General features: G+C 69.7%; 44 protein-coding genes and 2 riboswitches (2 of these 46 cut by a window edge). Of the genes, 22 read left to right on the top strand and 22 right to left on the bottom strand.

What is annotated here, in order from left to right; all coding sequences use genetic code 11:
- From JCR33_RS07970 to JCR33_RS07950, 5 genes are all read left to right on the top strand, one after another.
- Positions 1-190, top strand: the end of a protein-coding gene (locus JCR33_RS07970) for a Bug family tripartite tricarboxylate transporter substrate binding protein (RefSeq protein WP_198881497.1). The gene continues 767 nt to the left of window position 1, outside the view; the window shows 190 of its 957 coding nt (coding positions 768-957); its start codon lies beyond the left edge, outside the window; its stop codon occupies positions 188-190.
- Positions 191-212: 22 nt separating this feature from the next.
- Positions 213-659, top strand: coding sequence for a tripartite tricarboxylate transporter TctB family protein (locus JCR33_RS07965; protein WP_198881496.1), 447 nt, complete (start codon positions 213-215; stop codon positions 657-659).
- Between the two features lie 10 nt (positions 660-669).
- Entirely contained in the window at positions 670-2,160 is a 1,491-nt protein-coding gene (locus JCR33_RS07960; protein WP_198881495.1) for a tripartite tricarboxylate transporter permease, read from the top strand.
- A 76-nt stretch (positions 2,161-2,236) separates the two neighbouring features.
- A riboswitch (cobalamin riboswitch) is annotated at positions 2,237-2,439 on the top strand.
- Positions 2,440-2,609: 170 nt separating this feature from the next.
- Complete coding sequence (locus JCR33_RS07955) at positions 2,610-5,405, top strand: ribonucleoside-diphosphate reductase subunit alpha (RefSeq protein WP_232372438.1); 2,796 nt, start codon at positions 2,610-2,612, stop codon at positions 5,403-5,405.
- Between the two features lie 68 nt (positions 5,406-5,473).
- The gene (locus tag JCR33_RS07950) at positions 5,474-6,577 is read left to right on the top strand and encodes a ribonucleotide-diphosphate reductase subunit beta (RefSeq protein ID WP_332461144.1); all 1,104 of its coding nucleotides are present in this window, start codon (positions 5,474-5,476) and stop codon (positions 6,575-6,577) included.
- A gap of 56 nt (positions 6,578-6,633) precedes the next feature.
- Here JCR33_RS07950 and JCR33_RS07945 read toward each other — a convergent pair whose 3' ends face one another.
- The 3 genes from JCR33_RS07945 to JCR33_RS07935 all read right to left on the bottom strand — a co-directional run bounded on the left by JCR33_RS07945 (position 6,634) and on the right by JCR33_RS07935 (position 12,720).
- Positions 6,634-7,407 (bottom strand): acyl-CoA thioesterase, encoded by a 774-nt coding sequence (locus tag JCR33_RS07945; RefSeq protein WP_198881492.1) that lies wholly within the window; start codon positions 7,405-7,407, stop codon positions 6,634-6,636.
- The gene (gene metE / locus JCR33_RS07940; protein ID WP_198881491.1) at positions 7,404-9,710 is read right to left on the bottom strand and encodes a 5-methyltetrahydropteroyltriglutamate--homocysteine S-methyltransferase; all 2,307 of its coding nucleotides are present in this window, start codon (positions 9,708-9,710) and stop codon (positions 7,404-7,406) included. The genes JCR33_RS07945 and metE overlap by 4 nt, the downstream gene beginning before the upstream one ends.
- 113 nt (positions 9,711-9,823) lie before the next feature.
- Positions 9,824-10,035: riboswitch (cobalamin riboswitch) on the bottom strand.
- A 99-nt stretch (positions 10,036-10,134) separates the two neighbouring features.
- Positions 10,135-12,720 carry a M10 family metallopeptidase gene (locus JCR33_RS07935; protein WP_198881490.1) on the bottom strand — a complete coding sequence of 862 codons (2,586 nt, stop codon included), beginning with the start codon at positions 12,718-12,720 and terminating at the stop codon, positions 10,135-10,137.
- A 298-nt stretch (positions 12,721-13,018) separates the two neighbouring features.
- Here JCR33_RS07935 and wrbA point away from each other — a divergent pair, with 298 nt between their 5' ends.
- Entirely contained in the window at positions 13,019-13,618 is a 600-nt protein-coding gene (wrbA, locus tag JCR33_RS07930; protein WP_198881489.1) for an NAD(P)H:quinone oxidoreductase, read from the top strand.
- A 24-nt stretch (positions 13,619-13,642) separates the two neighbouring features.
- Here the strand turns inward: wrbA and JCR33_RS07925 are convergent, their stop codons facing one another.
- From JCR33_RS07925 to JCR33_RS07895, 7 genes are all read right to left on the bottom strand, one after another.
- Positions 13,643-14,446: a CYTH domain-containing protein gene (locus JCR33_RS07925; RefSeq protein WP_198881488.1), complete on the bottom strand. Its 804-nt coding sequence runs from the start codon at positions 14,444-14,446 to the stop codon at positions 13,643-13,645.
- Between the two features lie 181 nt (positions 14,447-14,627).
- Positions 14,628-20,984 (bottom strand): autotransporter outer membrane beta-barrel domain-containing protein, encoded by a 6,357-nt coding sequence (locus JCR33_RS25275; RefSeq protein WP_198881487.1) that lies wholly within the window; start codon positions 20,982-20,984, stop codon positions 14,628-14,630.
- Positions 20,985-21,160: 176 nt separating this feature from the next.
- On the bottom strand, positions 21,161-22,276 hold the full coding sequence (locus JCR33_RS07915) for an amino acid ABC transporter permease (RefSeq protein ID WP_198881486.1): 1,116 nt from the start codon (positions 22,274-22,276) through the stop codon (positions 21,161-21,163).
- Positions 22,273-23,472, bottom strand: a complete 1,200-nt coding sequence (locus tag JCR33_RS07910) for an ABC transporter permease subunit (protein WP_198881485.1) — start codon at positions 23,470-23,472, stop codon at positions 22,273-22,275. Before JCR33_RS07910 ends, JCR33_RS07915 begins: the two co-directional genes overlap by 4 nt.
- A gap of 70 nt (positions 23,473-23,542) precedes the next feature.
- Positions 23,543-24,586 carry a transporter substrate-binding domain-containing protein gene (locus JCR33_RS07905; RefSeq protein WP_198881484.1) on the bottom strand — a complete coding sequence of 348 codons (1,044 nt, stop codon included), beginning with the start codon at positions 24,584-24,586 and terminating at the stop codon, positions 23,543-23,545.
- Between the two features lie 149 nt (positions 24,587-24,735).
- Positions 24,736-25,812, bottom strand: a complete 1,077-nt coding sequence (locus tag JCR33_RS07900; RefSeq protein WP_198881483.1) for an LLM class flavin-dependent oxidoreductase — start codon at positions 25,810-25,812, stop codon at positions 24,736-24,738.
- A gap of 44 nt (positions 25,813-25,856) precedes the next feature.
- Positions 25,857-26,567 (bottom strand): SDR family NAD(P)-dependent oxidoreductase, encoded by a 711-nt coding sequence (locus JCR33_RS07895; RefSeq protein ID WP_198881482.1) that lies wholly within the window; start codon positions 26,565-26,567, stop codon positions 25,857-25,859.
- A 184-nt stretch (positions 26,568-26,751) separates the two neighbouring features.
- Here JCR33_RS07895 and JCR33_RS07890 point away from each other — a divergent pair, with 184 nt between their 5' ends.
- Both JCR33_RS07890 and JCR33_RS07885 read left to right on the top strand, forming a co-directional pair.
- Positions 26,752-27,510, top strand: coding sequence for an SDR family NAD(P)-dependent oxidoreductase (locus tag JCR33_RS07890; RefSeq protein WP_198881481.1), 759 nt, complete (start codon positions 26,752-26,754; stop codon positions 27,508-27,510).
- Between the two features lie 124 nt (positions 27,511-27,634).
- Positions 27,635-28,399: a GntR family transcriptional regulator gene (locus tag JCR33_RS07885; protein WP_198881480.1), complete on the top strand. Its 765-nt coding sequence runs from the start codon at positions 27,635-27,637 to the stop codon at positions 28,397-28,399.
- Between the two features lie 16 nt (positions 28,400-28,415).
- On the opposite strand, the gene JCR33_RS07880 is transcribed toward JCR33_RS07885, so the two are convergent.
- Positions 28,416-29,627 carry a polyhydroxyalkanoate depolymerase gene (locus JCR33_RS07880; RefSeq protein ID WP_198881536.1) on the bottom strand — a complete coding sequence of 404 codons (1,212 nt, stop codon included), beginning with the start codon at positions 29,625-29,627 and terminating at the stop codon, positions 28,416-28,418.
- Positions 29,628-29,748: 121 nt separating this feature from the next.
- Here JCR33_RS07880 and JCR33_RS07875 point away from each other — a divergent pair, with 121 nt between their 5' ends.
- Positions 29,749-30,402: a glutathione S-transferase family protein gene (locus JCR33_RS07875; RefSeq protein WP_198881479.1), complete on the top strand. Its 654-nt coding sequence runs from the start codon at positions 29,749-29,751 to the stop codon at positions 30,400-30,402.
- Positions 30,403-30,575: 173 nt separating this feature from the next.
- Complete coding sequence (locus JCR33_RS07870; RefSeq protein WP_198881478.1) at positions 30,576-31,838, top strand: SulP family inorganic anion transporter; 1,263 nt, start codon at positions 30,576-30,578, stop codon at positions 31,836-31,838.
- 4 nt (positions 31,839-31,842) lie between these two features.
- Here JCR33_RS07870 and JCR33_RS07865 read toward each other — a convergent pair whose 3' ends face one another.
- The 3 genes from JCR33_RS07865 to JCR33_RS07855 all read right to left on the bottom strand — a co-directional run bounded on the left by JCR33_RS07865 (position 31,843) and on the right by JCR33_RS07855 (position 35,790).
- A complete protein-coding gene (locus JCR33_RS07865) occupies positions 31,843-32,826 on the bottom strand; it encodes a ketopantoate reductase family protein (protein ID WP_198881477.1) in 984 nt (327 codons plus the stop codon).
- Positions 32,827-32,896: 70 nt separating this feature from the next.
- Positions 32,897-35,125, bottom strand: coding sequence for a GumC family protein (locus JCR33_RS07860; RefSeq protein WP_198881476.1), 2,229 nt, complete (start codon positions 35,123-35,125; stop codon positions 32,897-32,899).
- Positions 35,122-35,790, bottom strand: a complete 669-nt coding sequence (locus JCR33_RS07855) for a sugar transferase (protein WP_211110139.1) — start codon at positions 35,788-35,790, stop codon at positions 35,122-35,124. The genes JCR33_RS07860 and JCR33_RS07855 overlap by 4 nt, the downstream gene beginning before the upstream one ends.
- 275 nt (positions 35,791-36,065) lie before the next feature.
- Between JCR33_RS07855 and JCR33_RS07850 the strand changes: the two genes are divergently transcribed.
- From JCR33_RS07850 to JCR33_RS07840, 3 genes are all read left to right on the top strand, one after another.
- A complete protein-coding gene (locus JCR33_RS07850) occupies positions 36,066-37,388 on the top strand; it encodes a UDP-glucose dehydrogenase family protein (protein ID WP_198881474.1) in 1,323 nt (440 codons plus the stop codon).
- A gap of 39 nt (positions 37,389-37,427) precedes the next feature.
- Positions 37,428-38,114 (top strand): alpha/beta hydrolase, encoded by a 687-nt coding sequence (locus tag JCR33_RS07845; protein ID WP_198881473.1) that lies wholly within the window; start codon positions 37,428-37,430, stop codon positions 38,112-38,114.
- Positions 38,115-38,394: 280 nt separating this feature from the next.
- Entirely contained in the window at positions 38,395-39,687 is a 1,293-nt protein-coding gene (locus JCR33_RS07840) for a DEAD/DEAH box helicase (RefSeq protein WP_198881472.1), read from the top strand.
- Positions 39,688-39,799: 112 nt separating this feature from the next.
- Here JCR33_RS07840 and JCR33_RS07835 read toward each other — a convergent pair whose 3' ends face one another.
- The 8 genes from JCR33_RS07835 to JCR33_RS07800 all read right to left on the bottom strand — a co-directional run bounded on the left by JCR33_RS07835 (position 39,800) and on the right by JCR33_RS07800 (position 47,270).
- The gene (locus JCR33_RS07835; RefSeq protein WP_198881471.1) at positions 39,800-40,726 is read right to left on the bottom strand and encodes a metal ABC transporter substrate-binding protein; all 927 of its coding nucleotides are present in this window, start codon (positions 40,724-40,726) and stop codon (positions 39,800-39,802) included.
- Positions 40,726-41,592, bottom strand: a complete 867-nt coding sequence (locus JCR33_RS07830; RefSeq protein WP_198881470.1) for a metal ABC transporter permease — start codon at positions 41,590-41,592, stop codon at positions 40,726-40,728. Before JCR33_RS07830 ends, JCR33_RS07835 begins: the two co-directional genes overlap by 1 nt.
- The gene (aztA, locus tag JCR33_RS07825) at positions 41,592-42,320 is read right to left on the bottom strand and encodes a zinc ABC transporter ATP-binding protein AztA (RefSeq protein WP_332461141.1); all 729 of its coding nucleotides are present in this window, start codon (positions 42,318-42,320) and stop codon (positions 41,592-41,594) included. Before aztA ends, JCR33_RS07830 begins: the two co-directional genes overlap by 1 nt.
- A 528-nt stretch (positions 42,321-42,848) precedes the next feature.
- Positions 42,849-43,466 carry a LysE family translocator gene (locus JCR33_RS07820; protein ID WP_198881469.1) on the bottom strand — a complete coding sequence of 206 codons (618 nt, stop codon included), beginning with the start codon at positions 43,464-43,466 and terminating at the stop codon, positions 42,849-42,851.
- A 49-nt stretch (positions 43,467-43,515) separates the two neighbouring features.
- A complete protein-coding gene (locus tag JCR33_RS07815) occupies positions 43,516-43,728 on the bottom strand; it encodes a hypothetical protein (protein ID WP_198881468.1) in 213 nt (70 codons plus the stop codon).
- Between the two features lie 112 nt (positions 43,729-43,840).
- The gene (locus JCR33_RS07810) at positions 43,841-44,170 is read right to left on the bottom strand and encodes a hypothetical protein (protein WP_198881467.1); all 330 of its coding nucleotides are present in this window, start codon (positions 44,168-44,170) and stop codon (positions 43,841-43,843) included.
- Positions 44,167-45,228 (bottom strand): class I SAM-dependent methyltransferase, encoded by a 1,062-nt coding sequence (locus tag JCR33_RS07805; protein ID WP_198881466.1) that lies wholly within the window; start codon positions 45,226-45,228, stop codon positions 44,167-44,169. Before JCR33_RS07805 ends, JCR33_RS07810 begins: the two co-directional genes overlap by 4 nt.
- Positions 45,229-45,263: 35 nt before the next feature.
- Positions 45,264-47,270: an oxidoreductase gene (locus JCR33_RS07800; RefSeq protein ID WP_198881465.1), complete on the bottom strand. Its 2,007-nt coding sequence runs from the start codon at positions 47,268-47,270 to the stop codon at positions 45,264-45,266.
- 265 nt (positions 47,271-47,535) lie between these two features.
- Between JCR33_RS07800 and JCR33_RS07795 the strand changes: the two genes are divergently transcribed.
- The 9 genes from JCR33_RS07795 to JCR33_RS07755 all read left to right on the top strand — a co-directional run.
- Complete coding sequence (locus JCR33_RS07795; protein ID WP_198881464.1) at positions 47,536-48,285, top strand: DUF2848 family protein; 750 nt, start codon at positions 47,536-47,538, stop codon at positions 48,283-48,285.
- A gap of 39 nt (positions 48,286-48,324) precedes the next feature.
- Positions 48,325-49,899, top strand: a complete 1,575-nt coding sequence (locus JCR33_RS07790; protein ID WP_198881463.1) for an ABC transporter substrate-binding protein — start codon at positions 48,325-48,327, stop codon at positions 49,897-49,899.
- 99 nt (positions 49,900-49,998) lie between these two features.
- Positions 49,999-51,564 carry an ABC transporter substrate-binding protein gene (locus JCR33_RS07785; protein ID WP_198881462.1) on the top strand — a complete coding sequence of 522 codons (1,566 nt, stop codon included), beginning with the start codon at positions 49,999-50,001 and terminating at the stop codon, positions 51,562-51,564.
- A gap of 63 nt (positions 51,565-51,627) precedes the next feature.
- The gene (locus JCR33_RS07780; protein WP_198881461.1) at positions 51,628-52,644 is read left to right on the top strand and encodes an ABC transporter permease; all 1,017 of its coding nucleotides are present in this window, start codon (positions 51,628-51,630) and stop codon (positions 52,642-52,644) included.
- Positions 52,641-53,519 (top strand): ABC transporter permease, encoded by an 879-nt coding sequence (locus tag JCR33_RS07775; RefSeq protein WP_198881460.1) that lies wholly within the window; start codon positions 52,641-52,643, stop codon positions 53,517-53,519. Before JCR33_RS07780 ends, JCR33_RS07775 begins: the two co-directional genes overlap by 4 nt.
- Entirely contained in the window at positions 53,519-54,508 is a 990-nt protein-coding gene (locus tag JCR33_RS07770; RefSeq protein WP_198881459.1) for an ABC transporter ATP-binding protein, read from the top strand. Before JCR33_RS07775 ends, JCR33_RS07770 begins: the two co-directional genes overlap by 1 nt.
- Positions 54,505-55,527: an ABC transporter ATP-binding protein gene (locus tag JCR33_RS07765; RefSeq protein WP_332461140.1), complete on the top strand. Its 1,023-nt coding sequence runs from the start codon at positions 54,505-54,507 to the stop codon at positions 55,525-55,527. The genes JCR33_RS07770 and JCR33_RS07765 overlap by 4 nt, the downstream gene beginning before the upstream one ends.
- Positions 55,528-55,569: 42 nt before the next feature.
- Positions 55,570-57,582, top strand: a complete 2,013-nt coding sequence (locus JCR33_RS07760) for an oxidoreductase (protein WP_198881458.1) — start codon at positions 55,570-55,572, stop codon at positions 57,580-57,582.
- Positions 57,583-57,610: 28 nt separating this feature from the next.
- On the top strand, positions 57,611-57,671 hold the 5' end (the start) of the coding sequence (locus JCR33_RS07755; protein ID WP_198881457.1) for a carboxymuconolactone decarboxylase family protein. The gene runs 347 nt beyond the window's last position; only the first 61 of its 408 coding nucleotides appear in the window; it begins with the start codon at positions 57,611-57,613; its stop codon lies off the right edge, out of view.

The following is a 57,671-nucleotide window of genomic DNA, read 5'->3' as shown; positions in this document are numbered from 1 at the left end:
CCCGGCCCGCCTCGCCCAGCTCGAAGACGCCTGCGCCGCCGCCGTCGCCTCCGACGAGTACCAGTCGCTCCTCGAAACGGTGAAGGTGCCGGATCTCTATACCGGCATGGACGAGACCAACAGCTTCGCGGTGGAGGAGTCCGATAAGTTCAAGCGCCTCCTCGCGGCCGCCGGCATGACCCAGCAGTGACGGACCGGGCGAGCCCGTCGCCATGAGCACGCGAATCGCGGATCTCATCTTCGCCGCCGTACTGCTCGTCGTGTGCGCGGTCCTGTTCTTGGAGACGCTGTCCGACGTCTACCAGCGAACCGGCCTCGGCACGGCCTACAACGCGGTGTTCTACCCGCGCATCCTCCTCGCGGTGCTCGCCCTCCTCTCCGTCGCGCTGATCGCGAAGGCGCTCGTCGGCCCCTCCGCGGCGCTGCGGCTCGACTTATCCCGCTATGCGCTGCCCGTCGGCGGCAGCCTCGTCCTCACCACCGGCTACGCGCTGTTCTTCACCCGGCTCCCCTTCGTGCCGGCCGCGATCCTCTACAGCGCCGCCGTCGGCCTCATCCTCGGCTATCGGCGGCTGACCGTGCTCGCCGCCACCGCCATCGCCATGCCACTCGGGCTGTTCCTGCTGTTCGAGAGCGTCCTCGGCGTCCAGCTTCCCTGACGAGACCGCGATGCTCGACATCCTCCTCACGCTCCTGCGTCCCGACACGCTGCTCGCCATGGTGGGCGGCACGGCGCTCGGCGTCGTGGTCGGCGCCATCCCCGGCCTCGGCTCCATCCTCGGCCTCTCCGTCGTGCTCCCCTTCACCTTCGGCATGGATGCGCTGCCGAGCATCGTCCTGCTCATCGGCGTCTACGCCGGCTCGGTCTACGGCGGCTCCGTCTCGGCGATCCTCATCAACATGCCCGGCACGCCCCAGTCGGCCGCGACCTCGCTCGACGGCTACCCGATGGCCGTCGGCGGACAGCCCGGCCTCGCCATCGGTTGGGCGACGCTCGCCTCCCTCGTCGGCGGCACCTTCAGCGCCGTCGTCCTGATGCTGATCGCGGCGCCCGTCGCAACCTTCTCGCTGCGCTTCGGGCCGCCCGAATTCTTCGCCCTCACCCTGATGGCCCTCACCTGCGTCGTCGCCGTCTCGCGCGGCAGCGTCATCAAGGGGCTCATCGCCGCCGTCGTCGGCCTCTTCGTCGCCGTGGTGGGCAGCGATCCGATGACCGGCGACCTCCGCTTCGACTTCGGCGTGCTGGAGCTGAGCGGCGGGGTGAACCGCGTCGCCGTGCTGATCGGCCTCTTCGCGCTCTCCGAGGTGTTCATGCAGGCCCGCTCCGTCGACACGCCGACCGCGGTGGACACCTCCGCCCTCGCCTTCCGCCTGCCGCCGTGGTCCGCCGTCGCGGCGCGGCTGAAGACGCTGCTGAAGTCGTGCCTGATCGGCACCGGCATCGGCATCCTGCCGGGCACGGGCGCCACCGCGGCGTCCTTCATCAGCTACGTGGAGGCGAAGCGCTCCGGCCGCTTCCGCGCCAATTTCGGCAAGGGCGAGCCGGAAGGCATCATCGCCTCCGAGGCGGCGAACAACGCGGTGACCGGCGGCGCGCTGGTGCCGAGCCTCGCCCTCGGCATTCCGGGCGACGCGGTCACGGCGCTCATCGTCTCGCTGCTGATCGTCAAGGGCGTCCAGCCGGGCCCCTTCCTCTTCATGCGCGATCCGGGCTTCATTCACAGCCTGTTCGCCGCCTTCATCATCATCAACATCCTGATGGCGCTGATCGGGGCGGCCCTCACCGGTGTCTTCGCCCGCATCCTCGCGGTGCCGACGGCGATCCTCCTCGGTGCGATCACGCTGTTCTCGATGATCGGGGCCTACTCCCTCGCCGGCAGCGGGGCGGACGTGATCACCTGCCTCGTCGCCGGCGTCGTCGGCTTCGTGCTGCGCCTCGCCGGGGTGCCGCTGGCGGCGCTCGCGATCGGCCTCGTCCTCGGGCCGCTCGTCGAAGAGAGCCTGCGCCAGAGCCTCATCATGACCGACGGCAGCTTCGTGGCGATCTTCCTGCGCCCTTATAGCGGCGCGGTGCTCGTCCTCACGGTGGCGCTGCTCGCCGCCGTCACCCTCGGCAACCGGGGCGAGCGGCCTCAACGCACCACCGACGAGGTCGCGTGAGGCGGTTCATCGACACGCGCTCCACAGATGGATGTGGATAGCGCCACCAGATATTGACGCTGAGCAGCGAACCAAGCACAACATATTGCGTCACGGTCCTTCGATTCACGTCGGAGGCGAAGAGGGAATTCGGTGAGCCCGCACGCCGGGCGAGGCCGAAGCTGCCCCCGCAACTGTAAGCGGCGAACGACCCCCGACAAGCCACTGGCCGCACGGCCGGGAAGGCGGGGCGAGTGAGGACCCGCGAGCCAGGAGACCTGCCGTGACGCGAACGAACGTCCACGGGCGGGGTGTCCTGGTGGATCACGAAACCGCCGTCCCACGGACGGTGTGGTTGCGTGTCCGCTCGGCCTTTGCCCCCAGATCTGGGGAACAAGCCGATGTCCTTCACAACAGAGCCCACCACAGGCCGCAACGGCGTCGTGCCGCCGCGGCCGGCGATCGGCGCCATGCCGGAGAGCGATCGGCACGGGCTCGTCGAATACCGGGTGATCCGCCGCTCCGGCAGCGTCACCGCGTTCGACCCCTCCAAGATCGAGGTGGCGCTCACCAAAGCCTTCCTCGCCGTGGAAGGGGCGAGCGCGGCCGCCTCGCGCCGGATCCACGAGACCGTCGACGAGCTCGCGGCCGAGATCGTCGCCAACCTCACCCGCCGCCCGCCGATCGGCGCCTCGCTGCACATCGAGGACATCCAGGACCAGGTCGAGCTCGCCCTGATGCGCGGCGGCCACCACAAGGTCGCCCGCGCCTTCGTGCTCTACCGCGAGGCGCGCGCCCGCGAGCGCCTCGCCCGGCAAGGCGGTGCGGCACCGGCAGCCCCCCGCTTCTCGGTGCGGCAGGCCGACGGCAGCCTCGTGCCGCTCGACGAGGCGCGCCTCGCCCACCTCCTCGCCGAGGCGGCGGACGGGCTCGACGGGGTCGACCCCGACGCGATCCTCGCCGAGACGCGGCGCAACCTCTACGACGGGATCAGCGAGGACGAGCTGACCCTCGCCCCGATCATGGCCGCGCGCACCCTGATCGAGGCGGAGCCGAACTACTCCCGCGCGAGCGCCCGCCTCCTCCTCCACCGCCTGCGCCGCGAAGTCCTGAGCGGCCTCGCCGGCCGGCCGGAGGAGGCGAGCGCCGCCGACATGGCAGCGCGCTACGCCCCGGCCCTGTCGGCCGCGATCGCCAAGGGGATCGCCGCCGGCCGCGTCGACCCCGAGCTCGCCCGCTTCGACCTCGACCGTCTCGGCGCCGCGATCGACGCCACGCGCGATCTCGACTTCGACTATCTCGGCCTTCAGACCCTCGTCGACCGCTACGTCCTGCACGATGCCGGCGTGCGCTTCGAGCTGCCGCAGATCTTCTTCATGCGCGTCGCGATGGGCCTCGCCCTGCGCGAGATCGACCGTGAAGGGATGGCGATCGCCTTCTACGAGCGCCTGTCCACCTTCCGCTTCATGTGCTCGACGCCGACGCTCTTCAACGCCGGCACCTGCCACGCGCAGCTGTCCTCCTGCTTCCTCACCACGGTGCCGGACGATCTCGGCGGCATCTTCAAGTCGGTGAAGGACAACGCCCTGCTCGCCAAATTCTCCGGCGGCATCGGCAACGACTGGACGCCCGTGCGCGGCCTCGGCGCCCACATCCGCGGCACCAACGGGGAGAGCCAGGGCGTGGTGCCCTTCCTCAAGGTCGCCAACGACACGGCGATCGCGGTGAACCAAGGCGGCAAGCGCAAGGGCGCCGTCTGCGCCTACCTCGAAACGTGGCACATCGACATCGAGGAGTTCCTCGACCTCAGGAAGAACACCGGCGACGACCGCCGCCGCACCCACGACATGAACACCGCCAACTGGGTGCCGGATCTCTTCATGGAGCGCGTCGCGGCCGACGACAGCTGGACGCTGTTCTCGCCCGACGAGACGCCCGACCTCCACGACCTCTACGGCCCTGCCTTCAAGGCCGCCTACGAAGCCTACGAGGCGAAGGCCGCGCGGGGCGAGATGCGCATCGCCCGCACCGTGCGGGCGGTGGAGCTGTGGCGGCGCATGCTGACCATGCTGTTCGAGACCGGGCACCCTTGGATCACCTTCAAGGACCCCTGCAACATCCGCTCGCCGCAGCGCCATCGGGGCGTCGTCCACTCCTCCAACCTGTGCACCGAGATCACCCTCAACACCGCCGCCGACGAGGTCGCGGTCTGCAATCTCGGCTCGGTGAACCTTGCCGCCCACGTCGGCCCGGACGGGCTCGACCACGCTGAGCTCGCCGACACCGTGCGCGTCGGCATGCGCATGCTCGACAACGTCATCGACATCAACTTCTACACGATCCCGGAAGCGCGGCGCTCCAACCTCAACCACCGGCCGGTGGGCCTGGGGCTGATGGGCTTTGCCGACGCCCTCGCTCGCATGCGCGTGCCCTACGCCTGCGAGGCGGCCGTGCGCTTCGCCGACGAGAGCATGGAGGCGATCGCCTATCACGCGATCTCGGCCTCGGTGGAGCTCGCCGCCGAAAGGGGGCGCTATCCGAGCTTCGACGGCTCGTTGTGGTCGAAGGGAGTTCTGCCCATCGATTCGGTGGAGCTCCTGGCCGAGGCGCGCGGCACGCTCGACATCGACCGCTCCACGACGCTCGACTGGCCGGCGCTGCGCGAGCGCGTGACCACCATCGGCATGCGCAACTCTAACACCATGGCGATCGCCCCGACGGCGACCATCTCCAACATCTGCGGCGTGTCGCAGTCGATCGAGCCGATCTTCCAGAACCTCTATGTGAAGTCGAACATGTCGGGCGACTTCACCGTGGTGAACGCGGCGCTCGTCCACGACCTCAAGGCCCGCGGCCTGTGGGACGAGGTGATGGCGGCCGACCTCAAATATTATGACGGGAGCCTCGGCGAGATCGACCGCGTGCCGGACGACCTCAAGGCGCTCTACGCCACCGCCTTCGAGATCGACGCCCGCTGGCTGATCGAGGCGGCGGCGCGGCGGCAGAAGTGGATCGACCAGGCCCAGTCGCTGAACCTCTATCTCGCCGTCCCCTCGGGCAAGGCGCTCGACGCGCTCTACCGCCTCGCCTTCGAGCGCGGGCTCAAGACGACCTACTATCTGCGCGCCCGCGCCGCGACGAGCGTGGAGAAGTCCACCCTCAAGGGGACCGACGGGCGGCTCAACGCGGTCGCCCCCTCTCCCGTCGCCGCCGCCCCCGCACCGGCGTGCGTTCTCGACGATCCCACCTGCGAGGCCTGCCAGTGACCCCTTCCCCCACCCTCGACTGGACGACGGCGCCGGCGACGCCCCTCGCGCCGCCCACCCGCGCGCCGATCGACGACGCACCGGCCGACCACGCGCCGGCGACCCTCGCGGAGCCCGCGGCGCCCTCGGGCCTTGAAACCATCGAGCGGGGCGCGGCGCGCGTCTCGGTCTCCGACAAGGCGATGATCAACGCCCGCGCGGACGTGAACCAGCTCCTCCCCCTCAAATATCGCTGGGCGTGGGAGAAATATCTCGCCGCCTGCAACAACCACTGGATGCCGACCGAGGTCTCGATGCAGGCCGACATCGCGCTGTGGAAGTCGGCGAACGGGCTGACGGCGGACGAGCGGCGTGCGGTGAAGCGCAATCTGGGCTTCTTCGCCGCGTCCGAGAGCCTCGTCGCCAACAACATCGTGCTCGCGATCTACCGCCACCTCACCAACCCCGAGTGCCGCCAATATCTCCTGCGGCAAGCTTTCGAGGAGGCGGTGCACACGCACACCTTCCAATACATCGTCGAAAGCCTCGGCCTCGACGAGGGCGAGCTCTTCAATATGTACCGCGAGGTGCCCTCGATCACCGACAAGGCGGCCTGGGCGCTGAACTACACCCGCCATCTCGACGACCCGAGCTTCAGCACCGGAACGGCGGAGGCCGATCAGGCCTTCCTGCGCGACCTCGTGGCGTTCTACGTCGTGTTCGAGGGGATGTGGTTCTACACCGGCTTCGCGCAGATCCTGTCGCTCGGCCGGCGCAACAAGATGGTCGGGATCGCCGAGCAATATCAGTACATCCTGCGCGACGAATCGATCCATCTGAACTTCGGCATCGATGTCATCAACCAGATCCGCCACGAGAATCCGGACCTGTGGACCGCCCCCTTCCAGGACGAGGTCCGCGGCATGCTGAAGGACGCCGCCGCGCTGGAGGCGGCCTATGGACGCGACACGATGCCGTCGGGCTTCCTCGGCCTCAACGCCGATCTCTGCGAAGAATATATGCGCTTCATCGCCAACCGGCGCTGCGCCCAGCTCGGTCTCGCCCCGGTCTTCGGCCCCGCCGAGAACCCGTTCCCCTGGATGAGCGAGGCGATGGACCTCAGAAAGGAAAAGAACTTCTTCGAGACGCGGGTGACGGAGTACCAGACCGGCGGCGCCCTCGCCTGGGACTGATGCGAGGAAGGGGCGCCCACGCAGGCGCCCCTTCCTTCTTCGCAAGCCGCCACCGTTCAGGCCGCCGCGGCTCCGCCCGCCGGGGCCGCGCCCGCCGCGGCAGTCGCCACCATCACGAAGGTGCCGTGACCGCAGGGGCGGCGCTCGCCGTTCGCCGGCGTCTCGGCGGTCAGCGTCACCGCCACCGTCAGCGAGGTGCGGCCGGTGGCGACGACGGCGGCGTCGATCTCGATCAGCTCGCCGACGCCGATCTGGTCGGTGAAGTCGAGCCGCTTGGTGGAGGCGAGCACCACCGGCCGCCGGCAGGCGCGCGAGGCGGTGATGAAGGCCGCCTTGCCCATCGCCGCGAGCGCCCTGCCGCCGTAGAGGCTGCCATAGTGGCTCGTCTCGCCGGGCATCACGAAGTCCGCCATGGTCACGCGGCCGCCGGTCGCGGGCGGTGCTGCGGCGGGAGGCTCCGGCATCGCGGCCGCGGCGTCGACCGCCACCATGTTGAAGATGCCGACGGCGACGCGCCGCCGCTCTCCCGATACCGGCGCCTCCGCCGTCAGCGTCACCTTCACGCCGAGGGAGCGGCGCCCTGCCCGCACCACGCGCCCCACGAGCTCGACGATGTCGCCGAGCCGGGCGGGCTCCAGGAAGTCGATCCGCTCGCACGAGGCGGTGACGAACGTCGCCGGCGCGTGGCGCGTGGCGGTGATGAAGGCGACCTTGTCCATCTTCGCGAGCGCCGCTCCGCCGAACAGCGTGCCGTGGTGGTTGGTCTCGCCGGGGAACACGACGTCGAGGAGCGACGTCGCGCGCGCCTCCCCGCCGGCCGACGCCGTCATTCCGCGGCCTCCGTCTCGGGGGTCGCCGCCCGCATGCGCCGCGCCGCGGCGACCATGTTGAGGAGAGCCGGCCGCACCTCCTCCCACCGGCGCGTCTTGAGGCCGCAATCGGGGTTCACCCAGATCTGCCAGGGCGCGAGCCGCTGCGCGGCCTTCTGAAGCAGCCGCACCATCTCGCCGACCGGCGGCACGCGGGGCGAATGGATGTCGTAGACGCCCGGCCCGATCTCGTTGGGGTAGCGGTAGGAGACGAACGCCTCGAGCAGCTCCATGCGCGAGCGGGAGGTCTCGATGGAGATCACGTCCGCGTCCATCGCGCCGATCGACTCGATGATGTCGTTGAACTCCGAGTAGCACATGTGGGTGTGGATCTGCGTCGTGTCGGCGACCCCCGACGTCGCGAGGCCGAAGCACTCCACCGCCCAGTCGAGATAGGCGGCCCAGTCGGCCTTGCGCAGCGGCAGTCCCTCGCGGAAGGCCGGCTCGTCCACCTGGATCGCGGCGAGCCCCGCCGCTTCGAGGTCGACCACCTCGTCGCGCAGCGCGAGGGCGATCTGGCGGCAGACCTCGGCGCGCGGGAGATCGTCGCGCACGAAGGACCACTGGAGCATCGTGACCGGCCCCGTGAGCATGCCCTTCATCGGACGCCTCGTCAGGCTCTGCGCATGGGCGGACCACCTCACCGTCATCGGCGCGGGGCGCGACACGTCGCCGAAGATGATCGGCGGGCGCACGTAGCGCGAGCCGTAGCTCTGCACCCAACCATGCCGGGTGAAGGCATAGCCGGCGAGCTGCTCGCCGAAATACTGCACCATGTCGTTGCGCTCGAACTCGCCGTGCACCGGCATGTCGATGCCGATCTCCTCCTGCCAGCGCACCGCCGCCTCGATCTCCCCGGCGATGAAGGCGTCGTAGTCGACGTCCGACATCGCGCCCTTGGCGTGGGCGGAGCGCGCCTTGCGCACCTCGCTCGTCTGGGGAAAGGAGCCGATGGTGGTGGTCGGGTAGAGCGGCAGCCCGAGCCGTTCCTGTTGCGCCCGGCGACGCACCTCGAAGGGGCTCGGGCGCCGGCACATCGCCGCATCGACGCTCGCCGTGCGCCGCCTGACCGCCGGATCGTTCACCTTGGCCGAGGCGTAGCGGGTGCGCACCGCCTGGTTGGAGGCGGCGAGCGCATCGGCGACCCTCTCCCGCCCCTTGGCGAACGCCGTCGCGATCGTCGCGAGCTCGTCCATCTTCTGCACCGAGAAGGCGAGCCACGCCGCGACGTCCGGGTCGAGGTCGGTTTCGAGGTCGAGATCGATCGGCACGTGCAGCATCGAGCAGGACGGCGCGAACTCCACCTTCCGGGCGCCGACGAGCGGCATCAGCCGGTCGAGCACGGCGGAGAGGTCGGTGCGCCAGATGTTGCGCCCGTCGACGACGCCGAGCGAGAGGGTCAGCCCGCGCGGAGCCTCGCGCAGCAGGGGCAGCTGCTCGGGGGCGCGGACGAGATCGAGGTGGAGCCCCGCCACCGGGAGATCGAGCACCGTCGCCTCGTTGCCGCCGAAGGGCCCGAAATAGCTCGCGAGCATCACCTTGAGGCCGGGTGCGGTGCGGGCGAAGGCCGCCGTCGCCTGCCGCAGCGCATCGTGGGCGCGGACGTCGAGATCGAGAGCGAGGCACGGCTCGTCGATCTGCACCCATTGCGCCCCCGCCGCCGCGAGGCGTCGCAACACCTCCTCGTAGACCGGCAACAGGCCGGGCAGCAGCGTCAGCGGATCCATCCCCGCCGCCTTGCCGAGCAGGAGGTAGGTGACGGGGCCGAGGAGCACCGGGCGCGTCTCGTAGCCGAGCACCTTCGCTTCGAGATATTCCGCGATCGGCTTTTCCGACACCAGGGAGAAGCTCTGATCCGGCGCGAACTCCGGCACCATGTAGTGGTAGTTGGTGTCGAACCACTTGGTCATCTCGAGCGCCGCCACGCCGCCGGCGACGGCCTGCCCCTCGCGGCCGCGCGCCATCGCGAAGTAGGTCTCGAGCTCGACCCGGCCGCCGCTCCAGCCGAAGCGCTCCGGAATCGCGCCCACCATCACGCTCGTGTCGAGCACGTGGTCGTAGAGCGAGAAGTCGTTGGAGGGGATCACGGTGACGCCGCGGGAGCGCTGGCGCGCCCAGTTCGCGGCCCTGAGGCCGGCGGCGGTCTCGGTGAGGGCGGTCGCATCGGAGCGGCCGGCCCAATAGCTTTCGAGGGCGGCTTTCAGCTCGCGCCTCGGGCCGATCCTCGGCGTGCCGAGGCTGGCGACGGAAAAGTTGGAAGACATCGGCTCTGAAACCCCATGTGTTGGGGGCAAAGGTTGAGCGGACGCGTGCAGGAAATCGCCTACGAGCGGATGGGCCCGAGGCGTGCAAGCGCACCACCGGGACACCCCGCCCAGGTACGTTTTCCGTCGTGGCAGGTCTCCTGGCTCACGGGTCGACGCCGCCCATCCTGGCCTTCCCGAAGCCGCTGCTTCAGTGACGCGTGTTGGATGTCGGCTCGCCGCTTACAGTTGCGGGGGCAGCTCCGGCCTTGCTCCATGGAGCGCACCGGATTCCCTCTTCGTCCCGCCCGGCGAACGAGCGGAAACCACGACGCCGACATGATCGGATCGGCCGCACACCGTGTCAAGGGACATAACGAAATGCTTATGCAATGATCGCCCCCGCCCGGCCGCCATGCCGGCGTGCCGGGCGGGAGCGCCGGCGCTAGAACACGAAGTCGTGGGTCGAGAACTGGCTCACCACCGCGTCCGTGACGAGGATCGAGACGCTGTCGGCCACGGTGTCGCCGTCGTAGTCGGCGACGTCGGCGATGCCGTCGCTGTCGAGATCGAGCTCGATCAGCACGTCGTTCCCGACGGTGGTCAGAAGCAGGTCCGTCATCCGCAGGACGCCGCCATTGTCGCCGCGGAACGCCGAGAGGTCGATGCGGTCGAGCTTGTCGTAGCGCCGCTCCACGGTGTCGTCGAACGACAGGATGGTGTCGTTGCCGAAGGCGCCGGCGAAGATGTAGACGTCGCCCTTGCCGCCGCCGTCGAGCACGTCGTCGCCCTCGCCGCCGTCGAGCCGGTCGACCCCGTCGCCGCCTTCGAGCGTGTCGTTGCCGGCCTCGCCGAATAGACGATCCTTGCCGGCCGACGAGCCGCCGACCATGGAATCGTCGCCGTCCCCGCCGAGCATGTAGTCGTCGTGGAAGCCGCCATCGAGCGTGTCGTTGCCCGCCCCGCCGACGATCCTGTCGTTGCCCACGCCGGCAAACAGCGCGTCGTCGCCGTCCCCGCCGTCGAGCGTGTCGTTGCCGTCGCCGCCGAGAATGCTGTCGTCGTCGCCATCGCCGTAGAGGCGGTCGTTGTGCGCGCCGCCGTCGATGGTGTCGTTGCCGTCGCCACCGTAGAGGGTGTCCTTGCCGGTGCCGCCGATCAGGGAATCGTCGCCGCTGCCGCCTTCGGCGAAGTCGCGACCCGACCCGCCGTCGATGATGTCGGCTCCGGCCTCGCCGTAGAGGTGGTCGTTGTGCTTGCCGCCGGAGATGCTGTCGGCGCCGTCGCCGCCTTCGACGGTGTCGTAGCCGGAGCCGCCGTCGATGGTGTCGTCGCCGCCGTAGCCCTGGGAGAGGTCGTTGCCGCCGAGCGCGGCGATCTCGTCGCCGTCGCTGGTGCCGACCAGCGTGTTGCTCGAGGAGGAGCCCTTGATCGGCTCATTCGCCGGCGGATCGGCGGGGTCGGCCGGATCCGCGGGATCGCTCGGATCGGCGGGATCACTCGGATCGGCGGGGTCGCTCGGATCGGCGGGGTCGCCGAACAGAGCGGCGGTGAGGTCGATGCTGCCGCCGCCGCCCGCGCTCCACACCATGCTACCGAACCCGCCGCCGGCGGCCTGCGCCGCGGTCCAGCCGTCGAGGAGGATGGTGCCGGCCTGCTCGCCGGCCCCCGACCCACCAGCAACGGTGATCAGGAGGTCGTCGCCTCCGCCATCGAGGGCGTAGGAGATCATGTCGCCGGTGACGAGGCTGCCGAAGCTGATCACGTTGTCCGTCGCCGTGACGTCGCCCGCCGCCGACAGCGTGTCGTTGCCGAAGAGACCCTCGAAGAAGAAGGTGTCACCCTCGCTGCCGCCGTCGAGCACGTCGTCGCCCTCGCCGCCGACGAGGCTGTCGGCGTCGGACCCGCCGCTAATCGAGTCGTTGTCGCTGCCGCCCGTCAGCGAGTCGGCGCCACCGCCGCCGATCAGCGTGTCCGCGCCGGCGTCGCCGTCGATGATGTCGGCCCCCGCGAGCCCGTCCATGACGTTCGCCGCGGCGTTGCCGAACATCGCGTCGTCGACGCCGCCGCCCGTCGCGTTCTCGATCACCACGCCATTCGCGATGGTGAAGCCGCCGTGGATGCCGTTGGCATAGGAGACGAAGCCGCCACCGCCGGCCTCGTCGAGCAGCGTCGCGGCGCGCAGATCGATGAGGTTCGCAAGGCTTGCCGCCCCGACGATGGTGTCGGTGCCGCCGGCGTCCCAGATGCAGGCGTAGAAGGTGCCGGAGGCGTTCCCGTCGGGCAGCGAATAGGTGTCGGCCCCGGTGTTGGCGGTGGTGTTGGCGCCGTACATGAACTGGAGGGCCGCGACGTCGAGCGCCATCGGCGTGCCCTGGAAGCCGTAGGCGGCCGACACCGAGCCGCCGTGCGGCGCGGTCTTCCAGCCGTCGTTGTAGGACATCATCGTGAAGACGCCCTGGTTCATGTCGTAGTCGCCATAGTCGCCAAAGGCGGAGCCGACGTTCGGAAAGATGGTCGAGCCGCCGCCCGTGTCGTGCGGATGGGAGAGGCCCATCGCGTGGCCGAGCTCGTGGATGAAGGTGATGTAGTCGAAGCTGCCCACCGCGAGGGAGCCGGAATAGGCGTCCTGGTTGACCGTCACGAGGCTCTGATAGTCGCCGAGGTCGGAGCTGTAGGCGGAGGCGGGCGGATTGGCCCAGCCGAGCGCCCCCTGCCCGTCGGCGTTCGAGACGCTCGCCCAGATGATGTCGGCGTCGGCCTGGCTCGCGACATCGACGAACGACACGTCGCACACGGCGGCGATGGCATCCATCGCGCTCGTCATCGCGTCGACCTCGGTCTGGCTGATCGAGCCGAGGGCGGTGACGGTCTGGCCGACCAGCGACACCGTCTCGCTGCCACCGACGCCGGCAATATAGACGCTGATGGTCGTCGCCGCCCCGGAGCTCCACTCGGAGCCCCACAGGATGCCTTCAAGCCATGTGTTCCCCGAGCTCGGGGTCGCCGTCGGTGTCGCAGTTCCAGCCATGATCATCTCGCGCTGCTGTTACGGAAATCGGTCCGAAGCCGCCGCACGATCGGCATGCTGATCTCGGGCGACGCTGGCGAAAACGCCGCTGACCCGGTCTGAGACGCCGCAACGGGCGGCATAGCAGCCTTGGCCCCGGGACGACGGGGCGCATCGCCCACGCTCGCGCGCACCACTTTTCCATTTTCTCGAACAAATGGTTCGAAGGAATTCAGCTGGCCTGAATTGCTGCGTCGCACCAGTTGTGGTGGGCACAGTTGCGACGCGGTGCGCCGCGAACACTCGCTAGGAGGATTTCATGGCCAAGGTGCTGGTCCTTTATCATTCCGCCTATGGCCACGTTGAGACGATGGCCGAGGCCGTGGCCGAGGGGGCGCGCAGCGCGGGCGCCGAAGTCGCCATCCGCCGCGTGGCGGAGACGGTGCCGGAGGAGCTCGCGAAGTCGGCGGGTTTCAAGCTCGATCAGTCCGCTCCGATCGCCACCGTCGACGAGCTGGCCGAGTACGATGCCATCATCATCGGCGTCGGCACCCGCTACGGCCGGATTCCCTCGCAGATGGCCGCCTTCCTCGACCAGACCGGCGGGCTCTGGGCGAAGGGCGCGCTGAACGGCAAGGTCGGCTCGGCGTTCGTGTCGACGGCCACCCAGCACGGCGGGCAGGAGACCACCCTCTTCTCGCTCATCACCAACCTCTTCCACTTCGGCATGGTGGTGGTCGGGCTGCCCTACTCCTACCAGGGCCTCACGACGCTCGATGAGGTGACCGGCGGCACGCCCTACGGCGTGACCACCCTTGCGGCCGGCGACGGCTCGCGTCAGCCGAGCGCCAACGAGCTCGACGGCGCCCGCTTCCAGGGCCGTCACGTCGCCGAGATCGCCGCCAAGCTCGCCGCCTGAGGCAACTCCGGCGGGGCCGCCTCGTCAGGCCCCGCTCGTGTAGGCGAACGCCGTCTTGGTGGTCGCCTCCGTGCGGATCCAGCCGGGAAGGCCCTGCAGGGCGTCGAACAGGCCGTTCGCGGCCCGCACGTGCGCGAGGCGGAAATCGTCCCCGTCCCGCGCGCGAATGTCGAAGGCGCACTCGGCGATCAGCGGGCGCCCGCACTCCTCGGCGCCGTACCAGAAGCTCAGCCCGACCCGGATCTTGCCCTTCCGCCCCGCCTTGATCTTGCAGAGGCGGCAGAAGACCTCCGTCGGCTCGAAGCCGTTGACGACCTCCAGGCGGCCGGCCTTCTCGAAATCCAGCGTACCGAGCTCGGGAAACAGCGCCGTCGCCTCGGCGATGCTGTCGAGCGCCGGCAGCTCGCTCAGCCGGACCGACCCGGCTTGCGAGAAGATGCTGACGAAGCCCGGCAGCACGTCCTCCTCGAACACACCCGTATAGGGCTTCGCCGTCGCCGAGAGGTTCTTGGCGGCGGCGACGTAGCGGTCGCGCGCGCGGTGCTTCAGCGTCACCTTGTGCCGTGCGTCGGCGTGCTCGTAGCGCAGGCGCAGCGTGAAGCCGGCCCGCCGCAGCGCCTGGGTGGGCGTGTCGAGATAGCGCGTGCGGCGCGTCTCCTCCTCGCGCTGCGTCTCCACCTTCGCCCCCAAGGCGGTCGCCTGTTCGACGATCCGGGCGAGCAGCGCCGCCGTCCCCGCCGAACGGTCGATGAAGCGATCCTGGTTGAGGATCAGCTTGTACTCGCGCGCCATGACGGGGCGGTTGGTGCCGCCCTTTGCCCGTGCCATGCGCTCCTCCCCCCTCGTGTCGCGCGACTATGACGTCTGCCGCACGAACGAGAAAGCCGGGTTCGCCGCTCCCCCCAAGGTGATCGCCGCGATCCCCCGGGAAGGGCGTGCGGGCGGGCCGGCGAGCGGCCCGCCCGAAGGAAACGGCCGCCCGGGCGCACCCGGGCGGCCGTTCGCGACCCTAGAAGCGGAAGCCGAGGCGGGCGCTCACCGCGTGGCTCACGGCGTCGGCGTTCGCCTCGATGTCGTACTCGGCGCGGAACTCCAGGCCGCCCTTCGCCACGATCTCGGCGCCGATGGTGCCGGTGGCGAAGAGGCGCGAGCCCTCGAAGCGGTTCTCGAAGGCGAGCGTGGAGGTGGTGCCGCCGAACCGCGCGTCCTGCTCGGAGGTGCGGTCGTGCCAGTAGGCGGCGCCGGCGCGGGCGTAGGCCCGCAGCACACCGGTCTCGAGGTTGATCCGCCGTCCCACCTCCAGCGCCGGGGCGACCGCGAGGGACACGTCGTCGCTGGAGCTGTAGTGGAGGTCGTAGGCTCCCGCCCCACGCTCGGAGTAGGCCGGCACGGAGGTATAGAGGGCCTCGAGGTCCACCATCGGCTTCAGATAGGTGTCGCCGACGTTGCCGTAGTAGGCGAAGCGGGCGCGGCCGCCGATGGTGTGGCTCGCGACGTCCGACTGCGCCGTCGTGCCCGCCGGCGCGAGGCCGCCGATGCTGCGGCTGTGGTCGCTGTCCGTATAGGTATAGACCGCCGAGGCGGCGATCTCCCAGCGCTCGGCGAAGCGGTGCTTCACGACGGCACCCACCGAGTAGGTCTCGCCCGTCGCCCTGAGACGCCCGTCGGTGCTCTTCGACCACGAGCCACCGAGGCCGACGACACCGCCCAGGAAGGTATCGTCGGCGACCTCCGCCTGGCCGCCGATCACGACGCCGGCGAGGCGGGAGCGGACGCCGGCGGTGGACCCGTCGCCGGTTTCGGACAGGAAGCGGCCGACCGCCTTGCCGTAGACGCACTTCTCTTCTTCCAACAGCGCGGCTTCGCCGACGAACACCGGGCAGGAATGGAGGCTGTTGCGCGCGAGTGCGTTGGCGCCGCCCGCCACCTGGTGGGTGCTGCCGACGGCGACGTCGCCGCTCAGGCTCTCGAGCGCATCCTGATACTCGGACTCCGAGCCCGTCGGCACGTTGAGGAGGCTGACGAAGCCCGACATCGTCGCGCCGAGCGTGCCCGCCTCGTAGTTCGCCTGAAGGTTCTGGGCGATGGCGGAGGCAGCTTCGGAGGCGGCCGCGTCCTGGGTCACGTCGATGGTCGCGGCCAGCGTCAGCCCGCCGGGGTCGACCGTGCCGAGCGTGTAGTCGACGGCGATGGTGTCGACGACGCTCAGCGCCGAGCTGTCCACCGAGGTCGCCTCGAAGAACTCCAGCGTCGGCAGATCGCCCGACGGCGCCGATGCCACCCCGATGATCGAGGGTCGCACGGTGCCCGAAAGCGTCGCCTCACCGGTGGTGACGATCCGGTCGATGCTGGCGGCACCATAGTCGACGTCGAGCGCGAGGGTGCCCTCGGCCGACTGGTTGAAACCGTCGACGACGAAGATCGACTGGCCGATGGTGCCGGGTCCGGCCGGATCGACGGTGCCGGTGTTGTCGAAGGACGAGTTGAGGAGCGGGATCGAATTGCCCGCTCCGACAATCGTCGGATCGCTGTCCGGCACGACATTGTCGGCGAACAGCGTGTTCCAGTACGAGATGCCTTGCACCCCGGCGTCCGGCACGTTGCCGATCACCACGCTCTCGCCGGGATGGAAGATGCCGTTGTTCTCAAAGTTCGCCGCCCCGCCGCCGAGGTCGATGTTGCCGACGATGGTCCCCCCATTGATGAGGGTGAGCGCATACTCCGGGTCGTAGTTGAACCCGGTGGTCGGTTCCGCGAAGCGCGCGGCCACCGCGAAACCGCCGTCACCGGCGCTGATCGTGCCGCCGTCGATGGTGATCGTGTCGCCGGCGCCGCCGACGATGGCGATGCCGGCAGCGCTCGCCCCGCTACCCCCGGTGATGTCGCCGTCGACCGTAATGTCGATGGTGCCGGCGGCGACGGCCGACTGGTTGTTCCAGGCCTCGGCGTAAATGCCGACCGAGTTTTCGCCGGACGCAGTGATCGAGCCGGTGTAGTCGACGTCGACGTTGCCCACCGTGAGCGAGCCGACCTCGCCGTCGCTGAGGGGAGCGGAAACGGTGACGACGCCCTCGTAGGTGCCGTAGGTGCCGCCGCCGCCGGCGTTGGACTGGGCGAAGATGCCGTGCGCGCCGAAGCCGCTGGTGGTAATCGAGACGGGCCCCCCGTCGGTGTCGATGGTGACGTCGCCGGAGTTGGCGTTGCCGGAGAGGCCCGCCGACTCGGGGTTGGTCTCGGCGGCGCCCGTTCCACCGGAGCGATGGCCACCGCCCCCGCCGATCGACTGGGCGAGCACGCCCACCGCCCCGGTCCCCGTGGTGGTGATCTTGGTGCCGCCGTTGAGGTGCACCGCCACGTTGCTGCCTGAGGCGGCGTCGGCTTCGCCCGCCGTCTGGGTGTAGGTCGGGGTGATGAGCGTGTTGTTGCCGCCAGAGATGCCGCCGTGGAGGCCGGACACGCCGCCGCCGCCGCCGATCGACTGGGCGAGGATGCCGAAGGCTTCGTCGCCCCCCGTATCGATCGACGCGGCGTTCGTGATGTCGACCGTGCCGCCGTCGCCCGACGCGCCGGCCTTGGCGCCGAAGTTCAGCGAGAGGCCGGCGCCGGCGATGGTGCCGTAGTCGTCCTGGTTGTCGCCCCCGGAGTCGTCGCCTTCTCCGTCATCGTCGTTGCCATCGCCATCGTCGTCGTCTGCCTCCGGCGTCTCGGCTGCGGTCCCGGGATTGCCGTAGAGGGGAACGGGGAAGTTGATCGAGACGCCGTCGTCGTCCTCGTCCTGCGCCGCGACGTAGTGGAGGCCGCCACCGCCGCCGATCGACTGGGCGAGGATGCCGATGGAGAGCGTGCCGGAGGTGTCGATGGCGCCGGAATTGTCCACCTCCACCGCAGCGCCGTCGCCGCCCGTCCCGCCCGTTCCGCCGATGTTCACGGCGACGCCGACGGGGAGGAAGAAGGCGTTCTCCTGCCGCGTGATACCGGCGAGACCGCCGCCGCCGCCGACCGACTGGGCGAACATCGCCGCCGCGATGTTGCCGGAGGTGACGAGGGCGCCGCTGTTCGTCACCGTCACGAGGCCGCCGTCGCCACCGCCCCCGCCGGAGCGACCGACGGTCACCTCGCCGCCGAATTCCGCCTGCTTGCCGGCCGCGACGGTGGACGTGCCGCCGCCCCCACCGATCGACTGGATGAAGATCGCCTGGGCCATGTCGCCGGACGTCGTGATCGTGCCGGTGTTGGTGACGGTCGCGACGTCGCCGTCGCCGCCGTCGCCGCCCTTGCCGCCGACCGAGACGTTGATCTGGACCTCCGGCGGCCCTTTCGAGCCGTTCTCGCCGCCCTCGCCATTTCCACCCTCGCCCTCACCTTCGCCCTCGCCATCGCCGCCCTCGCCGTCCCCGTCTTCGCCCTCACCTTTCTCGCCGGCCTTCTCGAGCTGCTCGATCGCCTCGTGGAACCACTCGACGACCTCGGTCACGTCCTCGCCGGTCTCGGCGATGCCGGGGAGCTCGTTGTTCGCCGTCGACGAGCCGCCCGTCCCGCCGCCGCCGCCGATCGACTGGACGAGGATGCCCGTGCCGCCGTGGCCCAAGGTCGTGATGTCGGCTTGGTTGTCGACGGTGACGATGCCGCCGGCGCCACCGCCTCCACCCGAACCTCCCACCGCGACACCGAGGGTGATGCCGAGCGAATTGGAATCGGCCTGCCCGCCGCCGCCGGTGCCGCCGCCACCGCCGATCGACTGCGCCACGATCGCGCGGGAATCGTTGCCGTTGACGATGATGGCGCCGGTGTTGGTCACCGTCACCGTGTCGCCGGCGGAGGCCTCGCCACCGCTGCCGCCGACGCCCACCGTCACCGCGTTGCTCTTGCTGCCGTAGAGGGAGATGCCGGGGATCGCGTAGGCGGCGCCGATGCCGCCGGTGCCGCCGCCCCCGCCGACGGACTGGGCGAGGATCGCGTCGGCCTTGGCGCCGGAGGTGGTGAGGGCGCCGGCGTTCGTCACCGTGACGACGCCGCCGGCCCCGCCGCCGCCGCCGGAGCCGCCGACCGCCACGCCAATGCTGTTCTGGCTGCCGTCGCCGAAGGAGAAGGACGACGCGAGCGCCTTGGCGTTGCCGCCGTTGCCGCCGCCGCCCCCCACCGAGTGGGCGAGGATCGCGATCGACTGATCGCCGTAGGTGGTGATGTCGCCGTAGTTGTTGGTGGTGACCGTTCCGCCGGCGCCGCCGTCGTCGGCGCTGCCGCCGACCGCCACCGACGCGCTGAGCGAAAAGGGCGGCGAGACGAACGTCGCCGAGAGGCTCGTGGAGGTGGCCTGGCCGCCGCTGCCGCCGCCGCCGCCGATCGAGGACGCGTAGATGCCGATCGCGTCATCGTTGTGGGTGATGATGCTGTTGGCGTTGTTCACCAACACGGTGCCGCCGTCGCCGCCGCCCTTGCCTTTGCCGCCGATCGCCACGGCGACGGAGAGCGTCGCCCCGTTCGGCGCGATGGGAACGCCGAAGGCGAAGGCCGAGGCGGCACCGCCATCGCCACCCCCGCCGCCGACAGAGCCCGCCGAGATCCCGTTGGCACCGACGCCGAAGGTCTCGATGGAGCCGACCTTGGTCTCGTCCTTCGGCCGACCGGTGAGGTTGGGATTGACGGTGACGTCGCCGCCGGCACCGCCCGTCGAGCCGTTGCCGCCGACGGCCACCGACACCAGCGGCGCCCCCGAGAATGCCCCGCCGCCGGCGCCGCCACCGCCGCCCACGGAGTAGGCGAGAATGCCGTGCGAGTGGTCGAGCTGGGTGGTGATGGTGCCTCTGTTGGAGACCACCACCGTGCCGCCGTCACCACCCGCACCGCCGGTCCCGCCGGTCGCGACGAAGATGCCGCCGGCATCGCCGCCAGTCGCCGCAGCCGCCGCGGCCGACACGTCCGTGCCGAGCGCGAGGCCACCACCGCCCCCGACGGAGATCGCGAGAATGCCGGGCGCGCCGATCCCCGCCGTATCGATCTCCCCGACATTGGCGACGGTGACCGAGCCGCCCGGGCCCGAGGTTCCGCCATTGCCGCCGACGCTGTAGGCGATCGCCGACGACTGGCCGCCGTTGCCGCCCGTGCCGCCGATCGACTGGGCGAGAATGCCGACGGCCCCGTCGCCCTCCGTGTCGATCAGCCCGGTCGCCCGGTTGGTCACGGTGACGGTGCCGCCCGCTCCGCCCGCCCCACCGGAATCGCTGATGGACTCGAAGAAGCCGACCTGCCGAGCCGCGTTGCCGCCCGACCCGGAGTTCGCCTGCGCCGAGATTCCGTGGGCCGCCGTCCCCGTGGTCTTCAGCACGGCACGGTTGCCGACGGTCACGGTTCCTCCGTTGCCCGCAGCACCCGGCGTGTCGTGCTCGCTGCCGGAACCGAATGCCGTGCCCTCGCTGCCGCCGATGCCACCGTTGGCCTCGGCATCGAGGGCGATGGCGTCGTCGCCGGTCGTGTTGACCTCGGAGCCCGTGGCCGTGGTGATCGTGGCGGTGCCACCATCGCCGCCAGCACCGCCGGACGGCGGCTCGCCGGTGACGAGATTGTTGCCGCCACTGCCCCCATCGCCGCCGGAGGCGAGGACGGAGATGCCGACCGCACCATCTTCCGTGGTGATGACGGTCACGGCGTTGGCGTTGACCGTCGCGGTTCCGCCGTCGCCCGCAACGCCTCCTTGACCGCCGGGAAAGTCGTAGTCGTCGAGATCCGGGGCATTCGAGGCGAGCTTGAGGCCGTCGCCGCCGTCGCCGCCGAGAGCGCTCGCGAAGACGCCGAAGCCGCCGGCGATGCGCGCGTTCACGGTCCTCGAAACGCCAGACGCAGCGTTCAGCCTCACCAACACGCTGCCACCGTCACCGCCGGTGCCTGCCGTGGTGGTGTCGTAGAGCGCCTCGCCGCCCACGCCGCCGTCGGCGGTGCCGACGATCCCGCTCGTCGCCGTGGTGGGGTCGATCCCGGCGCGGCTATAGATCGCCACCGTGCCGCCGTCGCCGCCGTTGCCGGGGCTTGCCGTGCTCGCATACCCTTGCGCGATGCCCATCGCTCCGGTGCCGCCGCCGCTCGTCACCGTGACGGCGCCGATCATCGTGCCGGTCTGCGTCACGTCGGTGATGATGCCGGTGATCGTCGCGGAGATGTCGCCGCCGTCGTCGCCCGAGGCAATGCCGGTGTTGAAGTCGTAGCCCTGCGGAGCGTCGGCCCCGTCGACATTCAGAATGACCTGGGCGCTCGCCCCGCTGTTGGCATAGTCGTCCGCCGCGGCGGGGAGAATGGCGGCCGGAACGAGGGCGGACGTCGACAGGAGGAGCGCAACACGGGCCGTGCGCCGACCTCGACCAGAGTAGTTCAAACGTCCCTCCCATCGCATCTCGATGGCGAGGCTATCGTCACGTTCGTTCAAAAATAGAAGGATATTGTAATAGCGGGGGGCCAAGAAGACCTAACATTTCAAAACGATGCAATATCGCAACACTCGACCGAGGCTCTCCGCCCCGGTCGGACGGGTCCCGGTGGTACGGACGAAGGCTAGTGGAGCCCCACCCGCATCGTCCGCTCCAGGAAGGCGCCGTACCGCGAGAGGCTGAACACGAACACGAAATAGACGAGCGCGATGAAGGTGTAGACCTCGATGTAGGCGAAGCCCCAGTCGCCGGTGCCGTAGGCCGCGTTGCCCGAGGCCATGATCTCGAAGAAGCCGACGATGATGACGAGCGAGGTCTCCTTGAAGGTGATCACGAACTGGCTGATCGTCGGCGGCAATGCGTTGCGAAAGGCCTGCGGCAGGGTGATGAGGAAGGTGCGTCGCCAGTAGCCGAGGCCGAGGGCGCGGGCCGCCTCGTCCTGCCCCGGCGGGATCGCCTGCATGCCGCCGCGGATGATCTCCGCCTGATAGGCCGAGAAGAAGAGAGCGAAGCCGAAGATCACCCGGTAGAGCTTGTCGCCCTGGAGCCACTCCGGCAGCACGAAGGGCACGATGACGGCGGCGGTGAAGAGGATCGTGACGAGCGGCAGCGAGCGGACGCAATCGATCACGAGGCCGAAGCTGCCGGCGATCACCGGCAGGCGCGAGCGACGCAGGAGCGCGCCGGCGATCGCCATCGGCATGCCGACGAGGACGCCCGCCGCGAAGATGAACACGGTGAGCGACAGCCCGCCCCACTTCTCCTCCGACACCGGCGCCAGGCCGAAGATGCCGCCGCGCATCAGGACGTAGAAGGTGGCGAAGCCGCCGAGCCACAGCGCGCTGAGCCGGCTCGCATGCCAGAAGCGCGGCACACAAGATAAGATCCCCACCGCCACCAGAACGATGCACGCAAGCCCCGAGCGCCACTGCAGCTCGTAGGGGTAGAGGCCGAAGAAGATCAGCCGCCACCGCGCGTCGATGATCGCCCAGCAGGCCCCCGTCGCCCCCTCGCAGGACTTCGGCCCCTCGGTGGCGAAGAAGACCGCGTTGAACACCCCCCAGTCGAGGAGGTGCCACACGATCACCGCGACGATGGCGATGCCGACGAACGACACCGCCGACTGGAGCGGTGAGCCGATGAGGCGCTGGCGCAGGGTGCCGAAGGGGTCACGGCGACCGGGGGCCTCCATCTCGTCGGCGTCGCTGGCGATCTGTTCGGCGAGACCCGGCGCACTCACTGGATGTTGGTCCCCTTCAGAGCGATCGCCCGGTTGATGCGGTTCAGCACGCTGCCGAGCGTGTAGTTGATCAGGAGGAAGCCGCCCATCAGGATGCCGATCAGCTCGATGGTCTGGCCGCTTTGGGTGATCGACACCGCCACCACCATGAAGAAGTCGGCGAAGCCCACGGCGATGCCGAGCGTCGTCGCCTTGAGGAGCCAGACATACTGGTTGGTGAGGGTCGGCAGGATGGCGCGGATCGCGAGCGGCAGGCGCACCTTGGTGAGAACCTGCCACGGCGACAGGCCGAGCGACTGGGCCGCCTCGATCTGTCCCTTGCGCACGGCGAGGAAGCCGGCGCGGAAGATCTCGGCGAGGTAGGAGCTGCCGTAGACGACGATGGCCGTCGCCATCGCCGCGAGCTCGGGCGGCACGTTGATGCCGCCCTTGAAGTTCAGCCCGCGCAGCGTCGGCACCGAGAGGAAGGTGGTGTCGGGAATGCGCCCGGCGACGAGCACGGCGCACGCCGCCGCGAAGGCCAGCGCGAAGGCCGACCAGCTGAGGCGTCGCCGCCAGGCGACCTCGCGATCGGCAAAGCGCCGCGTCACGCCGAGCCAGAAGGCGAGCACGATCCCCGCGAGGACGACGACGATCGCGACGAAGGCGGCGAGGCCCGTCACGTTGAGGCCCGGGATGAACAGCCCACGCGCCGACAGGAACACCGTGTCGGCGACGGTGAGGGCGTGCCGAGGATGCGGCAGGTGGGTGTAGACCGCGTACCAGAAGAAGAGCTGCAGGATGATCGGGATGTTGCGGAAGATGTCGACGTAGGCGGTGCCGATGAAGTTCATCACCCCGTTGCCGCTGATCCGCAGCACCGCGACGACGAGGCCGACGACGCTCGCGAGCGGCAGCGAGATCGCGGCGAGGAACAGCGTGTTGAGCACGCCGATCAGGAGTGCCTTCCAGTAGGGATCGCCGAAGCCGTAGGGGATGAGGGAGAAGTTGATCGGCCACCCGGTGGTGCGGAACAGGAAGCCGAAGCCCGACGTCATGCCCTGCGCCTCGAGCGAGCTTTGCGCGGTGACGACGAGGTAGACCACCAGCGCCACCACGGTGGCGAGGAACACGGCCTGGATCAGAACGTCTCGGGCGGACTGACCGCTCGTGTCGTGGTGCGTGGCGGATGCGTCGGTTCGCCGGAAGAGCTTCATCCATTCGCCTCCGTGCGTTGCGGGGCCGATGGGAGGCGGCCGCGCCGAAGCACGGCCGCCGCGGGGCGCATCAGTCGAGGACGAGCGGGTAGAAGAGGCCGCCATCCTTGTAGGTGGAATTGATGCCGCGATCGAGCTTGTAGGGCGAGTCCATACCGACATTCCGTTCCCAGATGTCGTTGAAGTTGCCGAACGCCTTGATCACGTTATAGGCCCAATCGTCTTCCAGACCGAGCTGGGAGCCGATGCCGGGGGTCACGCCGAGCAGCTTGGCGACGCCCGGGTTGGGGGGATCGGCCTTCATCTCGTCGACGTTGTCGGCGGTGATGCCGTTGACCTCGGCCATCCAGAAGGCGTTGAGCAGCCAGTTAGCGATGTCGACGAAGTTGTCGTCGCCGGAGCGCATGCCCATGGCGATCGGCTCGACATTCATCACGTCGGGCAGGATCACATGAGCGTCGGGGTCGTCGGCCTTGAGGCGCACGGTGGCGAGGACCACGTCCCACTGACCGTAGCCGTCGCAGCGGCCGGACAGGTAGGCGGCGTCCGTCTCCTCGGTCTTCTCGATGGGCAGGAACTCGATGTCGAGATCCTTCGCCGCGGCGTACTCCACCACATAGCGCTCGATGGTGGTGCCGGCGGGCACGCAGATGGTGCCGCCTTCGAGATCGGCGATTGACTCGGCGCCGAGATCCTTGCGCGTCATGACCCGCGCCGGGGCGAGGAGATAGGGGCGGCTGAACTGGACGCCGAGATCGGTGTCGCGGTTGTAGGTCCAGCCGGTCGCCTTGATGATGACGTCGATGTCGCCGGACTGCAGGCTCGGGAAGCGCTGCGCCCAGCCGATCGGCACGATCTTGAGGTGATCCTCGTACTCGGTGCCGAAGATCGCCATCGCGAAGGCCCGGCATAGATCGATGTCGAAGCCATGCCACTTGCCTTCGTCGTCGACCTCGGCAAACCCGAGATAGGAGCCGTTGTGGCCGGTACAGAGCAGCGTGCCCCGCTCCTTCACCGCCTTGAGGGTGTCGCCGTTGGCCGCCTCGGCGGCAGGCATCGCCGTGAGCCCGCCGACCAAGAGTGCCGCGGCACCCGCCATCATCTGTTTCCGCATGTCCCGTTCACCTCGCTTCCATGTGTTCTTGGATCCGTTGCCCACTGAGGGGGCGGCTCCACGCGCCTCCGGCGCGCGGATGGGGGTGCGAGGCTCGTCTGAGCCTCGGGGTGCGGGCGGCGAGGTTCCAGGCCTCCCGCCCGCCACAGCTAGGCGGCGACCCGGTCGGGCACGCCGATCTTGTCGAGTGGCCCGAGCTCCTTGGTGAGGAGGGGCAAAACATCCTTGCCGAAGCGCTCCAAAGAGTTCTTGGCCATCTCGTAGGGCAGCGCGCCGAACTGGAAGAAGCAGTTGTAGTGGCTGGCGTTGAGCCGGCGGATTTCGGCCGCCATCCGCTCGGCCACATACTCGGCGTTGCCGATGATGATGTTGTCGCGGAAGGTCTCCAGATCCGGTTCGGAGGGGATCGGCACCTCGCGGATCATGTAGCCATCCACCGCCGTCTCGGGCTGGCGCAGCGCGGTGACGAGGCGGGCGACGTAGCGGGCGCAGTCGGCCGCCTTCAGCGCATCGTCCTTGTCGTCGGTCACGTGGATATATTGCTGGATGCCGGTCTTCACCGTCTTCGGATCGACGCCGAGCTTGCCGAGCCCGTCGCACACCCGGTCGTAGATGCCGAAGAGGCCCTGCGAACCGAGATAGCCCGCCGTCATGAAGATCACGGCGCCGGAGCGCGCGGCCCGCTCCAGGATCTTGGGATTGTTGCCGGTCACGTAGAGCGGCGCGATCTTGCGCGTCGGGGTGAGCGCCAGCTCGGTGGGCGGCACCTTCACGAAGGTGCCGTCGAAGGCCACCTTGCCGGTGTTGAGAGCCTGGTCGAGCACCTCCCAATATTCGAGAGTGCGCTCGGTGCGATCGTCGAGATGGATGCCGTAGCGGTCGAATTCGTGCTTCTGGTAGCCGGAGCCGAGGCCGACGCGGGCGCGTCCGCCCGACTGGATGTCGAGAAGGGCGACCTCCTGCGCGACGCGCATCGGATGATAGAGCGGCAGCACCAGGACGGCGGCGCCAAGATCGATCTTCGACGTCTTGCCGGCCATGTAGGACGCCATCATGAGCGGCGACGGGCTCATCGAATAGTTGGAGAAGTGGTGCTCGGCGAACCAGGCGACGTCGATGCCGATCTCCTCGGCCTGCTGCACGAGGGCGGTGGTCTCCTCGATGATCTCGCGGCGCGGCTTTGCAGCGTCGCGCAGCGTCATCAGGTTGAAGATGCCGAAGTCCATGGGAGGGGTCCCTTGTTGGTGTGGCGTTTCTGTGCGGGATCGGATCAGCGCATGTAGAGACCGCCGGACGTGACGATCGTCTCGCCGGTGATGTACTGGGCCCCCTCGCCGGTGGTGAGCCAGAAGGCGAGATCGGCGATCTCGGTCGGCTCCGCGGCGCGGCGCAGCGGGACCGACGGAAGGAAGCGCTCCATCCGCCCGCTCTTCATGTTCTGCACCGTCTTCACCCAGCCCGGCGCGATGCCGTTGACGCGGATCCCGCGGGGGGAGAGCTCCTTCGCCACGGTCTTGGTCGCGTTCACCACGGCCGCCTTGGATGCCGAGTAGAGGAGCTGATTGTCGACCGCCACCAGCGCGTCGATGGTGGAGAAGGTCACGATCGACCCGCCGTCGGCCAGAACCTCCTTGCCGTACTTCATCAGAAGCAGCGTCCCGAGAACGTTGATGTCGAACACGCTGCGATAGAGGTCGACGCTGAAGGTGTCGAGGTTGGAGACCGGGTAGACGCCGGCGACGAGCACCATGGCGTCGAGCGTGCCGTATCCCTCCGGCAGATCCGTGAGAGCCGCCTTGACCGCGTCCTCGTCGGTGATGTCGGCGATGCGCAGGACGCAGTCCTCGCCCACCGGCGCGCCTTCCACGATGTCCAGCCCGAGCACCTTCCAGCCGGCGGCGAGGAAGCGCTCGGCGGTCGCCTTCCCCATGCCGTTGGATGCGCCGGTGATCAGGACGACGGGTTTGGTCCCTGCAGCCATCTGGCCCTCTCAAAATGTCAACAACCTGCATTCCATAGTGACGCATCAAACCTGTCAACTCGACTCGATGCTCCAATTTCGTGCGGATTACTGGCGATTCTTTAGGCTTGGCCGCTCAATAAATTGCCTACAATCTGCAATCTATACGCCGACGAAGCGGCGTTTTCGCTGGAGGAGGAAGAGGATGACGGAGCTTGCCGGCAAGCGCGCGCTGATCACCGGCGCCGGCTCGGGGATCGGCCTTGCGATCGCGAAGGCCTATGCGGAGGAAGGCGCCAGCCTGTTCCTCAGCGACATCAACCCCAAGCGCGTCGAAGACGCGGTGGCCGCCATCGAGGCGATGGGCGGCAAGGCCACCGGCGGCGTGACCGACGTCGCCGATTCCGCCGCCGCCAAGGCGATGGTCGACGCCGCCGTCACCCACTTCGGCGCGCTCGACATCCTGGTGAACAACGCTGGCATCCTCGACGACCTCTACCCGGTCGCCGACACCAGCGACGAGATGTGGAACCGCGTGATGGGAGTGAACATCAACGGCGCCTTCTACGTCTCGCGCGCGGCCATCCCGCCGATGATCGCGGCCGGCGGCGGCATCATCGTCAACACGCTGTCGATCTCGTCCTTCCTCGGCGGCCGCGGCGGCGCCACCTACACGGTGTCGAAGCACGCCATCCTCGGCCTCACCAAGGCGATCGCCGTCACCTACGCGGACGACGGAATCCGCTGCAACGGCATCTCGCCGGGCTCGGTCGAGACCAACATCTCCACCGGCGAAGGCTGGCCGCCGCTCGGCCGCAAGCTGCGCGAGAAGGGCCTCGCCACCCGGCCCACCCGGGCGAAGCCGGAAGACATCGCGCCCGTCGCCGTCTTCCTCGCCTCCGACCGGGCTCGCTACGTCAATGGCGCAAACATTGTTGCAGATGCGGGCTGGACGGCCTATTGACCGCGCCGATATCTGCGGGGTGCGCGAACGCGCGGCACCCCGCGGCCGCCCGATGGATGGGCGACCCCATCACCCGATGACCTAGCCAGTTCCCAGAGCTGAAGAGCTAAAGAGGACGTGCATATTGGCCCCCTACTCGGCGAACGAGACCATCCTGACGTCGGTGGAGTTCGCGAGAGTGCGGTTGCGCGAGGCGATCGTGTCCGGCCGCTTCGCTCCCGGTGAGCGGCTCGTCGAGACCAATCTCGCCCAGGAACTCGGCGTCTCCCGCGGGCCGGTGCGCGACGCGCTGCGCGACCTTGCCAGCGAAGGGCTCGTGGTGCTGCGGCGCAACCGCGGCGCCGTCGTCGCCGAGATCCACGTCGAGGACGTGCTCGAGGTCTACGCCATCCGCGCCGCCCTCGGCACGTTGGCGCTGCGCCAGCTGATGTCGTCCTCGGCGGCCCGCACCGCCGTGCTCCCCATTCTCAAGGAGCAGCTGAAAAAGGCGAAATCCAAGGAGGGGCGGGACGATCAGCAGTCGTTCGTAGAGGCGGACACGGCGTTTCAGATCGCGATCGCCGTGGGCAGCGGCCTGCGCCGCGTCGGCGCCATGTTCGCCCAGACGAGCGCCGAGGCGAAGATGTTCGTGAGCGCGCTGCGCGTCCACTATCACGGCAACGAGCGCCGCGTGGACGAGCTCGAAGCGATCTACAACGCGATCGCCGACGGCGACCTGCCCACCGCCGAGCGGGTCTGGCAGACCCGCTTCCGCGCCGCCGCCAAGGAGTTCGTCGAGGCCATCGCCTTCGGCCCGCGGGACGCGACGCGCTGGCCCCATCTCTTCCAGATGGTGGAGGACCCCGAAGCCTTCTTCTCCAATACCATCGGCGATCGCCCGAAGGACTGAGCGCCGCCCCGCCGCCTCACTCCATGGCGAGGATCAGGTTGCGCACCACCGGATAGATCTCACGCTCCCAGCGGCGCCCGTTGAACACGCCGTAGTGCCCCACATTCGCCTGCAGATGGTGCCGCTTGAGGTGGGGGCGGAGCGAGCGGCAGAGGTCGTGCGCGGCCGCGGTTTGGCCGAGCGCGCAGATGTCGTCGCGCCCGCCCTCCACCGTGAGCAGCGCCGTGCGGCGAATGGCGCCCGGATCGACCACCTCGCCGCGATAGGTGAAGGTGCCCTGGGCGAGCTCCGGCGTCTGAAAGATCCGGTCGATCGTCTCCAGATAGAACTCGGCGGTGAGGTCGAGAACGGCGAAATACTCGTCGTAGAAGTCCTTGATTTTCTGCGCCTCGGCCATCTCGCCGCGAGCGAGATGGGTGTAGAGCTTGCGGTGCTGGGCGGTGTGGCGCTTCATGTTCATCGACATGAAGGCGAAAAGCTGCACGAAGCCTGGATAGACCTTGCGGCCCGCGCCCGGATAGCGCGCCGGCACGGTGGTGATCAGATTGTCCTCGAACCAGTCGAGCGGCTTGCCGGTGGCGAGCTCGTTCACCTCGGTGGGGCTCTCGCGGGTGTCGATGGGCCCGGCCATCAGCGTCATGGTGCGCGGCGTCGCGGGATTGTCCTGCGCCGACATCACCGCCACGGCGATGAGCGCCTGCACGCACGGCTGGCAGACGGCGAGGATGTTGCCGTTCGGCCCGATCGCCTCCAGGAAGCGGATCGTGTAGTCGACATAGTCCTCGATGCCGAACATGCCGGCCGACAGCGGCACGTCGCGGGCATTGGTCCAGTCGGTGATGTAGACGTCGTGGTCGGCGAGCAGCGTCTGCACGGTGCCGCGCAGGAGGGTCGCGAAATGGCCGGACAGCGGGGCGACGACGAGGATGCTCGGCTGCGCCGTCTCGACGTCCTTGGCGAAGTGGAGGAGCTTGCCGAAGGGCAGGTCGAGGGTGACCTCCTCGCGTACCTCGACGTCGCGGTTGCCGACCCTCACCCGATCGATGCCGAACGCCGGGCGCGTGTGGCTGAGGCGAAACCGCGACATCATCTCCATCGCGGCGTCGAACCGGCTGAAACCATCCTCGAGGAGTGGCAGAGTGGGGATCGGCCCGAAGCGCACGTGGCGAGCAAAGGCTCGCACAGGCGCGATCAGGTCATCCTGGAACTGGTACATATCGTAGAGCATCAACACTCCCTCCGGCGCGGGCGCCCGGTCAAAAAAGTAGTGCACCGCTTGCTGCAGTGCGACACAATTCTGCTACCGCCTATCTGGCGCGGCGTAACGATCCGACCACAACGGGGCTGTCATGGCACGGGCGACACTCACGATCTCCTCTAAAAACTACTCGTCCTGGTCGTTGCGAGGCTGGCTTCTCTGCCGCATGGCCAACCTCGACTTCGACGAGAAGCCGGTGGCGGTGGACGACCCGGAAACCCGGCAGGAGCTGCTGCTGCTCTCCCCCTCGGTGCGCGTGCCCCGCCTCAGCCACGACGGCGTCGAGGTTTGGGACACCCTCGCCATCGCCGAATATCTCAACGAGATCGCGCCCGAGGCGGGGCTGCTGCCGGCCGATCGGCGGGCGCGGGCGCACTGCCGCGCGGTGTCCGGGGAGATCCACTCCGGCTTCTACAACCTGCGCTCGGCGCTGCCGATGAACATCAAGTCGCGCCACAAGAGCTTCAAGATCTTCTCCGGCGCACGGCCCGACGTCCAGCGCATCAAGGAGATCTGGACCGACTGCCTCACCACCTATGGCGGCCCCTTCCTGTTCGGCACGCCGACGATCGCCGACGCGATGTACGCGCCCGTGTGCACCCGCTTCCGCACCTACGCGGTCGAGCTCGAGCCGGAGCTCGCCGCCTACTGCGACACCATCTTCGCGTGGGAGCCGATGCAGGAGTGGACCGCGGCGGCGCTCGAGGAGCCCGACGAGGTGATCGAGCTCGAGGTCGAGTTCTAGCCGCGCCCCGTCCCCGCCTCGCCGGGCGACGAGGTGCGAAGGCGGCGGGAGATATCGGTCTGGTGCATGCGATATGCACCAGACGCATGGCTCGGGAGTGAGGTTCACGGTTGCATGCGGCCGGGTCTGTCGGCGAGACTGGGACGTTCCCACCTCCAATCGCTGCTGAGCCGATGAAGCCAAAGCTTCTCACGACCCTCCCGACCTATACGCTTTCCGCCTTCGGTGCCGACGTGATCGCCGGCATCACGGTGGCGATGGTGGCGCTGCCGCTCAGCCTCGCGATCGCCATCGCGTCCGGCGCCGAGCCCGCCACCGGGCTCGTCACGGCAGCCGTCGCGGGCTTCCTCATCTCGCTCTTCGGCGGCAGCCGGGTGCAGATCGGCGGGCCGACCGGCGCCTTCATCGTGGTGGTCTACGGCGTCATCGCCGAGCACGGCATGGACGGGCTCGTCATCGCCACCTTCATGGCCGGCATCCTGCTGCTCGTCGCCGGCTATTTCCGGGCCGGCAGCCTGGTGCGCTACGTGCCCGAGCCGGTCATCAACGGCTTCACCATCGGCATCGCCATCATCATCGGCCTCAGCCAGCTGAAGGACATTTTCGGCCTCACCGCCGACAACGTACCGGCCGACGCCATCGGCAAGGTCGGCGCCCTCTGGGCGGCGCGGGACACGGCGAACCTCTCGGCCATCGCCATCGGCCTCGTCACCATGGTGCTGATCGTCGTGCTGCGACGCCTTGCGCCGCGCTTTCCCGGTCTGATCGTGGCGGTCGCCGCGACCTCGGTGGCGGTGGCGCTTCTCGCCCTTCCCGTCGACACCATCCTGTCGCGCTTCGGCGAGCTGCCCGACCGCCTGCCGATGCCGACCGTTCCGACGGCGAGCCTGTCGCGCATCGTGGAGCTGATCCCCTCGGCGATCACCATCGCCTTCCTCGCCGGGGTGGAGTCGCTCCTCTCGGCGATGGTGGCCGACCGGATGATCGACGGCAATCACCGCTCCAACGCCGAAGTCCTCGCCCAGGGCGCGGCCAACATCGGCTCGGCGCTGTTCGGCGGCCTGCCGGCGACGGGCGCCATCGCGCGCACCGCCACCAACGTGCGCGCCGGCGGCCGCACGCCGGTGGCCGGCATGGTCCATGCCGTGGTGATCCTCCTCATCATGATGTTCGCCGCCCCGGCCGCGAGCCTTCTCGCGATGCCCGCCCTCGCGGCGCTGCTCCTCCTCACCGCCTGGAACATGAGCGAGCCGCACAAGTGGCACACCTATCTGGAGCTGCGCCGGTCCGACCAGGTCCTGCTCGTGCTCACGCTGGTGTTGACGGTGGTCGCCGACCTGACGGTGGCGATCGGGGTCGGCGTCGCCATCGGCCTCGCGCTGCGCCTGCGCCGGCGGCACATTCCGCCGGCCGACTGGACCCCGCCGGAGCGCTGAGCCCCTATTCGGGGCGCAGCCCCTTGAGGATCGCCCGGCGGCGGGCGATCGCCATCACCGCCTGCAGCATCGGGACGGGCACGCCCGCGGCACGGGCGAACGCCACCGGCGCCTCCTGCATCTCGCGCACCTCCATCGGGCGGCCGAGCTCGTAGTCCTGCAGGATCGAGGGCTTGTGCACCGGCAGGCCGCGCTGCATCGCCTCGACGTCGATATCGAGCGGGTAGCCGTAGGCGGCCGCGATGGCCATGCCTTCACGCACCATCGCCTGATAGACCGGGATCAGCTCCTCGTCCTCGCGGCAGGAGGAGATGAGATCGCCGGTCCCGAGGCACAGCGAGGAGCCGGCGAGGTTCTGGATGAGCTTCGTCCACATCACCAGGCGGGCGTCGTCGCCCTTCGGCACGGTCACGCCGGAGGCGGTCAGCGCCTCGCCGAGGGCGTCGGCCATGGGCAGCGGACCGCCCGCCACCGTCCCGAAGCGCAGCATGTTGCGCATGCTGGGATTGCGGATCACCCCCGGCTCCTCCACCTCGTTGGCCGACAGGATGATGCCGCCGACGAGCCGCTCGACGCCGATCTGTCGCACGAACGGGTCGACGAGGCCGAAGAGCGGCAGATCCGGCGGCGCCCGGTGCCCCGCCGGCAGGCCGACCGGATACCACCAGGCCATGCCGTTCTGCAGAAACACCACCGCCGTGTCGGGGCCGACGAGGGGGGCGAGCGCCTCGGTCTCGGCGATCGCCGGCAGGGCGGTCGCCTTGGTCATGACGAGCACGGCGTCCTGCTGGCCGAGGTCGGCGGGGCGGTCGCTCGCGGTCGGAACATGGTGGACACGTTCGTCGCCCGAAAGGAGGGTGAGGCCGTTGGCGCGGATCGCTTCGAGCTGCGGTCCGCGCGCCACCACGCTCACGTCATGCCCGGCCGCCCCGAGGCGCACCGCCATGTGGCCGCCCGTCGCGCCGGCCCCGAAGATGCAAATCCGCATCTCTCACCCCTTTTCCCGTTGAACGCCATCGTTCCCGCCCGTTTTGGCGGGACTGTCAAGCGCGGCCGGGTCAATCCTCGCAATAGGGGTCGCTCGCTGGACGGAAGAGACCACCGCTGCCGACGCCGAAGCTCGCGGCACGGTCGGGCTCGATCATGGTGACGACGAGGCCGGCGATGCGGGTGTGCACCCGGCCGAGACCGCGCAGGCCGTCGGCGACGCTCTCCCGCGGCGTCGCGTCCCAGCGGACGCAGTAGAGCGTCGCGTCGGCGTGGGGGGCGATGATGCGCGCGTCGCTCACGGGCAGGAGGGGCGGCGCGTCGAGGACGACGAGGTCGAACCGCCGGGCGAGCTCGGCCACCGTCGCGGCGAAGCGCTCCGAGGAGAGGGCGTCGGCCGCGTTCGCCACCGCCCCCTCCTCGAGCCGCGTCGCGAGCACTGTGATGCCGGTGTCGTCGTCGGCATAGAGCGTCGCATCGAGGCTCGCCCTACCGGCGAGGATGCCGTTGAGCCCGGCGGTGCGGCGCGCGCGGCCGCCGAAGAAGGCGTTGAGCGCCGGCCGGCGAAGATCGCAGTCGACCACCACCACCTTCTTGCCGAGCCGGGTGGCGGTGACGGCGAGCAGCAGGGCGACGCTGGACTTGCCCTCCGCGGGCGCCGTCGACGTCACCATCACCACCTTCGGTGGCACGTCGCGACGGGCAAAGAGGAGGTTGGTGCGCAACCCCCGCATCGCTTCGGCGAGCGAGGAGTTGGGCTTGTCGAGAAGATAGGCGAGCAGCCCCTCCCGCCCCTCCACCCCTGGCGCCGTCGGCAGCCGGCCGATCACGGTGATGCCCGTCGCCTCCTCCAGAGTGTCGATGCTGCGGAAGGTGTGATGCACCCGCTCGAGGGCGACCGCCACGCCGAGCCCCGCGATGGCACCGCCGATGAGGCCGAAGAGGGCGATCCGCGCCGCCGGCGCGCCGTCGGCGAAGTGCGGCGCCTCGGCCGGCGACAGCACCACCGCGTCGGCGGTCTCCGCTTTCTCCTGCTGCGAGGTCTCCTTGAGGCGGGCGAGGAAGGTCTCGAAGATCATCCGGCTCGCCGCCGCCTCCTGCTCCAGGAGGCGGAGCTTCACCTCCGCCTGGCTCTGGGCGGCGAGCTTTTCCTCCAGCGCCACGGCGGCCTGCGACAGCTCCACCTCCGCCGCCTCGGCGACGGCCACCTCGTCGGCGAGCGCTTCGAGGGTACGCCCCGCCTCGCGCTCGATCTCGTGGCGGACAGCCTCGATGCGCGAATCGATCAGTCGCAGCCGCTCGTTGCCCGGCGCGACGAGGCGGGAGAGCGCCGCCCGGTCGGCGAGGAGCTCGCGCTCCTTCGCCCGCGCCTCGGCGATCTGGCGTGAGTTCTGGAACTCGCGCAGGAAGGCGAGCGCGTCGCCCTCCTCCATCGCGGCGACGGCACGGCGGTGGCGGATCTCGGCGGCGGCGCGGCGGGCGGCGACCTCGGCCGCCTCGGCGTTCACCACCTCGAGCTGCTGCTTCAGCGCCGGCGTCGTCTGTCCGGTGCGATCGGCAAGGCTCGCGCGGTAGTCGTTCACCGCCCCCTCGGACTGGCTCACCTCCGCTTCGAGCTCGTCGATGCGCTCGCTCAGCCACAGCGCGGCCCGCCGCGTCGCCGCGAACTTGGCGTCGAGCTGGGCGACGATGTACTCCTCCGCCACCAGATTGGCGATGGTCGCGGCGAGCGCCGGATCGCGCGCCGTGTAGAGGATGTCGATCACCCGCGACTCCGGCAGCGGCCGCAGCCGCAGGTCGCGCCGCAGCACGGTGCGCGCCTTGCGCTTCTGCGCCTCCTCCCCGTCGGTGCCGGTGGCGACCAGGCCGAGATTGACGAGGAGCGGCCACGGCACCAGCACCTTCCAGTCGAACAGGGAGACGCCGCCGGCGGGCCCCGTCAGCTCGGCGCGCTCGGCCGGCTTCAGGCGCTCCACCACGCGCGTCAGAAGCGTCGCCGAGCGCAGAATCTCGACCTGATTGCGTACCCCGTCGTCCGGCGGCTGGGCGACCATCGTGTCGACGTGGCCGAGCTTGCGGATCTCCGGCGTGAACAGCACCGTGGCCGACGCCGTGTAGGTCGGCTGCAGCGACACGATGTGCGCGAGCGCCAGGATGAGGCCGACGAGGCCGCCCGCGATCATCTTCACCCGCGCCCGCCACAGGAGGCGCAATAGGGCGCGCAAGTCGAGCCCCCCCTCCCCCGCGGCGTGGCCTTCGAGGGTGAAGACGTCGTCGGGGTAGCCGAGCGGGGCGTTCACCGGCCCACCATCGCGCGCAGGACGAGCCCCATGGTGCGCAGGAGAATGCGGCCGTCGAGGGCGAGGCTCGCGGCGAGGATATAGTCCGCGTCGCGCTCGGCCTTGCGTCGCGTGCCCTCGACGCACTCCACATAGCCGGCGGTGACCTGGGCAAGGCCCGTGATCCCCGGCCGCACCGCATGGCGGAAGCGGTAGAGAGGCACCGTCTCGCAATAGTGGACGGCATGCTCGAAAACGTCCGGCCGCGGGCCGACGAAGCTCATGTCCCCTTTCAGCACGTTGAGGATCTGCGGGGTCTCGTCGAGATGGGTGCGCCGCAGGAAGCGGCCGAACGGGGTGATGCGATGCACCTCCAGCCGCTCGCCGCAGCCCCGCACGGCCGGCGCCGGCAGCATGGTGCGGAACTTCAGGATGACGAAGGGCGCCCCGTACCGCCCCATGCGGGTCTGGCGGAAGACGAGGGGTCCGGAATTGCCGAACCGGTTGCCGACCGAGACCAGCATCACCGTCAGGCCGAGCGCCGGCAACAGGGCGAGCGCGAGGGCGACGTCGACCCCGCGCTTCAGCGCGAAGACATGGGGGCGACGCCGCGCACGAGGCGGACGGGCGAGCGCTCGCCCGGCGGGCACGGCCTCCTCCACCTCGAGGAGCGGGTTCATCGACATCACGCGAGCGCTATCGTCACGGCGGACTCCCGCAGCAACCAAAGGGTGCATCAAGCAACCTTAATACTACAGTATCGCAATTAAGCAAACACAGGTTGTACGTCAGGGCGACGGCAACCGCTTCCCATCGGCGCCGGCACGCACTAAGGCTCTGGCGGGGTGGGCGTGGCGACGGTCACGGCTCCCGCCTCGACCGGGCAACGGGTCCGCGCCGCAACCAGAGGGCGGCGGCCCGCGGCCTCGCCCCGAAGGATCGCGCTCGGACGGTTTCTCCTATGAAGGTTTGCATGATCGGCGGTGGCTATGTCGGCCTCGTGTCCGCCGCCTGTTTCTCCGATTTCGGCTGGTCCGTGACGTGCGTGGAGAAGGACACCGAGAAGCTCGCGATGCTGCTCGACGGGCAGATCCCGATCTTCGAGCCCGGCCTCGACGATCTCGTGGCCCGCAATCGCGCCGCCGGCCGGATCGTGTTCACCGGCGAGATGGGGCCGGCGGTGAGCGAGGCCGATCTCGTGTTCCTCGCCGTGGGCACGCCGATGCGGCGCGGCTCCGGCCACGCCGACCTCACCTACGTCTATGCCGCGGTGGCCGAGCTCGCCCCCCACCTCACCGGCTATACGGTGATCACCACGAAGTCGACGGTCCCGGTCGGCACCAGCCGCGAGATCGAGCGCCGCCTGCGCATGCTGCGCCCCGACGGCGACTTCTCGGTCTGCTCCAACCCCGAATTCCTGCGCGAAGGCTCGGCCATCGGCGACTTCACCCACCCCGACCGGGTGATCGTCGGTGTCGGCGAGGACGACGCCCGCGCCCGCGACGTGATGAGCCGCGTCTACAAGCCGCTCGCGCTCCGCAACGCCCCGGTGATCTTCACGACGCGCGAGTCGGCCGAGCTCGCGAAATATGCCGCCAACGCCTTCCTCGCCATGAAGATCAGCTTCATCAACGAGATGGCCGATCTGTGCGAGGCCGTGGGGGCCGACGTGCAGCAGGTGGCGACGGCGATCGGCTCGGACCGGCGCATCGGCGACAAGTTCCTGCACGCCGGGCCCGGCTACGGCGGCTCGTGCTTTCCAAAGGACGTGTCGGCCCTGGTGCGCACGGCGCGGGAGGCGCGGCGGCCGCTGTCGCTGGTGGAGCAGGTGCAGACCGTCAACGAGGAGCGCAAGCAGGCGATGGTCTCCAAGATCGTGGAGGCCGCCGGCGGCGAGGTGCGCGACCGGGTGATCGCCGTGCTCGGGGTGACCTTCAAGCCCAACACCGACGACATGCGCGAGGCGCCGAGCCTCACCATCGTGCCGCGCCTGATGGACAAGGGAGCGAGCGTGCGCCTGCACGATCCGCAGGGTCGCCGGCAGGCCGAGCCGCTTTTCGAGGGTGCACGCTGGTTCGACAGCGCCATGGAGATGATCGACGGTGCCGACATCCTCGTTCTCCTCACCGAGTGGAACGAGTATCGTGCCCTCGATCTCAAGGCGGTGAAGGGATTGATGCGGGGCGATCGCCTGGTGGACCTGCGCAACGTGTTCCAGCCCGACGACGCCATGCGCGCCGGCTTCGTCTACGAGGGCGTGGGACGGGGCGACGCGGCCGCCTGAGACGGGGACGGGGATGGTCGCGGTGACGGGGAGTGCGACATGACGGACAGCGATCCACATGCCGACGGCCGCGTGGTCGCGGCGGGCGCGCCGGCGGCGGACGCCCGCCTCGGCGTGGTGATGGCGCACGGCCGCGGCTCCGATCCGTTCGACATGCTCGCCCTCGCCAACCACCTCGGGGCGCGCGACGTCGCCTATCTCGCTCTCGAAGCGGGTGGCCGCAGCTGGTGGCCGCAGAGCTTTCTCGCGCCGATGGCGGCGAACGCGGCCGGCGTCGCCGGGGCACTCGCGGCGATGGACCGGGCCGTCGGCCAGCTTCTCGCGGCGGGCCTCGACGAGACGCGCATCGCCGTCCTCGGCTTCAGCCAGGGAGCCTGCCTCGCCCTCGAATTTGCGGCGCGGCGGGGGCGGCCGCTCGCCTTCGCCGCCGGCCTCTCCGGGGCCCTCGTCGGCACCGCCGACGCGCCTGGCGATCCCGATCCCGAGCTCTACGGCTTCCCCGACAAGCGCTTCGACTATCCGGGCGGGCTCGGCGGGATGCCCGTCTATCTCGCCTGCCACGAGCGCGACCCGCACATCCCGCTGAAGCGGGTGCGAACGAGCGCGGCCGTGTTCGAGGCGCTCGGCGCCGAGGTCACGCTCGACGTCATCCCCGGCGCCGGCCACACCGTGGTGGCAAAGGAGGTGGCGGCGCTGCGCGCCCTCCTCGCGCCCCCCGCCGCCTGAGATCTTTTCCCCAACCGGCCCCCCCGCCGGCTGCGGCGTTCGCGCGACACTTGGGCGCCTGCATCGCTGCCAAGCACGATGCCCCCTTGCGGTTCGCGCCGCCATATGCACATAGACAACGTGAGGCAGGGGCGAATTCCTACCCGATACGGGTAGCGCTCCGGTGCCATGAAGGGCACCCCGCCGGTTCGGCATGCGCCTCCCGCTTTGCTGACAGACGCCGGTCTGAGGATCGGCACGACCCGCGTCCGGCCGCGCCGAGACGCATGAGAGACACCGCTTGACCCAATTCACGGAACTCGGCCTCGCCGAGCCCATCCTTCGCGCGATCACCGCCGAGGGCTACACCACGCCAACCCCCATCCAGGCCAAAGTCATCCCCGCCATGAAGGCTGGGCGCGACGTGCTCGGCACGGCGCAGACCGGCACCGGCAAGACCGCGGCCTTCACCCTTCCCATCATCGACCGCCTCGCCGCCGCGCGCGGCCGGCCCGAGCCCAAGACCTGCCGCGCCCTGATCCTGGCGCCGACGCGCGAGCTCGCCGGTCAGATCGCCGACTGCGTGAAGTCGTACGGTCGCAACACGCGCCTGTCGCACACCCTCGTGGTGGGCGGCGTGAAGCCGGGCCCGCAGGTGCGGGCCCTCGCCCGTGGCGTCGACATCCTGATCGCGACGCCCGGCCGGCTGGAGGATCACCAGCGCAACGGCGACCTCAAGCTCGACGCCGTCGAGGTGGTGGTGCTCGACGAGGCCGACCAGATGCTCGACCTCGGCTTCGTGCCGGCGATCCGCCGCATCTTCGGCAAGCTCCCCCGGAACCGGCAGACGGCGCTGCTTTCGGCCACCATGCCGGGCCCCATCCGCGCCCTCGCCAACGACTTCCTGAAGGACCCGGCGGAGATCGCCGTCGCCCCGGTCTCGCGGCCGGTGGAGGCGATCGACCAGTCGGTGCGCTTCATGGAGGCGAGCGAGAAGCGCGATGCGCTGGTCTCCCTCCTCAAGGACAAGGAAGTCGCGCGCGCCATCGTCTTCACCCGCACCAAGCGCGGGGCGGACAAGGTGAGCCGCCATCTGGAGGCGGCCGGCCATGCCTCGGCGGCGATCCACGGCAACAAGAGCCAGAACCAGCGCCAGCGCGCCCTCGACTCCTTCCGTGATGGCGACGTGCGCGTGCTCGTGGCGACCGACATCGCCGCCCGCGGCATCGACATCGACGGCGTGAGCCACGTGTTCAACTTCGAGCTTCCCAACGTTCCGGAAGCCTACGTGCACCGGATCGGGCGCACGGCACGCGCCGGCCGCAGCGGCGTCGCGCTGTCGTTCTGCGACCCGACCGAGCGCGGCCTGCTGCGGGACATCGAGAAGCTGATCGGCCGTCGTCTGACGTCGGACGGCGCCGTGCCGCTCGCGGCCGAGCCGCGCGGCGGTCAGCCCCGCCGTGACGGCGGCAAGCCGCCCATGGCCCGTGCCGACGACGGCGGCGCGCCCCGCCGCCGGCGTCGCCGCAAGCCCGCGGCGGCAGCCGCCGCCTCCCGCGCGCGGAGCGCCGGGGCTGAAGCACGCGTCGGCTGACCCCGCCGCCACCCCTCGCCAAGGAAAGGGCCTGCCGCGGATGCCGCGGCAGGCCCTTTTTCGTCGGCTCCCCGCCCCGAGCGTGGCAGTCGCACCGATCCGGCACGGCGCGTCAGCCGCCGAGCGCGGCCGTCAGCGTGTCGATATTGTGCCGCATCATCTCCAGATAGGTCGGGGCGTCGCCGTCGGGACCGGAGAGGGCGTCGGAGAACAGGCGACCGCCGATCCGCGCATCCGTCTCCGACGCGATCTGACGGATGAGCCGCGCATCGCTGATATTTTCCAGGAACACGGCGCCGATCCCCTCGTCTCGGATCTGGCGAATGAGCGCGGCGACGTCCCTCGCCGAAGGGTCGGCGTCGGTGCTCACCCCTTGGGGGGCGACGAACGCGATGCCGTAGGCGTCCTTAAAATAGCCGAAGGCATCGTGCGAGGTCACCACCGAGCGCCGCTCTGCGGGCAGCGCGGCAATGCGAGCCCTTAGATCGCTCTCGAGCGCCGCGAGCTCCGCCCGGTAGCTGGCCGCGTGTTCCGCATAGGTCGCGGCGCCCTCCGGATCGGCGGCGGCGAGACCCTCGGCGATCGCCGTGACGTAGGCTCGGCCGTTCGCGAGATCCTGCCAGGCATGCGGATCGACCACGCCATGGTCGTGACGATGGCCGGCGTGCGCACCGTCCGCCGCAGCGCCATGGGACGGGTGCTCGCCGTCGATGGGACGCGGCGCGATCTCCTGCGAGGCCACCACCACGCGCCCGTCAAAGCCGGACACGTCGATCAGGCGCTCGATCCAGCCTTCCAGACCGAGACCGTTGACGACCACCACATCGGCATCGCCGAGGGTGCGGGCCTCGATGGGCGTCGGCTGGAACATGTGGGTGTCGCCGTCGGGGCCGACCAGCGTCGTCACCGCGACGCGCTCGCCACCGACCTCCTTCACCATGTCGCCGAGGATCGAGAAGGTCGCGACGACCGACAGGTCCGCCGCCTGCGCCGCGGCCGAGGAGACCGCCAGCGCCGCCGCCAACAGAATGCGTCGCATCAGGCCTCCAGATGCCGGGAGCGCAGCCGATGGCGGGCCACCACGCTGCCTTCCTTGCCGAACACGACCGACACCGTGTAGGCCGCGCCGAGGGCGAGCACGATCGCCGGCCCGGAAGGCAGCCCGAAGTGGAAGGACAGAAGCAGTCCCGCCGCGCTCGCCACCGCCGCGACGGCGACGGCGACCGCCATCATCAGCCCCACCCCCTTCGCCCAGAAGCGGGCGGTCGCGCCGGGCAGCACCATCATGCCCACCGCCATCAAGGTGCCGAGGGCGTGGAAGCCGGCGACGAGGTTGAGCACGGCGAGCCCGAGAAAGGCGAAGTGGGCCGTCGCCGACATGCGGCTGACGGTGCGCAGGAACGAAGGGTCGAGGCACTCCATCACCAGCGGCCGGAAGAGCGCCGCCATCACGAACAGCGAGACCGTCGCTATCGCGCACAACAGGATCAGCGCATCGTCGTTGAGCGCGAGCACGGTGCCGAAGAGAACGTCCATGAGGTCGACGTTGCTGCCGTGTGTCGACACGATGGTGACGCCGAGCGCCAGCGAGATGAGGTAGAAGGCGGCAAGGCTCGCGTCCTCGCGCAGGATGGTGGAGCGGGTGACGAAGCCCGCCGCGAGCGCCACCGTCATACCGGCGACGAGCCCGCCGATCGTCATCGCCGACAGGGAGAGGCCGGCGAAGAGGTAGCCGATCGCCGCGCCCGGCAGGATGGCGTGGGCCATCGCGTCGCCGGTCAGGCTCATCCGCCGCAGCATGAGGAACACGCCGATCGGTGCCGCGCCGAACGAGATGGCGATGCAGCCGACCAGCGCCCGGCGCATGAAGCCGAAGTCGGTAAACGGAGCGAAGAGGAGGTCCATCAGGCCGCCCGTCGGCACACCGGAGCGGCTTCGTCGAACGCCTCGCCGATCGCGCGGGCCCGGCTCAGATTCTCGGTCGACAGGACGGACGCCGTGTCGCCGTGGGCGATGAGCTCGCGGGCGATCAGCATCGTCGTCGGAAAATGGCGGCGCACCTCGTCGAAGCTGTGGAGCACGGCGAGGATGGTGCGCCCCTCCCGGTTCCACTGCGCCAACAGGGCGAGGAGATCGTCCATGGTGCGGCGGTCGACGGCGGCGAACGGCTCGTCGAGCAAGATCAGTGGCGCATTCTGCAGCATGAGGCGGCAGAACAGCACGCGTTGCATCTGGCCGCCGGAGAGCGCGCCGATGGGGCGGCGCTCCAGCCCCTCCAGCCCCACCGCGGCGATCGCATCGGCGACGCGGGCGCGCGCCGCGGCGCCGATCCGGCCGAACGCGCCGACCTCGCGCCACAAGCCCATCGCCACGACGCTCTCCACGTCGACGGGAAAGCTCCGGTCGATCTCGGAAATCTGCGGCAGATAGGCGATCCGCTCGGCGACGCCCTCGATGCGGCCGGTGATGGGCCGTAGCTCGCCCACGATCCCCTTGAGCAGCGTGGACTTGCCGGCGCCGTTGGGGCCGACGATCGCGGTCATCGCCCCCTCCTCCACCCGCGTCGTCAGGTGGTGGATCGCCGGATGGCGATCGTAGCCGAGGGTGAGATTTTCGAAGCGCAACGCGGTCACGACACGGCCCAGGCGAAGAGCAGCCACAAGACGCCGGACGCGACGGCGGCGACGAGCAGGCGCTCGCCGACGCCGACGAGCATCACGGGCGGCAGCCGGCGCATCAACGCCCGCCCGCCCTATGGATGCGCCGCGAGCCGCCGGCCGGCGGAACGAGGGACGCACGCAACGTCTCGGCCAGCATGCCGCTAAGGTCGTGGGTGTCGTGCATCGAACATCTCCGGTCGAAGCCGGTACCGTATAATGTACGCCTCGGGGTGAGACAATCCCGCCCACCCCTTGCCGCGTGATCACCGTCACGCGAGGCTGTTTGCCGCCGATCCGGTGGAATGGATCGCCGCCGCCACCGTTCTTTCTGTTGGGACGGGGCGACACCCTCCCCAACAGGAGGTTGTACGATGCTGATCCGCTGGCCGCTCTTCGTGACGCTCGCCGTCGCCGTGGCCCTCTTCCAGCTGGGGAGCGCGGTCGGCCGGCGGCGTCGGCCCGAGCGCCAGGTCTCTCGCGGCTGCAGCCTCGTGCCGGCGGTCAGCGCTCGGCGAACGCGAGGCGCAGGCCGAGAAGCGTGAACGCCGCGGCGAAGGAACGCTTCAGCCACGCCATGATGCTCGGCCGCGACACCACGAGATCGCGCGCCGCCGCCGCCATCGCCCCGTAGACCGCGAAGACGAGGAAGGTGAGCCCCATGAAGACGGCCGAGTGGACGAGCATCGACACCGTCGGCGTCACGCTGTCGGCGGGCACGAACTGCGGCAGGAAGGCGAGGAAGAACAGCGACAGCTTGGGGTTCAGAATGTTCAGGAGCACGCCGTTCGCGACGATCGCCCGCGCCGAGGCGGGCTGGGCCTCGCGCCCGTCGGGAACCGCGAGCCCGCCGCGCTCGCCGAGCATCCTCACCGCCATATAGAAGAGGTAGATGACCCCGAGGATCTTGATGATCTGGAACGCGGTGGCGCTCGCGTGGAGGACCGCGGCGAGCCCCACGATGCTGGCGAGGATGTGGGGCACGATGCCGAGCGTGCAGCCGAACGCGGCGATCACGCCCGCCCGCAGCCCGCCGGCGATCCCCACCGCGAGCGTGTAGATGACGCCGGTGCCGGGCATCAGAACCACCACCAACGAAGTCAGGATATATGCGACGCTCATGGCCCCACTCCTCTGCGTTGGGCGGAGGGTACGACGGTCCACCCGGGCGTCACAACCGCGTCACCTCGAACCGATAGACGCAGGATCGATGCTCCGAAGTCACGCCATCGCCCCGCGGCGCCTCGTCGTCGCCGCTCTGTTGGCGCTGCTCCTGCCCGCCCCCGTCCTCGCGGGCGCGGCCGACAAGCTCGTGCTGGCGGCCGCCGACGGCACCCGCCTCACCCTCGCCGATGCGATGGGCGGCCGCCCCGCCGTCGTCCACTTCTGGGCGACGTGGTGCGCGCCGTGGGGCGCTGAGCCCCCGCTCGGGGAACGGACGGGCGCCGATGCGGCCGCCCCGATCGGCGGCCGACTTCAAGATGACGGCTGCCGCCCTACTCGCCGGCCATCGCGGCTTGGCGCGGCACGCTCTTCGTCTCCGGCCGCAGCGGCGCGCGGCGATCGCCGTGCTCGGTGAGGACGGTGAACAGGCGGGCGAGCGAATCGTCGAGACCCTCGCGCGCCTTGGCGAGAAAGGCCTCGTCGGTGGCGAGGGCGGCGATGTCGGCCTCGCTCACCACGCCCTTGCGCGTCAGCAGCGTTTCGAGACCGAGCCGGCGCGCCCGCTCCACATGGAGCTGCGCCGCGAGGTCGAACACCAGCTGAGCCAGCCGATCCGTCTCCGGATCGGCGAAGAAGGAGAGTTCCTTCAGCTCGCGGCTCATGCCGGCTTCTCCGCCTCGAGCACCGCCCAGGGGAAGTGCCACTCGCTGCGGGTCGGCCAGGCGAGGCTTTCGAGACGGCCGCCGCCGCGCTCGTCGAAAGCGACCCAGCGGGCGTTGACGAGACCGGCGGCCTCGCACATCGCCAGCGTGTCGGCCGACATCGCGCCGGGCATGAAGGGCTCGTTGTTGCGCGCCCCGTGCTGGGACACCTGGAAATCGCGGAAGGCGTCGCCGGTGTACTGGAAGTCCAGCATGCGCAGCAGGCCGCCGGGCTTCAGGATGCGCGCCGCCTCGGCGATCGTCGCCTCCAGCGCCGGACGGGGCACCTCGTGGAGGAGCATGGTGGAGGTCACGAGGTCGGCGGAGCCGGCTTCGAGGCCGGTCGCCTGGCAGTCGCCCTGGATGAAGCGGATGGCGAGGCCCTGCTCCTCGGCCTTGGCGTGGGCGAGGCGCAGGCACGGGGCGGCGAGGTCGATGCCGATCACCTCCGCCTCGGGGAACGTCTTCTTGAGTGGCCAGGTGGACTTGCCGAAGCCGCAGCCGACGTCGACGAGGCGGGTCGGCGACTTGCCTTCCAGCGGGGCGAGGCAGGTTTCCACGAAGCGGCGGTGGAAGAGATAGTCGTCGTTGCCGCCGAGCATCACGAGCTTGGCGCCGAGCTCGTAGGTGCGGGCCGACATGTCGCTCTGCCACACGCCGCCCGGCTGCACATGGATGTCCCAGTCGGTGTACCAGGTGGGCATGTCGATCTCGGGGTGAAGCTCCAGCGAGCCCTTGGGGGCGGCCGGAAGCTCGATGGCGGGCTCGTCGGCCACGGCCCGCTCCACGGCGCGCCACAGCATCTTCTGCGAGCCGCGCTCCATCCAGGCGAACCAGGGATAGAGGGGCAGCGTCTCGGTGGTCTCGCCGGCGGCGCTGCGCTCGGCAGGAGGCGCGTCGCCGGTGACGGCGTCATACTCTTCCTTGAGCGCCGGATAGAGGCGGTCCGCCCAGCGACGCCGCATGGCGAGGACGAAGTCGATCTCCGCTCTGGTGTCGAGTGCGTGGTGTGTCGCCATGAACAACCTCCTTCTGTCTCGTTTTCCGCCGAGCGCTACAGGGCTCGCGCAGCCTCATGACCTTCGAAAATCGCTTCGAGCGCGGTTCGCGGCGCCTGCGCGTCGCCCACGATGCGGACGGCGAGCGGCAGACCGGCAGCGCGCGCCGCCTCTCGCAGCGTCGGCGCCAGCCCGTCGCGGGGCCGACCATGAGCCGGCGCGACGACAGCATCAACGCCCTCGAGGCGCACCGCATCGCCGGTCGACTGATCGACGAGGTGAGCGACCCCGTCCTCGAACGCCGCGACGGTGTGGAGCCCGATGATCCGCACGCCCTTTTCCTTCAGCCGGTGCCGCATGGCGAAGGAGGAGTAGACCGGGATCGTCCACCCCGGGGTTCCGGTCGGAGCGAGCAGCGTCACCTTGTGTCCCTTGCCCGCGAGCCATTCGGCGACCGACACCACCGACCAGGTGCCGAGGAGATCCTGCAGCACCACGTGATGGCCGAGGTCGGGATCGGCGAGCGCCGCCTCGAGCGTCAGCGCCTGCCCGGCCGAGAGCGCCATCGCCTTCGGCTCGGCGCCCGTCGCGAGGATCACCACCTCGGGCGCCTCGCCGATCAGCGCCTCGACGCTGCCACGCGTCCCCGTGCGCACCTCCACGCCGGCGTCGAGAAGGGCCGCGTCGTGGTAGGAGAGGAAGCGGTCGAAGTCGAAGCGCAACGGCATCGCCGTCACCTTGGCGAGCGTTCCGCCGAGGCTGTCGCCGGCCTCCCAGAGGCTGACGCGGTGGCCGAGCTGTGCCGCGGTCAGCGCCGCCTCCATGCCGCCCGGACCGCCGCCCACGACGATCACACGGCGCCCCTTTTCGGCGGCGACCGGCGGCGCCCAGATCGCCTCGCGGCCCGCCGCCGGGTTGGTCAGGCAGGTGATCGCCAGATTGAGCGAGAGGAAGCCGACGCAGCCCTGATTGCAGCTCACGCAGGGGCGAATCTCGCGCTCTCGCCCCTCGGCCGCCTTCGTCACCACGGCGGGATCGGCGATGTGGGCGCGCGCCATCCCCACCATGTCGGCCTCACCGGCGGCGAGCACCGGCTCCGCGTCGGCGAGATCGCGGAAGCGGCACACGGCGAGAACCGGCGGCGGCGACGGCAGGTGGCCGACCGCCTGCTTGATCGCCGGCGCGAGGTGACGGAACTCGGTGCCGGCAAAGTTCATGTCGGCCATCTGCGTCGAGATCGTGTAGCTGCCGTGATAGGCGGAGTGGCTCACGTTGATGAAGTCGAGCTTCACCGCGCTCGCGAGCGCCACGGCGACCCGCGTCATGTCCTGCAGCGTCAGCCCGCCCGGCAGCAACTCGTCGGCGCTGATGCGGACGCCGAGGGTGGCGTCCTCGCCCATCGCCTCGCGCAGAGCGAAGAGGGTCTCGAGCGGAAAGCGCAGCCGGTTCTCGAGGCTGCCGCCGTAGTCGTCGTCGCGCCCATTGACGGCCGGCGACAGGAATTGCTGCAAGAGATGGCCGTGGGCGAGCTGCAGCTCGATGCCGTCGAGACCGGCGTCGAGGAGATGAAGGGCGGTCACGCGGTGGCCCTCCACCACCTCGGCGATCTCGGCCGCCGTCATCGGATGCGGCGGCGGGGCCGTGGCGGTCCACGGCGTCGGCGACGCGCTCCAGGACGGGGTACGCGTGAAGTTGCCGTCGATGTGACGGCCGAGATGGATGATCTGGCCGAACAGCTTGGCGCCGGCGCCCTGCACGGCCTCGGCGACGCGGGCGAAGGCCGGCACCGCCGCCCGCTCGTAGCCGTTCACCCCCTGGGCGCGGCCGAGCGAGCTTTCGTGCACGCGGATGCCCTCGAAGATGATCAGCCCGACGCCGCCCTCGGCGCGCGCGCGGTGGTACGAAACATGCCTTTCGCTCGGCAGATTGTCGGCACCGAAATTCGTGGTGTGGGCGGGGACGAAGATGCGGTTGCGCAGCGTGTGCCCGCCCACCTCGATCGGAGACAGGGCGCTCGGGTATCGTACGCCACCCGCGACATGCGCTTCGCCAGGATGTGCCATTATTTCAATTCCAGCCATTCTGCGCGTGTTGACTTCCGATGACACATCATCCTAGCCTTGTATCAACAATAGTACAACCTCCACACTGATGGAGGTTGCAGCAGAGGCAGGCGCAGATGGCACACGGCACCGCACCTTCCGAACCGTATCGGGATCCGAGCGGCGTGCTTTTATGCTGTGCTTCGGTTGTGTGCCGCGACTGTGCCGATGTCGCGGGGAGCGCCCGCCTCGCCCGCGATCCCCGACCGCATGGAAACCAGGCCGCATGAGCCGTTCACTCGATCTCACCGCCGTCTCGCGCGACGGCGCCACCGCCCCCCTCCACTTCGACGTCGAGGGGGTTCTCAACATGGGCTCGGCGACGCGCGATGCGGCCGTCGCCAAGAAGCATCAGGACGAGGTTGCGCTCCACGGCATCGCCATCGCCACCCACGTTCCGGCGCCGCGGCTCTACCCGATGGCCGTCGACGGCGTCTCGACCGGCGACCGCGTCGAGGTGCACACCGCCGAAACCTCGGGCGAGGTGGAGATCGTGCTCGTCCTCGCCGACCAGCTCTACGTGGGCGTCGGCTCGGACCACACCGACCGGCTGCTGGAGCGGGCCTCGATCCCCTACTCCAAGCAGGCCTGCGCCAACATTCTGGGAGCGGAGGTCTGGCCCTTCGCGGAGATGGCCGACACCTGGGACCAATGCGTCCTGCGCTCCTGGGTCGACGGCCGGCTCTATCAGGAGGTGGGCGTCGACGCCTTCCTCAAGCCCACCGACGTTCTCGACATCGTCGCCGATCGCGCGCCCGGCTTCCCGACGTCCAACGCGCTGATCTTCTGCGGCACCATCGTCAGCGTCGACAAGCGCCTCGGCTTCGGCGCCCGCTGGGAATTCGAGATCGAAGACCCGGTCGGCGGACGCAAGATTCGGCACGCCTACGACGTCGTCGACATGTTTTCCGCCATCAAGCCTGAGTACCGCGTGCCGGTCCTGACGGGATCCGTCGGGCCGGACGACCTCAAATAGTCGCATCCGACGAGCCACGAGAGGGTTGATGAGATGAAGATGGAGAGACGCTTCCGGTCGCTGGCCTTGGCCACGGCCCTGCTCGGCGCCACGGCGCTGACGGGCCCGGTGACCCCGGCCATGGCCGAAACGCTGGTCATCGCCGCCCCCGCGACGCCGGAGGGCTTCGACGGTGACGCCCTGCGCCCCGGCACGCAGAACGCCGTGACGCAGGTCTATGAAGGTCTGGTGCGCTATGGCCGCACCGAGAAGGACGGCCGTCCCTATCTCGACCCCGCCGTGATCGAGCCGCACCTTGCCGAGAGCTGGACCGTGTCCGACGACGGCCTCACCTGGACCTTCAAGCTCAAGAAGGGCATCAAGAGCCCCTACGGCAACGAGCTGACCGCCGACGACGTGGTCTGGTCGTGGAACAAGTCGTTCGACCAGAAGCGCACCGGCAACTTCATCGCCAAGGTCTCCAACGTGGAGTCCGTGTCGAAGGTGTCCGACGACGAGGTCGCCTTCCACCTCTCCGCCCCGTCCTCGATCTTCCTGTCGGCACTCACCCTCTACGTGCCGGGCATCTACGATTCCACCGAGGTGAAGAAGCACGCCACCACGGACGACCCCTGGGCGCTCGAGTGGCTGGCCACCAACACCGCCGGCTTCGGCCCCTACCAGCTCTCGCAGCTGCGGCCGGACGAGATGGCGGTGTTCACCGCCAACCCCAACTATTTCCGCGATCCGCCCTATTTCGACCGCGTGATCTACCGCGAGGTGCCCTCGGCGGCGAGCCGGGCGACGCTCCTCCTCTCCGGTCAGGTGCAGTGGATCGACCGGCCGGCCGTGCAGCAGGTGATCGACCTCCAGAGCGACAGCCGCGTGAAGGTGGAAGGCTCCCCCGGCCGCGCCATGATGTCGGCCCGCATGAACCCCAAGTACGCGCCGTTCGACAATCCGAAGGTGCGCGAGGCCGTCAACTACGCGATCGACCGCGAAGAGCTGATCGCCTCGGTGCTGCGCGGCACGGGTGACGTGGCGAAGTCGGTGGTGCCGCCCATCGTCGACGGCTACGACCCGTCCTTCTTCAAGTTCAGCTACGATCCGGAGAAGGCGAAGGCGCTGCTCGCCGAGGCCGGCTACCCCGACGGCTTCGAGGTGGAGCTTCTCTATTCCGACCTCTGGTGGTGGCTCGAGCCCTACGCGATCCAGCTCGCCGGCCAGCTCGCCGACGTCGGCATCACCGCCAAGCCGACCCGCATCACCGGCTCCGACATGCGCTCGCGCGGCGCGCCCGGCGTGCAGGACATGCCCTTCTTCGTGTTCGAGGACGGGCCGATCGTGCTCGACCCGGTCTACACCTTCTACCTCCTCGCCCACTCCCAGGGCGTCGCCAACCGCATGGGCTACTCGAACCCCGAGCTCGACGCCCTCATCGACGAGGCACGCCAGACGCTCGACCGCGACAAGCGGATGGAGCTGATGAAGGAGGCGCAGAAGGTCTGGATGGAAGACGCCCCCTGGGTGGTCACCGCCTACCCCGGCATCTTCGAGGCGATGGCGCCGAACATCTCCGGCTGGACGCCTTATCCGGACGATCACGAGCGCTGGTACGACCTGCGCGCCAACTGACGCCGAAGGGGAGTGAGGCCACCCACTCCCCTTCCATCCGTGATCGGGGCGGCCCGCCGCGCCGTCGCACTTCTCGACACACCACCATAGGGGCTCATGATGCGCATCCGCACCGTCTTCCTCGCCGCGACAGCCACGCTGGCGCTGGCCGCCGCCACCCCGGCGCTCGCCGAGACGCTGATCATCGCCGCCCCCGCCGTGCCGGAAGGCTTCGACGGTGACGCGCTTCGCCCCGGCACCCAGAACGTGGTGCCCCAGGTCTACGAGAACCTCACCCGCTACGGCCGCAAGACCGACGAGGACGGCCGCGAGATGCTCGACCCCGCGACGATCGAGGGCAACCTCGCCGAGAGCTGGACGGTATCGGACGACGGCAAACGCTACGTCTTCAAGCTGCGCGAAGGGGTGATGAGCCCCTACGGCAACGAGCTGACCGCCGACGACGTGGTCTGGTCGTGGGAGAAGTCGTTCGACCAGAAGCGCACCGGCAACTTCATCGCCAACGTCTCCAACGTCGAATCCGTCGAGAAGGTGTCGACCTACGAGGTGGCGTTCAACCTCTCCGCCCCCTCCTCCATCTTCCTCAACGCGCTGACGCTCTACGTGCCGGGCATCTACGACACCACCGAGGTGAAGACCCACGCCACCGCGGACGACCCCTGGGCGCTCGAGTGGATGCAGGACCACACCGCAGGCTTCGGCGCCTACACCCTCGATCAGGTCCGCCCGGACGAGATGGCGGTGTTCACCGCCAACCCCAACTATTTCCGTGATCCGCCCTATTTCGACCGCGTGCTCTATCGCGAGGTGCCATCGGCGGCGAGCCGGGCGACGCTCCTCCTCTCCGGCCAGGTGCAGTGGATCGACCGGCCCGACATCGGCCAGATCGTGCAGCTCATGGACGACGAGCGAATCAAGGTGATGGACGCCCCCGGCCAGGCGATGATGGCCGCCTGGATGAACCCCAACTTCAAGCCCTTCGACGACAAGAGAGTGCGGCAGGCGCTCAACTACGCCGTCGACCGGCAGGAGATCATCGATTCGGTTCTGCGCGGCTACGGCGACGTCGCGAAGTCGGTGGTGCCGCTCTTCGTCGACGGCTACGACCCCTCCGCCTTCCACTACGACTACGACCCGGAGAAGGCGAAAGCGCTGCTCGCCGAGGCCGGCTACCCGGACGGCTTCGAGGTCGAGCTTCTCTACTCCGACCTCTGGTGGTGGCTCGAGCCGTTCGTGATCCAGCTCTCCGGCCAGCTCGCCGACGTCGGCGTCACCGCCAAGCCGGTCCGCATCACGGGGTCCGACATGCGCTCGCGCTCGGCGCCGGCCGTCCGCGACATGCCCTTCTTCACCTTCGAGTCGGGTCCGATCGTGCTCGATCCCGGCTACACCCTCTACCTTCTCGCCCACTCAAAGGGCGTCTCGAACCGCGGCGACTACGAAAACGCCGAGTTCGACGCGCTGGTCGAGAAGGCCATCGCCACGCTCGATCGCGACGAGCGGCTCGAGTACGTGAAGCAAGCCCAAGCGATCTGGATGGACGACGCCCCCTGGGTGGTCGCCGCCTACCCCCGCACCTTCGAGGCGATGGCGCCGACGATCTCCGGTTGGGTCTTCCACCCCGACAACCATGAGCGCTGGTACGATCTCAAGTCATCGAAATAACGGAACCCCGCACGTGTCCCTGTTCGACCCGTCACCGTCCGACCCGTCATCGCAGCGCCTGCCATGAAGATCCGCCGCTTTCTCACCCGCCGACTGACGTTCATCATCCCGCTTCTCGTCGGGATCGTGTTCTTCACGTTCATGCTGGTGCGCCTCGGCGGACAGGATCCGGTGGAGATGCTGGCCGGTCCGACCGCGACGCAGGGTCAGATCGACCGCATCGAACAGGAGCTCGGGCTCGACCAGCCGCTGCTCACCCAGTTCGGCATCTACCTGATGAACGTCGCCCAGGGCGATCTCGGCAAAAGCTGGATCTCCACCCGCCCCGTGCTCGACGACATCCTCGCCCGCCTCCCCGTGACGCTGGAGCTGCTCTTCCTCGGCATCGGCCTCGGCGCCCTCGTCGGCATCCCCGCCGGAATGCGCGGGGCGGCCCACCCCAACGGGTGGTTCGACCAGATCGCCCGGGCGATCTCGCTCCTCGGCTTCTCGATCCCCACCTACTGGCTGGGGCTCGTCCTCCTCTTCGTGTTCTTCTACCTCCTCGGCTGGGCGCCGCCCGGGATCGGCCGCATCTCCATGATGGTGATCCCGCCCCCCACCGTGACCGGCTCCTACCTCGTCGACAGCATCATCGCCGGCGACTGGGAGGCGACGCGGTCGGCGCTCGGCCACCTGGTGCTGCCGGTGGTGTCGATCGCCATCATCTCGGCGGCCCCGATCATCAAGCAGACCCGGGCGATCGCGGTGGAGATCTACTCCGGCGACGCGGTGCGCTACGCCAAGGCGTGCGGGCTGCCCGACCGCCAGGTGCGCAAGATCGTGATGCGCAACGCCACGGTGCCCATCCTCACCTTCGTCGGCACCGAGATCACCGGCCTCGTCGGCACGGCCTCGCTCATCGAGTTCGTCTTCGCCTGGGGCGGGCTCGGCCAGTACGGGCTCAACGCCATCGTCAACGGCGACTTCGCTGCGGTGCAGGGCTACGTGCTCGCCCTCGCCCTCTTCTCCGTCGTCGTCTTCCTGGTGGTCGACCTCCTCGTCGTCCTTCTCGAGCCGCGCAACGTGGATGCGACATGACCGATACCGCAGTCGCGACGCCCCGCCGACGCAACGTCCTCACCTCCCGCATCAAGGGGCTCGCCCGGCGCAGCCCCACCGCCGCCGTGGGCTTCGCCATCGTCGGCCTGTTCGCGCTCGGCGGCATCTTCGCCCCGTTGATCACGCCCTACGACCCGGTCCACTCCTTCCCGCGCGAGATCCTCGTCGACCCCGGCTCCACCTTCTGGTTCGGCACCGACGGCAACGGGATGGACATCTTCTCCCGCGTGATCTTCGGCGCGCGCTACGCCTTCGCGATCGCCGTACCGGCGGTGCTCCTGTCGCTCGTCATCGGCGTGCCGCTCGGCCTCTGGGTCGGCTATGTCGGGGGCGCGCTCGACGAGGTCACGATGCGCGTCCTCGATGCGCTGCGCGTGTTCCCCTCGATCATCCTGGCGCTCGCCGTGGTGGCCGCCGCCGGGCCGTCGGTGCTCAACGTGGTGCTCGTGATCGGCGTGCTCGACAGCCCGATCTTCGCCCGCGTGGTGCGCGCTGAGGTGCTCGCGCTGCGCTCCTCCACCATGGTCGAGGCGGCGAAGGCGGCGGGCAATCCCACCTGGCGCATCGTGATGGTGCATCTCCTGCCGAACGCCATCCAGGGCGCGATGGCGCAGTCGGCCGTGCGCGCCGCCTGGGCGATCCGCATCTCCGCCGCGCTCGCCTTCCTCGGCGTCGGCATCCAGGTGCCGACGCCCGAATGGGGCGTGATGATCCGCCAGGGCGCCGAGTTCATGGTGACCGGCCAGTGGTGGGTCGCCCTCTTCCCCGGGGTCGCGCTGATGATTCTGATGCTCGGCCTCAACATGCTCGGAGACGGCATGCAGGACCTCCTCAACCCGCGGCGGAGGGGCTGATGACCCTCCTTGCGATCGACAATCTCGAGACCGACTTCGTCTCCCGCACGCTCGACGACGAGATCCGCGTCGCCCACGCCCTCAACAAGGTGTCCTTCGAGGTGAACCGGGGCGAGATCGTCGGCCTGGTGGGCGAGACGGGGGCGGGCAAGTCGCTCACCGCCCAGTCGGTTCTCGGCCTGCTGCGCGCCCCGGCCCGCGTCGTCGGCGGCGAGGCGGTGTTCGACGGGCGCGATCTCCTGACGCTGCCGCCCGCCGAGATGAACGAGCTGCGCGGCTACGAGATCGGCCTCGTGGTGCAGAACCCGCGCACCTCGCTGGACCCGCTGTGCCGCATCGGCGACCAGCTCGTGCGGATGCAGCGCGCCCACCGGCCGGTGAACGGCCGCGTCGCGCGCAAGAAGGCCGTCGACATGCTCGCGGCCGTCGGCATTCCCGAACCGGAGCGGCGCATGCGGGCGTGGCCGCACGAGCTCTCCGGCGGGATGGCGCAGCGCGTCTTGATGGCGATGGCGCTCATCAACGAGCCGCGACTCCTGATCGCCGACGAGCCCACCACCGGGCTCGACGTGACGGTGCAGGCGGCGATCCTCGACCTCCTGCGCCAGATCGTGCTGGAGCGCTCCATGGGAGCGTTGATCATCACCCACGATCTCGGCGTGGTGGCGCACTATTGCGAGCGGGTGGCGGTGATGTTCGCCGGCTCCATCGTGGAGGAGGGCACGGTGGACGCCGTGTTCGAGACGCCGTCGCACCCCTATACGCGCGCCCTCCTCTCGGCGACGCCGGAGCGGCTGAAGCTCGGCTCCGGCCGGCAGCTCGGCGGGCCCCCGCCGGACCTCTACAACCTCCCGATCGGCTGCCACTATCGCGACCGCTGCGAGCGCGTGCGCGACATCTGCACCACGCCGCCGCCCGCCACCGACCTCGGCGAGGGCCACCGCGTCCAGTGCCACTTTGCCAAAGACCTCGAGGGGCAGCCCCTGTGAACGCCATCGGCGACACCGACCAGACGACCGCGACGCCCCTCGCCGAGCGTCGGCCGATCCTCACCGCGCGCGACCTCGTGAAGGAGTTCGACGTCGGCGGCGCCACGCTGCACGCCGTCAACGACGTCAACTTCACTATCCGCCAGGGCGAGATCGTGGGAATGGTGGGTGAGAGCGGGTCGGGCAAGTCCACCATCGGCCGCCTCGTCCTGTCGCTGCTGAAGCAGACCTCGGGCGACGTGACGTTCGACGGCGAAAACCTCGCCAGTCTCTCCGACAAGGCGCTCCGGGCGCTCCGCGCGCGCATGCAGATCGTGTTTCAGGATCCCTGGAGCGCGCTCAACCCGCGCATGTCGGTGGGGCGGCAGATCGGCGAGCCGCTGCTCCTGCACACCAATCTCAGCCGGAGCGAGCGGCGCCAGCGGGTGGAGCGGCTCGCCGAGCGGGTGCGCCTGCCGGCGAAGTTTCTCAGCCGCACGCCGGCCGAGCTCTCGGGCGGCCAGCTCCAGCGCGTCTGCATCGCCCGTGCCATCGCCACCGAGCCGGAGCTCGTGGTGCTCGACGAGCCGACGAGTTCGCTCGACCTCTCGGTGCGCGCGGGCATCCTGGAGCTTCTCGCCGAACTGCGGCGCGAGCTCGGCGTCGCGATGCTCTTCATCTCCCACGATCTCGGCACGGTGAAACTGATCTCCGACCGGATCATCGTGCTCTATCTCGGCACCATCGTGGAGGAGGGTCCGGCCAGCCTCGTGTTCGGCGCCCCGGCCCACCCTTACACCCAGGCGCTGATGTCGGCGCACCTGCCGCCGAACCCGAGGGCTCCCCTCAAGCGCCACGTGCTCGAAGGCGAGGTGCCCTCCCCGATCAACCTGCCGAAGGGCTGTCGCTTCGCGAGCCGCTGCCCCGTGGCCCTGCCCGAATGCAGCGACAGCCTGCCCCCGCTCGTCGCGACCGGCGAGGAGGATCGACGCGCCGCCTGCATCCGGATCGCCGACGGCGGCAATCGGCTGAACCTCTAATCGGCGACCCGGTCGCCGCAGCGCAGAACCAGAAAGACGTCCGTGAACGCTCACGCACCGACCGTCTCCTACGAGACCCTTCTGAGCCCCGTCACGGTCGGGCCGCGGACGCTGCGCAACCGCGTTTGGATGCTCGCCCACGCGACGCTGCTCGTGAAGGATCACCTCTTCACCGACAGCCACGTCGCCTACTACGTGGAGCGCGCCAAGGGCGGCGTCGCGGCGATCACCATGGAGGCGATGGCCGTCCATCCCACCACCCAGCCCTACAAGGGCAAGGCGTTCGCCTTCGACGAGCGCATGGTGGAGCAATATCGCAAGATCGCCGGGCCGGTGCAGGCCGAGGGCTCGCTCCTCCTGATGCAGCCGTGGCATCGCGGCCGGCAGACCAATTCGGTCGCGAACGGCCTGCCCGTCTGGTCGCCGTCGGCGATCCCCTGCGCCGTCTACCGCGAGATGCCGCACGTGATGACGGCGAAGGACATCGACGACATCGTCAAGGGCTACCGCCTGTCGGCGCGCTACGCCAAGGAAGGCGGGCTCGACGGGGTGGAGGTGGCCGGCCTCGCCCACGGCTACCTCATCCAGCAATTCCTCTCCCCCGCCATCAACAACCGCACTGACGCCTTCGGCGGCTCCGTCGAGAATCGCCTCCGGATCGTGGAGGAGATCCTCGCCGCGACGCGCGAGGAGGTCGGCGCCGACATGATCGTCGGCATCCGCATGAACGGCGACGACGGCCACGAGGGCGGCCTTCGCCCCGACGACTGGGCCGACATCGCCGCCCGCCTCGAGGCGACGGGGATGGTGGACTACTTCTCGGTGTCGCAAGGCACCTACATCAACCGCATGCTCATCTACCCGACGAGCCCGGAGATCCACGGCTTCCAGCTCCCCGCCACGGCGAAGATCGCCGATGCGGTGACGGTGCCGGTCATCGGCGGCGGGCGGATCGTGACCCACGCCGAGGCGGAAGGCTTCCTCGCCGAGGGCAAATGCGAGATCGTCGGCCTCGCGCGCCAGCTCATCGCCGACCCGGCGTGGGTGCGCAAGGCGGAGACGGCGGCCGAGCCGATCCGCCCCTGCGTCGGCGCCAACTGGTGCATGTCGTCGATCTTCGCCCAGGCCCCCATCGCCTGCATCCACAACCCGGCCGCCGGCGCCGAGACCGAGCTGTCCGACACACTCCTCGAGGTCGCCGACGTCCCCCGCCGGGTCGCGGTGGTGGGGGGCGGCCCCGCCGGCCTGCGCGCCGCCCTCACCGCGGCACGGCGCGGCCACGAGGTGACGCTGTTCGAGGCGCGGAGCCGGCTCGGCGGACAGGTGCGCCTGTGGGCGGAGGCCGACAGCCGCCGCGAGCTGGTCGAGATCGTCGACTGGATGATCGACCGCCTCGCCGAGACGAGCGCGACAGTGCGGCTCGATACCCGGATCGGCGCGGCCGAGCTGCGCGAGATGGGCTTCGACGCCGTCGTCGTGGCGAGCGGCGCGGTGGGCCTCAAGCACGGCTGGACGCCGTTGCGGCCGGGGCGGTGGATCGACGGCTCGGCGGTGCCCGGCGCCGACCAGCCCCACGTCTACTCCTATATCGAGCTGTTGGAGACACGGCCACGGCTTCCCGACAGCGTCGTCGTGTTCGACGCGCTCGGCGGCCGGCAGGGTGCCGTCGTCGCCGAATATTGCTCCCGTGTGGGGGCGGCGGTCACCTTCGCCACCCAGCTCGGCCAGGCCTCGCCCGACCTCGCCGCGAGCCGCGACTGGGGCAAGGTGCACAAGATGCTGCGCACCCTCGGCGTGCGCTTCGTGCCCGACGTAGAGCTCGCCGCGATCGGCGCGACCACCGCCACGCTGCGCGACGTCTACACCGGCGAAGCGACCGACGTGCCCGCCGGCGCCGTCGTGATGATGGTCGGCGCGGCGGCCGCCGACGAGGTGTTCCACGCCCTCGACGCCGACCGCGGCTCCCTATCCCTCCATCTCGTGGGCGACGCGATGTCCCCGCGGCGCGTCAACGACGCCATCCGCGAGGCCGAGATCGCCGCCCGCGCGATCTGACCTCCCCCAACCCAAGGAACGATCCACCATGGCCATGACCCCCGAAGGCGAAGCCGAACTCGAGAAGATCCGCAAGGTTCGCGGCTACA

The sequence above is a fragment of the Acuticoccus mangrovi genome, assembly GCF_016411865.1.
GTDB classification, from domain to species: domain Bacteria; phylum Pseudomonadota; class Alphaproteobacteria; order Rhizobiales; family Amorphaceae; genus Acuticoccus; species Acuticoccus mangrovi.
This window is presented reverse-complemented; position numbering and strand designations above follow the sequence as displayed.

Bases quoted from the DNA above. Each gene is read 5' to 3' on its own strand.
- JCR33_RS07965 (WP_198881496.1), top strand. From the start codon at position 213: ATGAGCACGCGAATCGCGGATCTCATCTTCGCCGCCGTACTGCTCGTC.
- JCR33_RS07960 (WP_198881495.1), top strand. From the start codon at position 670: ATGCTCGACATCCTCCTCACGCTCCTGCGTCCCGACACGCTGCTCGCC.
- JCR33_RS07955 (WP_232372438.1), top strand. From the start codon at position 2,610: ATGCCGGAGAGCGATCGGCACGGGCTCGTCGAATACCGGGTGATCCGC.
- JCR33_RS07945 (WP_198881492.1), bottom strand. From the start codon at position 7,407: ATGACGGCGTCGGCCGGCGGGGAGGCGCGCGCGACGTCGCTCCTCGAC.
- metE (WP_198881491.1), bottom strand. From the start codon at position 9,710: ATGTCTTCCAACTTTTCCGTCGCCAGCCTCGGCACGCCGAGGATCGGC.
- JCR33_RS07935 (WP_198881490.1), bottom strand. From the start codon at position 12,720: ATGGCTGGAACTGCGACACCGACGGCGACCCCGAGCTCGGGGAACACA.
- wrbA (WP_198881489.1), top strand. From the start codon at position 13,019: ATGGCCAAGGTGCTGGTCCTTTATCATTCCGCCTATGGCCACGTTGAG.
- JCR33_RS07925 (WP_198881488.1), bottom strand. From the start codon at position 14,446: ATGGCACGGGCAAAGGGCGGCACCAACCGCCCCGTCATGGCGCGCGAG.
- JCR33_RS07910 (WP_198881485.1), bottom strand. From the start codon at position 23,472: ATGAAGCTCTTCCGGCGAACCGACGCATCCGCCACGCACCACGACACG.
- JCR33_RS07905 (WP_198881484.1), bottom strand. From the start codon at position 24,586: ATGCGGAAACAGATGATGGCGGGTGCCGCGGCACTCTTGGTCGGCGGG.
- JCR33_RS07900 (WP_198881483.1), bottom strand. From the start codon at position 25,812: ATGGACTTCGGCATCTTCAACCTGATGACGCTGCGCGACGCTGCAAAG.
- JCR33_RS07895 (WP_198881482.1), bottom strand. From the start codon at position 26,567: ATGGCTGCAGGGACCAAACCCGTCGTCCTGATCACCGGCGCATCCAAC.
- JCR33_RS07890 (WP_198881481.1), top strand. From the start codon at position 26,752: ATGACGGAGCTTGCCGGCAAGCGCGCGCTGATCACCGGCGCCGGCTCG.
- JCR33_RS07880 (WP_198881536.1), bottom strand. From the start codon at position 29,627: ATGCTCTACGATATGTACCAGTTCCAGGATGACCTGATCGCGCCTGTG.
- JCR33_RS07875 (WP_198881479.1), top strand. From the start codon at position 29,749: ATGGCACGGGCGACACTCACGATCTCCTCTAAAAACTACTCGTCCTGG.
- JCR33_RS07870 (WP_198881478.1), top strand. From the start codon at position 30,576: ATGAAGCCAAAGCTTCTCACGACCCTCCCGACCTATACGCTTTCCGCC.
- JCR33_RS07865 (WP_198881477.1), bottom strand. From the start codon at position 32,826: ATGCGGATTTGCATCTTCGGGGCCGGCGCGACGGGCGGCCACATGGCG.
- JCR33_RS07855 (WP_211110139.1), bottom strand. From the start codon at position 35,790: ATGTCGATGAACCCGCTCCTCGAGGTGGAGGAGGCCGTGCCCGCCGGG.
- JCR33_RS07850 (WP_198881474.1), top strand. From the start codon at position 36,066: ATGAAGGTTTGCATGATCGGCGGTGGCTATGTCGGCCTCGTGTCCGCC.
- JCR33_RS07845 (WP_198881473.1), top strand. From the start codon at position 37,428: ATGACGGACAGCGATCCACATGCCGACGGCCGCGTGGTCGCGGCGGGC.
- JCR33_RS07835 (WP_198881471.1), bottom strand. From the start codon at position 40,726: ATGCGACGCATTCTGTTGGCGGCGGCGCTGGCGGTCTCCTCGGCCGCG.
- JCR33_RS07830 (WP_198881470.1), bottom strand. From the start codon at position 41,592: ATGGACCTCCTCTTCGCTCCGTTTACCGACTTCGGCTTCATGCGCCGG.
- JCR33_RS07820 (WP_198881469.1), bottom strand. From the start codon at position 43,466: ATGAGCGTCGCATATATCCTGACTTCGTTGGTGGTGGTTCTGATGCCC.
- JCR33_RS07810 (WP_198881467.1), bottom strand. From the start codon at position 44,170: ATGAGCCGCGAGCTGAAGGAACTCTCCTTCTTCGCCGATCCGGAGACG.
- JCR33_RS07805 (WP_198881466.1), bottom strand. From the start codon at position 45,228: ATGGCGACACACCACGCACTCGACACCAGAGCGGAGATCGACTTCGTC.
- JCR33_RS07800 (WP_198881465.1), bottom strand. From the start codon at position 47,270: ATGGCACATCCTGGCGAAGCGCATGTCGCGGGTGGCGTACGATACCCG.
- JCR33_RS07795 (WP_198881464.1), top strand. From the start codon at position 47,536: ATGAGCCGTTCACTCGATCTCACCGCCGTCTCGCGCGACGGCGCCACC.
- JCR33_RS07790 (WP_198881463.1), top strand. From the start codon at position 48,325: ATGGAGAGACGCTTCCGGTCGCTGGCCTTGGCCACGGCCCTGCTCGGC.
- JCR33_RS07785 (WP_198881462.1), top strand. From the start codon at position 49,999: ATGCGCATCCGCACCGTCTTCCTCGCCGCGACAGCCACGCTGGCGCTG.
- JCR33_RS07780 (WP_198881461.1), top strand. From the start codon at position 51,628: ATGAAGATCCGCCGCTTTCTCACCCGCCGACTGACGTTCATCATCCCG.
- JCR33_RS07775 (WP_198881460.1), top strand. From the start codon at position 52,641: ATGACCGATACCGCAGTCGCGACGCCCCGCCGACGCAACGTCCTCACC.
- JCR33_RS07770 (WP_198881459.1), top strand. From the start codon at position 53,519: ATGACCCTCCTTGCGATCGACAATCTCGAGACCGACTTCGTCTCCCGC.